Source organism: Mycobacterium sp. 663a-19 (assembly GCF_035616495.1).
GTDB lineage: Bacteria > Actinomycetota > Actinomycetes > Mycobacteriales > Mycobacteriaceae > Mycobacterium.
In genome coordinates this window covers 163,415-206,547 of sequence record NZ_JAPJAV010000010.1, presented here as the reverse complement: position 1 = coordinate 206,547, position 43,133 = coordinate 163,415, and the positions used below count along the sequence as shown (strand labels likewise).

General features: G+C 69.7%; 45 protein-coding genes (1 of these 45 cut by a window edge). 33 read left to right on the top strand and 12 right to left on the bottom strand.

Annotated features, from left to right (window positions below; genetic code table 11):
- The 3 genes from infB to OQ968_RS18935 all read left to right on the top strand — a co-directional run.
- Nucleotides 1-2,083, top strand: a 2,083-nt coding sequence (gene infB / locus OQ968_RS18945; protein ID WP_324680644.1) for a translation initiation factor IF-2, incomplete at its 5' end; no start/stop codon positions are given.
- 12 nt (nucleotides 2,084-2,095) lie between these two features.
- On the top strand, nucleotides 2,096-2,569 hold the full coding sequence (gene rbfA / locus OQ968_RS18940; RefSeq protein ID WP_324680642.1) for a 30S ribosome-binding factor RbfA: 474 nt from the start codon (nucleotides 2,096-2,098) through the stop codon (nucleotides 2,567-2,569).
- Nucleotides 2,544-3,554: a bifunctional oligoribonuclease/PAP phosphatase NrnA gene (locus OQ968_RS18935; protein WP_324680640.1), complete on the top strand. Its 1,011-nt coding sequence runs from the start codon at nucleotides 2,544-2,546 to the stop codon at nucleotides 3,552-3,554. Before rbfA ends, OQ968_RS18935 begins: the two co-directional genes overlap by 26 nt.
- Nucleotides 3,555-3,561: 7 nt before the next feature.
- On the opposite strand, the gene OQ968_RS18930 is transcribed toward OQ968_RS18935, so the two are convergent.
- Nucleotides 3,562-4,311: an enoyl-CoA hydratase gene (locus OQ968_RS18930; protein WP_324680638.1), complete on the bottom strand. Its 750-nt coding sequence runs from the start codon at nucleotides 4,309-4,311 to the stop codon at nucleotides 3,562-3,564.
- A gap of 44 nt (nucleotides 4,312-4,355) precedes the next feature.
- On the opposite strand from OQ968_RS18930, the gene OQ968_RS18925 reads away from it, so the two are divergent.
- Both OQ968_RS18925 and OQ968_RS18920 read left to right on the top strand, forming a co-directional pair.
- A complete protein-coding gene (locus OQ968_RS18925) occupies nucleotides 4,356-4,622 on the top strand; it encodes a DUF2277 family protein (RefSeq protein ID WP_324680636.1) in 267 nt (88 codons plus the stop codon).
- Between the two features lie 19 nt (nucleotides 4,623-4,641).
- Nucleotides 4,642-5,202 (top strand): DUF1802 family protein, encoded by a 561-nt coding sequence (locus tag OQ968_RS18920; protein WP_324680634.1) that lies wholly within the window; start codon nucleotides 4,642-4,644, stop codon nucleotides 5,200-5,202.
- On the opposite strand, the gene OQ968_RS18915 is transcribed toward OQ968_RS18920, so the two are convergent.
- Nucleotides 5,161-6,867, bottom strand: a complete 1,707-nt coding sequence (locus OQ968_RS18915; protein WP_324680632.1) for a CocE/NonD family hydrolase — start codon at nucleotides 6,865-6,867, stop codon at nucleotides 5,161-5,163. The genes OQ968_RS18920 and OQ968_RS18915 overlap by 42 nt on opposite strands.
- Before the next feature lie 50 nt (nucleotides 6,868-6,917).
- Entirely contained in the window at nucleotides 6,918-7,511 is a 594-nt protein-coding gene (locus OQ968_RS18910; protein WP_324680630.1) for a DUF3558 domain-containing protein, read from the bottom strand.
- A gap of 149 nt (nucleotides 7,512-7,660) precedes the next feature.
- Here OQ968_RS18910 and OQ968_RS18905 point away from each other — a divergent pair, with 149 nt between their 5' ends.
- Genes OQ968_RS18905 through OQ968_RS18885 form a run of 5 tightly spaced genes read left to right on the top strand, consistent with a single transcriptional unit; the run spans nucleotide 7,661 to nucleotide 12,628 of the window.
- The gene (locus OQ968_RS18905) at nucleotides 7,661-8,626 is read left to right on the top strand and encodes a metallophosphoesterase (RefSeq protein WP_324680627.1); all 966 of its coding nucleotides are present in this window, start codon (nucleotides 7,661-7,663) and stop codon (nucleotides 8,624-8,626) included.
- Nucleotides 8,623-9,303, top strand: a complete 681-nt coding sequence (locus OQ968_RS18900; RefSeq protein ID WP_324680625.1) for a 4'-phosphopantetheinyl transferase — start codon at nucleotides 8,623-8,625, stop codon at nucleotides 9,301-9,303. The genes OQ968_RS18905 and OQ968_RS18900 overlap by 4 nt, the downstream gene beginning before the upstream one ends.
- Nucleotides 9,300-10,178 carry a tRNA pseudouridine(55) synthase TruB gene (truB, locus tag OQ968_RS18895; protein WP_324680623.1) on the top strand — a complete coding sequence of 293 codons (879 nt, stop codon included), beginning with the start codon at nucleotides 9,300-9,302 and terminating at the stop codon, nucleotides 10,176-10,178. The genes OQ968_RS18900 and truB overlap by 4 nt, the downstream gene beginning before the upstream one ends.
- 22 nt (nucleotides 10,179-10,200) lie before the next feature.
- Entirely contained in the window at nucleotides 10,201-11,391 is a 1,191-nt protein-coding gene (locus OQ968_RS18890) for a lipid-transfer protein (protein WP_324680621.1), read from the top strand.
- Between the two features lie 7 nt (nucleotides 11,392-11,398).
- Entirely contained in the window at nucleotides 11,399-12,628 is a 1,230-nt protein-coding gene (locus OQ968_RS18885) for an acyl-CoA dehydrogenase family protein (protein ID WP_324680619.1), read from the top strand.
- A 110-nt stretch (nucleotides 12,629-12,738) separates the two neighbouring features.
- Here the strand turns inward: OQ968_RS18885 and mntR are convergent, their stop codons facing one another.
- Complete coding sequence (gene mntR, locus OQ968_RS18880) at nucleotides 12,739-13,443, bottom strand: manganese-binding transcriptional regulator MntR (protein WP_324680617.1); 705 nt, start codon at nucleotides 13,441-13,443, stop codon at nucleotides 12,739-12,741.
- A gap of 47 nt (nucleotides 13,444-13,490) precedes the next feature.
- Between mntR and OQ968_RS18875 the strand changes: the two genes are divergently transcribed.
- The 5 genes from OQ968_RS18875 (at nucleotide 13,491) to OQ968_RS18855 (ending at nucleotide 19,783) form a co-directional block, all read left to right on the top strand.
- Nucleotides 13,491-14,465: a bifunctional riboflavin kinase/FAD synthetase gene (locus OQ968_RS18875; RefSeq protein ID WP_324680615.1), complete on the top strand. Its 975-nt coding sequence runs from the start codon at nucleotides 13,491-13,493 to the stop codon at nucleotides 14,463-14,465.
- A gap of 105 nt (nucleotides 14,466-14,570) precedes the next feature.
- A complete protein-coding gene (gene rpsO / locus OQ968_RS18870; RefSeq protein ID WP_324680613.1) occupies nucleotides 14,571-14,840 on the top strand; it encodes a 30S ribosomal protein S15 in 270 nt (89 codons plus the stop codon).
- 317 nt (nucleotides 14,841-15,157) lie between these two features.
- Nucleotides 15,158-17,422, top strand: a complete 2,265-nt coding sequence (locus tag OQ968_RS18865; RefSeq protein ID WP_324680611.1) for a polyribonucleotide nucleotidyltransferase — start codon at nucleotides 15,158-15,160, stop codon at nucleotides 17,420-17,422.
- Complete coding sequence (locus tag OQ968_RS18860) at nucleotides 17,403-18,734, top strand: pitrilysin family protein (RefSeq protein WP_324680609.1); 1,332 nt, start codon at nucleotides 17,403-17,405, stop codon at nucleotides 18,732-18,734. The genes OQ968_RS18865 and OQ968_RS18860 overlap by 20 nt, the downstream gene beginning before the upstream one ends.
- Before the next feature lie 5 nt (nucleotides 18,735-18,739).
- Complete coding sequence (locus OQ968_RS18855) at nucleotides 18,740-19,783, top strand: nitronate monooxygenase (RefSeq protein WP_324680607.1); 1,044 nt, start codon at nucleotides 18,740-18,742, stop codon at nucleotides 19,781-19,783.
- Nucleotides 19,784-19,792: 9 nt separating this feature from the next.
- Here OQ968_RS18855 and ald read toward each other — a convergent pair whose 3' ends face one another.
- A complete protein-coding gene (ald, locus tag OQ968_RS18850) occupies nucleotides 19,793-20,908 on the bottom strand; it encodes an alanine dehydrogenase (protein WP_324680605.1) in 1,116 nt (371 codons plus the stop codon).
- Nucleotides 20,909-20,975: 67 nt separating this feature from the next.
- On the opposite strand from ald, the gene OQ968_RS18845 reads away from it, so the two are divergent.
- The 5 genes from OQ968_RS18845 to OQ968_RS18825 all read left to right on the top strand — a co-directional run bounded on the left by OQ968_RS18845 (nucleotide 20,976) and on the right by OQ968_RS18825 (nucleotide 25,888).
- On the top strand, nucleotides 20,976-21,503 hold the full coding sequence (locus tag OQ968_RS18845; RefSeq protein WP_324680603.1) for an Lrp/AsnC family transcriptional regulator: 528 nt from the start codon (nucleotides 20,976-20,978) through the stop codon (nucleotides 21,501-21,503).
- Between the two features lie 20 nt (nucleotides 21,504-21,523).
- The gene (locus OQ968_RS18840; RefSeq protein WP_324680601.1) at nucleotides 21,524-21,991 is read left to right on the top strand and encodes an SRPBCC family protein; all 468 of its coding nucleotides are present in this window, start codon (nucleotides 21,524-21,526) and stop codon (nucleotides 21,989-21,991) included.
- A gap of 80 nt (nucleotides 21,992-22,071) precedes the next feature.
- Nucleotides 22,072-22,995, top strand: a complete 924-nt coding sequence (locus OQ968_RS18835) for a metal-dependent hydrolase (RefSeq protein ID WP_420715950.1) — start codon at nucleotides 22,072-22,074, stop codon at nucleotides 22,993-22,995.
- A gap of 3 nt (nucleotides 22,996-22,998) precedes the next feature.
- On the top strand, nucleotides 22,999-24,789 hold the full coding sequence (locus OQ968_RS18830) for an SDR family oxidoreductase (protein ID WP_324680599.1): 1,791 nt from the start codon (nucleotides 22,999-23,001) through the stop codon (nucleotides 24,787-24,789).
- Nucleotides 24,790-24,811: 22 nt separating this feature from the next.
- Nucleotides 24,812-25,888 (top strand): PDR/VanB family oxidoreductase, encoded by a 1,077-nt coding sequence (locus OQ968_RS18825; protein ID WP_324680597.1) that lies wholly within the window; start codon nucleotides 24,812-24,814, stop codon nucleotides 25,886-25,888.
- Here OQ968_RS18825 and OQ968_RS18820 read toward each other — a convergent pair.
- Entirely contained in the window at nucleotides 25,875-26,393 is a 519-nt protein-coding gene (locus tag OQ968_RS18820; RefSeq protein ID WP_324680595.1) for a GNAT family N-acetyltransferase, read from the bottom strand. The two genes, OQ968_RS18825 and OQ968_RS18820, sit on opposite strands and share 14 nt — an antisense overlap.
- Nucleotides 26,390-26,968, bottom strand: coding sequence for a TetR/AcrR family transcriptional regulator (locus OQ968_RS18815; protein ID WP_324680672.1), 579 nt, complete (start codon nucleotides 26,966-26,968; stop codon nucleotides 26,390-26,392). The genes OQ968_RS18820 and OQ968_RS18815 overlap by 4 nt, the downstream gene beginning before the upstream one ends.
- A 134-nt stretch (nucleotides 26,969-27,102) precedes the next feature.
- Here OQ968_RS18815 and OQ968_RS18810 point away from each other — a divergent pair, with 134 nt between their 5' ends.
- Both OQ968_RS18810 and OQ968_RS18805 read left to right on the top strand, forming a co-directional pair.
- Nucleotides 27,103-28,101, top strand: coding sequence for a Rieske 2Fe-2S domain-containing protein (locus OQ968_RS18810; RefSeq protein WP_324680593.1), 999 nt, complete (start codon nucleotides 27,103-27,105; stop codon nucleotides 28,099-28,101).
- Nucleotides 28,098-29,186 carry a dihydrodipicolinate reductase gene (locus OQ968_RS18805; protein ID WP_324680591.1) on the top strand — a complete coding sequence of 363 codons (1,089 nt, stop codon included), beginning with the start codon at nucleotides 28,098-28,100 and terminating at the stop codon, nucleotides 29,184-29,186. Before OQ968_RS18810 ends, OQ968_RS18805 begins: the two co-directional genes overlap by 4 nt.
- Before the next feature lie 44 nt (nucleotides 29,187-29,230).
- Here the strand turns inward: OQ968_RS18805 and OQ968_RS18800 are convergent, their stop codons facing one another.
- A complete protein-coding gene (locus OQ968_RS18800) occupies nucleotides 29,231-29,608 on the bottom strand; it encodes a DUF732 domain-containing protein (RefSeq protein ID WP_324680590.1) in 378 nt (125 codons plus the stop codon).
- Nucleotides 29,609-29,872: 264 nt separating this feature from the next.
- On the opposite strand from OQ968_RS18800, the gene dapB reads away from it, so the two are divergent.
- The 3 genes from dapB to OQ968_RS18785 are packed head-to-tail and all read left to right on the top strand — an operon-like array spanning nucleotide 29,873 to nucleotide 31,516.
- Nucleotides 29,873-30,610, top strand: coding sequence for a 4-hydroxy-tetrahydrodipicolinate reductase (dapB, locus tag OQ968_RS18795; RefSeq protein ID WP_324680588.1), 738 nt, complete (start codon nucleotides 29,873-29,875; stop codon nucleotides 30,608-30,610).
- The gene (locus OQ968_RS18790; protein WP_324680586.1) at nucleotides 30,607-31,053 is read left to right on the top strand and encodes a hypothetical protein; all 447 of its coding nucleotides are present in this window, start codon (nucleotides 30,607-30,609) and stop codon (nucleotides 31,051-31,053) included. Before dapB ends, OQ968_RS18790 begins: the two co-directional genes overlap by 4 nt.
- 7 nt (nucleotides 31,054-31,060) lie before the next feature.
- Nucleotides 31,061-31,516: a flavodoxin family protein gene (locus OQ968_RS18785; RefSeq protein WP_324680585.1), complete on the top strand. Its 456-nt coding sequence runs from the start codon at nucleotides 31,061-31,063 to the stop codon at nucleotides 31,514-31,516.
- Nucleotides 31,517-31,525: 9 nt separating this feature from the next.
- Here OQ968_RS18785 and OQ968_RS18780 read toward each other — a convergent pair whose 3' ends face one another.
- The 3 genes from OQ968_RS18780 to OQ968_RS18770 are packed head-to-tail and all read right to left on the bottom strand — an operon-like array spanning nucleotide 31,526 to nucleotide 34,947.
- Nucleotides 31,526-32,527: a VOC family protein gene (locus tag OQ968_RS18780; protein ID WP_324680583.1), complete on the bottom strand. Its 1,002-nt coding sequence runs from the start codon at nucleotides 32,525-32,527 to the stop codon at nucleotides 31,526-31,528.
- Nucleotides 32,517-33,377 carry an alpha/beta fold hydrolase gene (locus tag OQ968_RS18775; protein ID WP_324680581.1) on the bottom strand — a complete coding sequence of 287 codons (861 nt, stop codon included), beginning with the start codon at nucleotides 33,375-33,377 and terminating at the stop codon, nucleotides 32,517-32,519. Before OQ968_RS18775 ends, OQ968_RS18780 begins: the two co-directional genes overlap by 11 nt.
- 22 nt (nucleotides 33,378-33,399) lie before the next feature.
- Nucleotides 33,400-34,947 carry a bifunctional 3-(3-hydroxy-phenyl)propionate/3-hydroxycinnamic acid hydroxylase gene (locus tag OQ968_RS18770; protein ID WP_324680579.1) on the bottom strand — a complete coding sequence of 516 codons (1,548 nt, stop codon included), beginning with the start codon at nucleotides 34,945-34,947 and terminating at the stop codon, nucleotides 33,400-33,402.
- Nucleotides 34,948-35,067: 120 nt separating this feature from the next.
- Between OQ968_RS18770 and OQ968_RS18765 the strand changes: the two genes are divergently transcribed.
- The 8 genes from OQ968_RS18765 (at nucleotide 35,068) to OQ968_RS18730 (ending at nucleotide 42,829) form a co-directional block, all read left to right on the top strand.
- Nucleotides 35,068-35,706 carry a TetR/AcrR family transcriptional regulator gene (locus OQ968_RS18765; protein ID WP_324680577.1) on the top strand — a complete coding sequence of 213 codons (639 nt, stop codon included), beginning with the start codon at nucleotides 35,068-35,070 and terminating at the stop codon, nucleotides 35,704-35,706.
- Nucleotides 35,703-36,491, top strand: coding sequence for a 2-keto-4-pentenoate hydratase (locus OQ968_RS18760; RefSeq protein ID WP_324680575.1), 789 nt, complete (start codon nucleotides 35,703-35,705; stop codon nucleotides 36,489-36,491). The genes OQ968_RS18765 and OQ968_RS18760 overlap by 4 nt, the downstream gene beginning before the upstream one ends.
- Before the next feature lie 17 nt (nucleotides 36,492-36,508).
- Complete coding sequence (locus tag OQ968_RS18755; RefSeq protein WP_324680573.1) at nucleotides 36,509-37,471, top strand: acetaldehyde dehydrogenase (acetylating); 963 nt, start codon at nucleotides 36,509-36,511, stop codon at nucleotides 37,469-37,471.
- Nucleotides 37,468-38,487 (top strand): 4-hydroxy-2-oxovalerate aldolase, encoded by a 1,020-nt coding sequence (gene dmpG / locus OQ968_RS18750; RefSeq protein ID WP_324680571.1) that lies wholly within the window; start codon nucleotides 37,468-37,470, stop codon nucleotides 38,485-38,487. The genes OQ968_RS18755 and dmpG overlap by 4 nt, the downstream gene beginning before the upstream one ends.
- Nucleotides 38,484-39,734 carry a helix-turn-helix domain-containing protein gene (locus OQ968_RS18745; protein WP_324680569.1) on the top strand — a complete coding sequence of 417 codons (1,251 nt, stop codon included), beginning with the start codon at nucleotides 38,484-38,486 and terminating at the stop codon, nucleotides 39,732-39,734. The genes dmpG and OQ968_RS18745 overlap by 4 nt, the downstream gene beginning before the upstream one ends.
- A gap of 302 nt (nucleotides 39,735-40,036) precedes the next feature.
- Nucleotides 40,037-41,728 carry a PHA/PHB synthase family protein gene (locus tag OQ968_RS18740; protein WP_324680568.1) on the top strand — a complete coding sequence of 564 codons (1,692 nt, stop codon included), beginning with the start codon at nucleotides 40,037-40,039 and terminating at the stop codon, nucleotides 41,726-41,728.
- Nucleotides 41,729-41,733: 5 nt separating this feature from the next.
- On the top strand, nucleotides 41,734-42,594 hold the full coding sequence (gene phaZ, locus OQ968_RS18735; protein WP_324680670.1) for a poly(3-hydroxyalkanoate) depolymerase: 861 nt from the start codon (nucleotides 41,734-41,736) through the stop codon (nucleotides 42,592-42,594).
- Nucleotides 42,569-42,829 (top strand): hypothetical protein, encoded by a 261-nt coding sequence (locus OQ968_RS18730; RefSeq protein WP_324680566.1) that lies wholly within the window; start codon nucleotides 42,569-42,571, stop codon nucleotides 42,827-42,829. The genes phaZ and OQ968_RS18730 overlap by 26 nt, the downstream gene beginning before the upstream one ends.
- A 199-nt stretch (nucleotides 42,830-43,028) precedes the next feature.
- Here the strand turns inward: OQ968_RS18730 and OQ968_RS18725 are convergent, their stop codons facing one another.
- Nucleotides 43,029-43,133 carry the 3' portion of a thioesterase family protein gene (locus OQ968_RS18725; protein ID WP_324680565.1) on the bottom strand. It continues 729 nt past the right edge of the window, so only the last 105 of its 834 coding nucleotides appear in the window; the start codon falls outside the window, past its right edge; the stop codon is at nucleotides 43,029-43,031.

Sequence of the window (43,133 nt, the reverse complement as noted above, 5' to 3'; positions counted from 1 at the left end):
CGGTGGGCCCCGGCCCGGGGGCGGCCGGCCCGGTGGGCCCGGTGGCGGCCGCTCCGACGGCGGCGGCGGTAACTACCGCGGCGGCGGCGGGGGCGGCGTGGGCGCCGCGCCCGGTGGTTTTCGCGGCCGTCCCGGTGGCGGCGGCCGTCCCGGACAGCGCGGCGGCGCCGCGGGCGCGTTCGGCCGTCCCGGCGGTGCGCCCCGGCGCGGCCGCAAGTCCAAGCGGCAGAAGCGCCAGGAATACGACTCGATGCAGGCGCCGGTCGTCGGCGGTGTGCGGTTGCCGCACGGCAACGGCGAGACGATCCGGCTGGCGCGCGGGGCGTCGCTGTCCGACTTCGCCGAGAAGATCGACGCCAACCCGGCCGCGCTGGTGCAGGCGCTGTTCAACCTCGGCGAGATGGTGACGGCCACCCAGTCGGTCGGCGACGAGACGCTCGAGCTGCTGGGCAGTGAGATGAACTACAACGTCCAGGTCGTGTCCCCCGAGGACGAGGACCGCGAGCTGCTCGAGTCGTTCGACCTCACCTACGGCGAGGACGAGGGCACCGAGGAGGACCTGCAGACCCGTCCGCCGGTGGTGACCGTGATGGGCCACGTCGACCACGGTAAGACCCGGCTGCTGGACACCATCCGCAAGGCCAACGTCCGCGAGGCCGAGGCCGGCGGCATCACCCAGCACATCGGCGCCTACCAGGTGTCCGTCGACCTCGACGGCAGCGAGCGGCTGATCACCTTCATCGACACCCCGGGCCACGAGGCGTTCACCGCCATGCGTGCCCGCGGCGCCAAGGCCACCGACATCGCGATCCTGGTGGTCGCCGCCGACGACGGCGTGATGCCGCAGACGGTGGAGGCCATCAACCACGCGCAGGCCGCCGACGTGCCGATCGTGGTGGCGGTGAACAAGATCGACAAGGAGGGCGCCGACCCGGCCAAGATCCGCGGGCAGCTCACCGAATACGGTTTGGTGCCAGAGGAATTCGGCGGCGACACGATGTTCGTTGACATCTCGGCGAAGGTCGGCACCAACATCGAGGCGCTGGAGGAGGCGGTGCTGCTGACCGCGGACGCCGCCCTGGACCTGCGGGCCAACCCCGACATGGAGGCCCAGGGTGTGGCGATCGAGGCGCACCTGGACCGCGGACGCGGGCCCGTCGCAACGGTTTTGGTGCAGCGCGGGACGCTGCGCGTCGGCGACTCGGTGGTCGCGGGCGACGCCTACGGGCGGGTGCGCCGCATGGTCGACGAGCACGGCGAGGACGTCGAGGAGGCGCTGCCGTCGCGGCCGGTGCAGGTCATCGGCTTCACGTCGGTGCCCGGGGCCGGCGACAACTTCCTGGTCGTCGACGAGGACCGCATCGCCCGCCAGATCGCCGACCGGCGCAGCGCCCGCAAGCGCAACGCGCTGGCGGCCCGCAGCCGCAAGCGGATCAGCCTGGAGGACCTGGACTCGGCGCTGAAGGAAACCAGCCAGCTGAACCTGATCCTCAAGGGCGACAACGCCGGTACGGTCGAGGCGCTGGAGGAGGCCCTGATGGGCATCCAGGTCGACGACGAGGTCGCGCTGCGGGTCATCGACCGCGGCGTCGGCGGCATCACCGAGACCAACGTCAACCTGGCGTCGGCCTCGGACGCGGTGATCATCGGCTTCAACGTGCGCGCCGAGGGCAAGGCGACGGAGCTGGCCAACCGCGAGGGCGTGGACATCCGCTACTACTCGGTGATCTACCAGGCGATCGACGAGATCGAGAAGGCCCTGCGCGGCATGCTCAAGCCGATCTACGAGGAGAACGAGCTGGGGCGCGCCGAGATCCGCGCGATCTTCCGGTCCTCGAAGGTCGGCATCATCGCCGGCTGCATGATCACCTCCGGCATCGTGCGCCGCAACGCCAAGGCCCGGCTGTTGCGCGACAACATCGTCGTCGCCGACAACCTCACGGTGACCTCGCTGCGGCGGGAGAAGGACGACGTGACCGAGGTCCGCGAGGGCTTCGAGTGCGGTATGACGTTGGGCTACAACGACATCAAGGAAGGCGACGTCATCGAGACCTACGAGCTGGTCCAAAAGGAGCGCACCTGATGGGCGGCCGGCATGGCTGACCCCGCTCGGGCGCGCCGGCTGGCCAAGCGGATCAACACGATCGTCGCCTCGGCGATCGAGTTCGAGATCAAGGATCCCGGGCTGGACGGGGTGACCATCGTCGACACGAAGGTAACGGCGGACCTGCACGACGCGACGGTGTTCTACACGGTGATGGGGCGAACGCTGGACGACGAGCCGGATTACGGTGCCGCGGCGGCCGCGCTGGAGCGGGCCAAGGGCACGCTGCGCACCCGGGTCGGCGCGGGCACCGGGGTGCGCTTCACCCCCACGCTGACGTTCACCCGGGACACGACGTCCGACCACGTGCGGCGGATGGACGAGTTGCTGGCCCGTGCCCGCGCGGCGGACGCCGATCTGGCGCGGGTTCGGGTGGGCGCCAAGCCGGCGGGGGAGGCCGATCCGTACCGTGATAGCGGGCCCGACGCTAAGGACACCGGTGACGACGATCAACGCGAAGACTGAGCCGCCCGCCGCCCCGATCGCGGGGGCACGGGTCGACGCCGCCGGCGCCGCCGAGTTGCTGTCGGCGGCGACGACGATCGCGGTGATCTGCCACGTCCACCCCGACGCCGACACCATCGGCGCCGGGCTGGCGCTGGCCACGGTCCTGGACAGGTGCGGCAAGGCCGTCGAGGTCAGTTTCGCCGCGCCGGAGGCGTTGCCGGAGTCGCTGCGGTCGCTGCCCGGGTGCCACCTGCTGGTCGGCCCCGACGAGATCCGCTGCGACGTGGATCTTGTTGTGACCGTTGATGTTCCGAGCGCCAAGCGGCTCGGTGCCCTGATCGACCTGGCCGGCCCGGACCACCACCTGCTGGTGATCGACCACCACGCCTCCAACGACATGTTCGGCACCGCCAACTTCGTCGACCCGACGGCGGACTCCACCACGCTGTTGGTCGCCGAGCTTCTCGACGCGTGGGGCAAGCCGATCGACACCGATGTCGCGCACTGCATCTACGCGGGGCTGACGACCGACACCGGGTCGTTCCGCTGGGCCAGCGCCCGGGCGCTGCGGCTGGCGGCCCGGCTGGTGGACGCCGGCGTGAACAACGCCGCGATCAGCCGGGCGCTGATGGACACCCATCCGTTCGCGTGGCTGCCGCTGCTGTCGCGGGTGCTGGGCTCGGCGCAGCTGGTGCCCGACGCGGCGGGCGGCCGCGGCCTGGTCTACGCGGTCGTCGAAAACTCCGAATGGGTCAATTCGCGCCCGGAGGAAGTCGAGAGCATCGTCGACATCGTGCGCACCACGCAGCAGGCCGAGGTGGCCGCCGTGTTCAAGGAGGTCGACCCGCAGCACTGGTCGGTGTCCATGCGGGCCAAGTCCGACGTGGATCTGGCGGCGGTCGCGTCGGTGTTCGGCGGCGGTGGCCACAAGCTGGCCGCCGGCTATTCGATCAACGGGTCGATCGACGACGCCGTCGCGTCACTGCGCGCCGCGCTCGGCTGATCGTTCTTCAGCGGACCTGGGAGCGTCCGCGTTGCAGCACGGCCTCGCGGTTGGCGGCGATGTCGGCACCGCTGGTCCGGAATTGGCGGGCCGCCATGGCCTCCAGCCACAGCCCCTCGCTGGTTTGCGACTCGTCGATCCGGTGGTAGGACGCCAGCAACGCCCGCACCGCGTCCTGGTTGTTGCCGACGATGCTGGCCGCCACCCCGCGGGCGGCGGCCGGCAACTTCTCGTGCGGCACCACCTCGGTCACCAGCCCGGCCCGCAGCGCGTCGGCGGCCGACAGGTAGTCCCCGGTCAGGCTCATCCGCCGGGCCAGGCCGACGCCCACCTTCTGCGGTAATCGCACGCTCAACCCCCAGGTGGGCAGCAGCCCCACCCGGGCGTGGGTGTCGGCGAAACGCGCCCGCTCCGAGGCGATCACGATGTCGCAGTACAGGACCAGCTCCAGGCCGCCGGTGACCGCGGCGCCGTTGACGGCGCCGATGACCGGCTTGGTCATCGGCGGCCAGCGCGGCGAGATGTCCGGCAGCGCCGACTCGCTGCCCAGCTCCTTGAGATCCAGCCCGGCGCAGAACACCGGATCGGCGCCGGTGAGGATGACGACGTCGACGTCGTCGTCGGCCTCCGCGTCGGCCAGGGCGCCGAAGAACCGGTCTCGCAACGCCGAGGACAGCGCGTTGCGGGATTGCGGCCGGTTCAGCGTCAGGGTGCGCACCCGCTCGTCGGTGCCGATCAGCAGGATGTCGTCGGTCATGACAACACCGTAGAGGCCCGCGGCCCACGGCTATCGTTGAGGGCATGTGCCGGAACATCACCGAACTGCGGGGCTTGCAGCCCGCGGCCACGGCCGAGGAGATCGCGGCGGCCGCGCGCCAGTACGTCCGCAAGGTCAGCGGCATCACCCGCCCGTCGGCGGCCAACGCCGAGGCATTCGAGGCCGCGGTGGCCGAGGTCACCGAGACGACGACGCGCTTGCTCACCGCCCTGCCGCCCCGGCGCCAGCCGCCTAAGACCGTCCCGCCGCTGCGCCGGCCCGAGGTGGTGGCCCGGCTGGCGGCGAAATGACCGGCGAAATGGCGGTGAATTGACCTTGACGGCAACCGCACCCGCGCTCAAGGAGTGGAGCGCGGTCGTGCACGCGCTGCTGGACGGCCGCCAGCGGGTGCTGTTGCGCAAGGGCGGCATCAACGAGAAGCGGTTCGAGGTGGCGGCCCACGAGTTCCTGCTGTTTCCGACGGTCGCGCACAGCCACGCGCAGCGCGTCCGGCCCGAGCATCGCGACCTGCTGCCACCGGCGGCCGCCGACAGCACCGACGAGCACCTGTTGATCCGGGCCGCCGCGAAAGTTGTTGCCGCGCAAGAGGTCAACCGGCCCGACGGCCTGGCGGCAATCGAGGATCTGCACATCTGGACACCCGAGTCGGTGCGGGCCGATCGGCTCGACTTCCGGCCCAAGCACAAACTGGCCGTGTTGGTGGTCTCCGTGATCCCGTTGGCCGAGCCGGTGCGAATCACCCGCACCCCCGAGTACGCGGGCTGCAAGAGCTGGGTGCAGCTGCCGGTGCGGCCGGACCTGGCGGCGCCCGTCCATGGCGAAGTGGAGCTAGCCGAGGTCGCCGTCCGGGTCCGCGACGCCGTCGGCTGACGGGTCGGGCGGGCCGACGGGAAGCAGCAGCCGGGAGCGCCCGTAGCGCACGGTGTGGGTGGCCGGCTTCGACTGCCGGCCCGTCAGAATCGGTTCACCCGTGCCGAGATTGCGTGCGTAGCGGGGAAACCAGCTGCCGGCGATCAGCAGGCGGATGCGCGAGCCGGCCCGGAAACGGTGGGCGATCCCGTCGAGCTCGATGCGCACCGGCCCTCTAACCGTCTGGGTGGCGGCCCCCAGCCGCCGGTAGCCGTCGCTGACATTTCGGGAGCGGCCCTTGGCGTCGACCTCGCTCACCCGGACGAACAGGTCGACATGCGGATTGTCCGCGGCATGCACGAGCTCGACGACGGGGCTGCCGTACACGCACAGGTCGCGGGTGAGGGTCGCGCCGGTGAAGGCGAGCACGTCGTCGCGCAGCGCGAGCCGGCTGTCGTCGCGGTAGCCACCGTTCAGGGAGAGCAGCGGGCCACCGGTGGTGGGCGTCGGGTCGGCGGGGTCGTAGCGAAACGTCGCCGGTGCCACGCCGGCCAGGCCGGTCGGCGCGACCTCGTCCAGATACCGCCCGGGCCGCAGGTACAGCGCGTGCTCGGTGGTCTTGGGCGGCCAGTCGTTCAGGTTGTGCCACCCGTGGCCGGTGACGCAGACGCGGACGCGGCTGGGGCGGCTCGGCGTGCCGTCACCCAGGTGGGCGTCCAGCCAGTCCAGCGATTCTCGTGCGCAGGCGGCCAATCCCTTGGTGAGCAGCTGGGTGTGCGTCCAGGGGCCGATCGTGAGGGCGGTGTCGACGCGCCGGCGGCGCAGATGCGTGTACTGCTGCAGGGTCTGCCGCAGGAAGATGTCCTGCCAGCCACCCAGCAGGAGCACCGGCACCTGCACGCGATCGAGCGCCTCGCCGAACCGCAGTGCCTCCCAGAACGATTCGTCGTGTTCGGGAGGGCGGGCCCACGATTCGAACCAGGGCGCACCGTCGCCGAGCAGGGCCCGGGCCGCGGCGCCCATCGGTATTCCGGCCGCCGCGTCGGCGACCTTGCGGGGACCCAGCAGTTGCGGGACTGCCGTCGAGATTCGCCTGGGACCCTCCTGCCGGGCCACCAGGTCGCTCCAGGCCAAAAAGTCGTTGACCGCGAACGAACCGGTGCCCCACACGGAGGCCAGGAAATCGTGCGGGCCCGCGGTGATGACGGCCGCGGCCAGTTCCGGCGGCGGATCGGATGCCAGCAGCGCCCACTGCGTGAATCCCAGATACGAGATCCCGATCGTCGCGAACCGGCCGGTGAACCAGGGCTGCTCGCGCAGCCACCCGACGGTGTCGGCGCCGTCGGCGGACTCGTTGACCATCGGCTCGAACCGCCCGCCGGACCCGAACGTCCCGCGCACGCTCTGCAACACCACGTGGTAGCCGCGGGCAGCATACAGCCTGGCGAAGACCAGCGAGAAAGGAAATCCCCGCCCGTAGGGGCCGCGGACCAGCACGGTGCCGGCGGGTGCCGGGGTGGTCGGCGCGTAGTGGTCGGCCACCAGGTGGACCCCGTCGCGCATCGGGACCCCGACCCGATGCACGGTGTACTCGGTGGTCGCCCGCGGCAGACCCAACGCTCGGCCAAGGGCGTTGTCGCCGAGTCGTCCCAGGGATGTCTTCAGGGGTGTTGCCGTCACGACCATCAGGCTAAAGGCCGACCGGCCACGGTTGCCCTTTGACGTGGACGCTCGGGCTAGAACTTGTAGTACGGCGCCAGGTCGTTGGCCCGCTGCAGGTTGGTGGACGGGCAGTCGACCTCGGGGTTGGAGTAGATCGTCGAGTAGTACAGCGCCTGCTGCAGCACGCCGTAGCTGGTCTTGAACGCGACCATGCAGGAGAAGTACCAGTAGCTGTTGTGATAGGTCGGCTTGAGGACCCAGTACGTGGCGGCGCGGTGCCCGGCGATCGTGGTCTCCAGGGCGTCCGGCGGCAGCGACTCCTCGTACTTGCGCCAGATGATGGGCTCGACGGCCACCTGGTAGTTGCCCGCGTCGAAGTGGCAGCGCAGCCCGTCCTCGTGTTCGGGCGGGGTGAATGCCAACCCGAGCCGCTGCACGACGTCGAACGGGATGTCCTCGCACGCGTCGAACGGGCGCGGGTCGGTGGTCGCCACGATCGGGCTCTTCATCGTGGTCTCCGGGGTCTCCAGCGGCGCGGCGGTCGATCGCAGCTCGACGGCCTTGCGCGCGGCCGGCGCGGGCGGGCCGCCCTGCCAGCCCACCGTGCCCCCCAACGCCGCCGCGATCAGCGCAGCCACCGCCCCGATCAGACGTACCCTGGTGAACACGACACCCCCTGACGCCTCGGCGGGCCCTTGCCGGGAGTGTACAAGTCGAGTCAGCACCGTCACAGTGAAACGAGAACATGTTCTAATCCCCCCGGGCAAGGGCCCGGCCGGAACCGGCTCGTCGCGCCGGGTCGTTAGGCTGGTCTGTCGTGGCGAGTCAGCAGTCGAGCAACGGGGGACAGCCAACCCTGTGGGCGGTCTCCGACCTGCACACCGGGCACATCGGCAACAAGCCGGTCACCGAGTCGCTGCACCCGTCGTCGCCGGAGGATTGGCTGATCGTCGCCGGCGACGTCGCCGAACGCACCGACGAGATCCGCTGGGCGCTTGACCTGCTGCGACGGCGGTTCGCCAAGGTGATCTGGGTGCCGGGCAACCACGAGCTGTGGACCACCAACCGCGATCCCGTGCAGGTCTTCGGGAAGGCCCGCTACGACTACCTGGTCAACATGTGCGACGAGATGGGCGTCGTCACGCCCGAGCATCCGTTCCCGGTGTGGACCGAGCGCGGCGGCCCGGCCACCATCGTGCCGATGTTCCTGCTCTACGACTACACCTTCTTGCCGGAGGGGGCGATGAGCAAAGCCGAGGGGCTGGCCATCGCGCGGGAGCGCAACGTGGTGGCCACCGACGAGTTCCTGCTGTCGCCGGAGCCCTACCCCACCCGCGAAGCCTGGTGCCGGGAGCGGCTCGAGGTCACCCGCGACCGCCTCGAACAGCTGGACTGGATGACGCCGACCGTGCTGGTCAACCACTTCCCGCTGGTGCGCGAGCCCTGCGACGCGCTGTTCTACCCGGAGTTCTCGCTGTGGTGCGGCACCACCAAGACCGCCGACTGGCACACCCGCTACAACGCCGTCTGCTCGGTCTACGGCCACCTGCACATCCCGCGGACCACCTGGCACGACGAGGTGCGCTTCGAGGAGGTGTCGGTGGGATACCCGCGGGAGTGGCGGCGCCGCAAGCCCTACACGTGGCTGCGGCAGGTGCTGCCCGACCCGCAATACGCGCCGGGCTACCTCAACGACTTCGGCGGCCATTTCGTGATCACCCCCGAGATGCGCAGGCAGGCCGCACAGTTCCGGGAACGGTTGCGGCAGCGGCAGTCACGATGACGGCGCACACACTGGTGTCGTCGGTGCTGCCGGCGTCCGGGGACCTGGCGTATTCGGAGGTCTACACCGACCCGCCCGGCCTGTCCCCGCTTCCCGAGGAGGAGCCGCTGATCGCCCGCTCGGTCGCCAAGCGGCGCAACGAGTTCGTCACCGTGCGCCACTGCGCGCGGATGGCGCTGGATCAGCTCGGCGTGCCGCCGGCGCCGATCCTCAAGGGGGACAAGGGACAACCGTGCTGGCCCGACGGCGTGGTCGGCAGCCTCACGCACTGCACGGGCTATCGCGGCGCGGTGGTGGGGCGCAGCGGCCCGGTGCGTTCGGTGGGCCTCGACGCCGAACCGCACGACGTGCTGCCCGACGGCGTGCTGGACGCGATCACCCTCGAAGAGGAGCGCCACGAGCTCGCAGCCCTGCCCGAGGGCTTGCATTGGGACCGAATCCTGTTCTGCGCCAAGGAGGCAACGTATAAGGCCTGGTTCCCGTTGACCGAGCGCTGGCTGGGTTTCGAGGACGCCCACGTGGTGTTCGATGTCGATCCGGCCACCCGGGGAAGCGGCGGGGTGTTCGTCTCCAAGATCCTGATCGATCCCGCCGCGCTGTCGGGTCCGCCGCTGACCGTGCTGCGGGGGCGCTGGTCGGTCGATCGCGGGCTGGTGCTGACCGCGATCGTGCTATGAGCGCGGGCATTGTCGTCGTCGACAAGCCCGCCGGGTTGACCAGTCACGACGTCGTGGGGCGGTGCCGCCGGATCTTCTCCACCCGCCGGGTGGGACACGCGGGGACGCTGGACCCGATGGCCACCGGCGTGCTGGTGATCGGGGTCGAGCGCGCCACCAAGATCCTCGGCCTGCTGACGGCGGCGTCGAAGTCGTATGCCGCCACCGTCCGCCTCGGCCAGACCACCACCACCGACGACGCGGAAGGCGAAGTGCTGCAATCTGTTTCGGCCGAGCGCGTGACGCGCGAGGCGATCGAGGCCGGGGTCGCGGGGCTGCGCGGCGAGATCCGGCAGGTGCCGTCGACCGTCAGCGCGATCAAGGTCGGCGGGCGGCGCGCCTACCGGTTGGCGCGTGAGGGCCGCGACGTGCAACTCGAGGCCCGGCCGGTGCGCATCGACCGGTTCGAGGTGTGCGACGTCCGGTCCCACGATCGGGTCGTCGACGTCGACGTCGAGGTCGACTGCTCGTCGGGAACCTACATCCGCGCGCTGGCCCGCGACCTGGGCGCCGCGCTGGGCGTCGGCGGGCACCTGACGTCGTTGCGGCGCACCCGGGTTGGCCGGTTCGCGGTGGGACAGGCGCGCTCGCTCGACGACCTGGCCGAGCGGCCCCGGCTGAGCTTCACGCTGGACGAGGCGTGCCTGCTGATGTTTAAGCGCCGCGAGCTGACCGCCGCGGAGGCCGAGGCCACCGGCCACGGCCGGTCGCTGACGCCGGCCGGCATCGATGGCGTCTACGCGGCCACCGACCCGGACGGCCGGGTGATGGCGCTGCTGCGCGACGAGGGCTCGCGGACCAAACCGGTGGTCGTTATCCGGCCCGCGACGCTGTAGACACCCGCCGTACGCTAGGGCAATGACAAACAAGGTTTACGTCGTCGGCGTCGGCATGACGAAGTTCGAGAAGCCGGGCCGCCGCGAGGGCTGGGACTACCCGGACATGGCGCGGGAGTCGGGGACAAACGCGCTGGCCGACGCCGGCATCGACTACGGCGAGGTGCAGCAGGGCTACGTCGGCTACGTCGCCGGCGACTCGACGTCGGGGCAGCGGGCGCTGTACGAGCTGGGCATGACCGGCATCCCGATCGTCAACGTCAACAACAACTGCTCGACGGGGTCGACGGCGCTCTTCCTGGCGGCTCAGGCCATCCGCGGCGGCATCGCCGACTGCGTGATCGCGCTGGGCTTCGAGAAGATGCAGCCGGGCGCGCTGAGCGGCGGCGCGCAGGACCGCGAGTCGCCGATGGGCAAGCACGTCAAGGCGATGGCCGAGATCGACGAGTTCGCGATGCCCGTCGCGCCGTGGATGTTCGGCGCCGCCGGCCGCGAGCACATGCGGCAGTACGGCACCACCGCCGAGCACTTCGCCAAGATCGGCTACAAGAACCACAAGCACTCGGTGAACAATCCCTTTGCGCAGTTCCAGGAGTCCTACACGCTCGACGACATCCTGGCGGCCCGGATGATCTCCGACCCGCTGACCAAGCTGCAGTGCTCGCCCACGTCGGACGGTTCGGGCGCGGCCATCGTGGCCTCGGAGCGCTTCGTCGACAGCCACGGGCTGGCCGGCCAGGCGGTGGAGATCGTCGGGCAGGCGATGACGACGGACTTCGCCTCGACCTTCGATGGCAGCGCCAAGAACCTCATCGGCTACGACATGAATGTGCAAGCGGCGCAACAGGTTTACGACCAGAGCGGGCTCGGCCCCACCGACTTCCAGGTGATCGAGCTGCACGACTGCTTCTCGGCCAACGAGCTGCTACTCTACGAGGCCCTCGGCCTGTGCGGCCCGGGTGAGGCGCCCAAGCTCATCGACAACGGCGACACCACCTACGGCGGGCGCTGGGTGGTCAACCCGTCCGGCGGCCTGATCTCCAAGGGGCACCCACTGGGCGCGACCGGTCTGGCGCAGTGCGCCGAGCTGACCTGGCAGCTGCGCGGCACCGCGGACAAGCGTCAGGTCGACAACGTCAGCGCCGCTTTGCAACACAACATCGGGCTGGGCGGCGCCGCCGTCGTCACCGCCTACCAGCGCGCCGAACGCTAAGGGCGCCATGATCGAGTGGTCCGACACCGACCTGATGGTGCGGGACGCCGTCCGCCAGTTCATCGACAAGGAGATCCGCCCGCACCTCGACGAGCTGGAGACGGGCGCGCTGTCGCCCTATCCGATCGCCCGCAAGCTGTTCAGCCAGTTCGGCCTCGACGTCATGGCCGCCGAGGCCGTCCAGAAGATGCTGGACTCCGAGCGTGCGGGGAACCGCGAAAGCGGTGGCGGCTCAGGCGGTTTCGGCGGCGGCGCGCAGGCGTCGATGATGGCGGTGCTGGTCTCCGAGATCGCCGGCGTCAGCATCGGGCTGCTGAGCACCGCGTCGGTCAGCATCGGCCTGGGCGCGGCGACCATCGCCAGCCGCGGCACGCTGGCCCAGAAGGAACGCTGGCTGCCCGATCTGATGACGCTGAAAAAGATCGCGGCGTGGGCGATCACCGAGCCGGACTCCGGCTCGGACGCGTTCGGGGGCATGAAGACTCACGTCAAGCGCGACGGCCAGGATTACATCCTCAACGGGCAGAAGACGTTCATCACCAACGGGCCCTACGCCGACGTCCTGGTGGTCTACGCCAAGCTCGACGAGGGTGACGCCTCCGTCGACAAGCGGAACCGGCCGGTGGTCGTCTTCGTGCTCGACGCGGGCATGCCGGGCCTGACGCAGGGCAAGCCGTTCAAGAAGATGGGCATGATGTCCTCGCCGACGGGCGAGCTGTTCTTCGACAACGTGCGGCTGAGCCCCGACCGGCTGCTCGGCGAGAGCGAACAGCACGGTGACGGCCGCGACAGCGCCCGCGCCAACTTCGCCGCCGAGCGGATCGGGATCGCGATGATGGCGCTGGGCATCATCAACGAATGCCACCGGCTGTGCGTGGATTACGCCAAGAGCCGGACGCTGTGGGGCCGCAACATCGGGCAGTTCCAGTTGATCCAGCTCAAGCTGGCCAAGATGGAGATCGCCCGGATGAACGTGCAGAACATGGTGTTCCAGGTGATCGAGCGGCAGCGGGCCGGTAAACCGCTGACGCTGGCCGAGGCGTCGGCGATCAAGCTGTACTCGTCGGAGGCCGCCACCGACGTCGCGATGGAGGCCGTGCAGCTGTTCGGCGGCAACGGCTACATGGCCGAGTACCGGGTGGAGCAGCTGGCCCGCGACGCCAAGTCGCTGATGATCTACGCCGGCAGCAACGAGGTTCAGGTCACCCACATCGCCAAGGGCCTGCTGGCCGAGTAGGGCTTCAACGCCGTAGCGCCGTATCGGCGTATCGCCGTATCGCCGAAAGTGAAGCTGTTGCGAATCCGCCGCCGAAATCTCGCAGCAGTTTCACGCTCGGCGAAGGACCGTCAGGCCGTCACCCAGATCGCGCGGGCCGCCGGGCTGCCCAGGTCGACGGTGGCCTCGGCGCCATCGGCGCATTCGATCGCCACCGAGATCATGCCGGCGAATTCGCGGCGGGTCAGCACCCGCACCCGGGAGTCGAGGCTGATCCCGACGCTGTCGAAGTAGCGCAGCATCTCCGGATCGGAGTCGGAGATGCGGGCCACCGTCCCGGTGTCGCCGTCGCCGCACGCCCACAGCTGCCGGGCGGGGGGCGTCGGGACCTGCCCGTCGGAGGCGGGGATCGGGTCGCCGTGCGGGTCGCGCCGCGGGAATCCCAGCTTGGCGTCGATGCGGGCCACCAGCCGGTCCGACACCGCGTGCTCGAGCACCTCCGCCTCGTCGTGCACCTCGTCCCAGCCGTAGCCGAGCTCGTTGACCAGGAAGGTCTCCAGCAGCCGGTGGCGGCGGACCATCTCCAGCGCCGCCCGCCGGCCCGCCTCGGTCAGGGTCACCGCCCCGTACTTCTCGTGGTCCACCAGGCCCTGCTCGGCCAGCTTGCGGATCGACTCCGACGCCGTGCTGGCGGACACCCCGATCTTCTCGGCCAGCATCTTGGTGCTGACCCGCTGCGGGGCCCCCGCCGGCGACCACTCCTGGGCATTCCAGATGACCTTCAGATAGTCCTGGCCAACCGCGGTGAGACCGCCAGGCTCGTCGTCAGCCCTCACAAGCAGAAAGTTTAGGCGTGAACCTGCGACGCCGTAGGCTTGCGGTCGTGCAGCGGTGGCGGGGCCAGGACGAGATCCCCACGGACTGGGGCAGATGCGTGGTCACCATCGGGGTCTTCGATGGTGTGCACCGCGGCCATGCCGAGCTCATCGCGCACGCCGTGAAGGCCGCCCGCACCCGCAACGTTCCTTCCGTGTTGATGACGTTCGACCCGCACCCGATGGAAGTGGTCTATCCCGGCAGCCACCCCGCGCAGCTGACCACGCTGACCCGCCGCGCGGAGCTCGTCGAGGAGCTGGGCATCGACGTCTTCCTGGTCATGCCGTTCACGACCGACTTCATGAAGCTCACCCCGGAGCGCTACGTCCACGAGCTGCTGGTGGAACACCTGCACGTGGTGGAGGTCGTGGTGGGGGAGAACTTCACCTTCGGCAGGAAGGCCACGGGCAACGTCGACACCCTGCGCAAGGCCGGCGCGCGATTCGGCTTCGCGGTCGAGTCGATGTCGCTGCTGTCCGAGCACCACAGCAACGAAACCGTCACGGTCTCCTCCACTTACGTCCGGTCCTGCGTGGACGCCGGCGACATGGTCGCGGCCACCGAGGCGCTGGGCCGCCCGCACCGCGTCGAGGGCGTGGTGGTCCGCGGCCACGGCCGCGGCGCGGAGCTGGGCTTTCCCACCGCGAACGTGGCGCCGCCGATGTATTCGGCCATCCCGGCCGACGGCGTGTACGCCGCCTGGTTCACCGTGCTCGGGCCCGGGCCGGTGACCGGCACCGTCGTCCCCGGCGAGCGGTATGAGGCCGCGGTGTCCGTCGGCACCAACCCGACCTTCTCCGGCCGCACCCGCACGGTCGAGGCGTTCGTCCTCGACACCACCGCCGACCTGTACGGGCAGCACGTGGCCCTGGACTTCGTCGCGCGCATCCGCGGGCAGCGCAAGTTCGACTCGGTGGGCGACCTCATCGCCGCGATGGACAACGACACCGAGCGGGCGCGCGCGCTGCTCTCGGCGGGCTGACCGGCCGGGCTGCTAAACTGCCGGACGACATCGGCGCGCGCTGCGGTTCGCGGTGGCCGCGCCTTGATACCTCGATGATCGCGGACCAATTGATGGAGTAGCTTCGTGGCGCTTACAGCCGAGCAGAAAAAGGAAATCCTCAGCCAGTACGGCCTGCACGACACCGACACCGGGTCCCCGGAGGCGCAGATCGCGCTGCTGACCAGGCGGATCGCGGACCTGACCGAGCACCTCAAGGTGCACAAGCACGATCACCACTCGCGGCGGGGGTTGCTGCTGCTGGTCGGGCGCCGGCGGCGGCTGATCAAGTACATCTCCCAGATCGACGTCGAGCGGTACCGCTCGCTGATCGAGCGGCTGGGTCTGCGGCGCTGACCCGGGCGAATCCGCCCGTGTAGAGTGAGAGCGTTCTGGGCCCACCCGGCCCGGGCAAACGGTGCGGTTCGCGCAGATCCGCGCGTGCCGTTCCAGCGTGTCACTGTGCACGTCCAAGGGAGCTGCCCGGTCTGCATCGGGCGGTCTTCGGTAGTGGCTGCCGGGCTCTCCGGATCTGGGGCAGGTCGGCCGCTTCGATCGATGGCCGTAGCCGCATTCAGACTTCTTCCTCTCAGGGAAATTTGGGAAGCTCTCGGGGTAGTTGCGCGCGACGACGCGAAAAAGCTGAATAACCCAGAGAGGCCGTACGGACACCCATGTCTGTAGCTGAAATAGAAAAAGGCGTGTTCGAGGCAACCGCCACCATCGACAACGGGAGCTACGGCACCCGCACCGTCCGATTCGAGACCGGCAGGCTGGCCCAGCAGGCCGCCGGCGCCGTGGTCGCTTACCTGGACGAGGAGAACATGCTGCTGTCGGCAACCACCGCCAGCAAAACCCCCAAGGAGCACTTCGACTTCTTCCCGCTGACCGTCGACGTCGAGGAGCGGATGTACGCCGCGGGCCGCATCCCCGGTTCGTTCTTCCGCCGCGAGGGCAGGCCGTCCACCGACGCGATCCTGACCTGCCGGCTCATCGACCGTCCGCTGCGCCCGTCGTTCGTGGACGGCCTGCGCAACGAGATCCAGATCGTGGTGACGATCCTGAGCCTGGACCCCAACGACCTTTACGACGTGCTGGCCATCAACGCCGCGTCGGCCTCCACCCAGCTGAGCGGGCTCCCGTTCTCGGGTCCGATCGGGGGTGTGCGGGTCGCGCTGATCGACGGCACCTGGGTCGCGTTCCCGACCGTCGAGCAACTCGAGCGCGCCGTGTTCGACATGGTCGTGGCCGGACGGAAGGTCGATGGATCCGACGGTCCCGACGTCGCGATCATGATGGTCGAGGCCGAGGCCACCGAGAAGGTCATCGAGCTGGTCGAGGGCGGCGCCCAGGCGCCGACGGAAACCGTTGTGGCCCAAGGCCTGGAGGCCGCCAAGCCGTTCATCGCCATACTGTGCACCGCGCAGGAGGAGCTGGCCGGGGCCGCGGCCAAGCCGGCCGGCGAGTACCCGACGTTCCCGGATTACGCCGAGGACGTCTACTACTCGGTCGCCTCGGTGGCCACCGACGAGCTGGCCAAGGTCCTGACCATCGGCGGCAAGGCGGAGCGCGACGCACGCACCGACGAGCTCAAGGCGGAGGTGGTCGAGCGGGTCGCGGACACCTACGAGGGCCGGGAGAAAGAGGTCTCGGCCGCATTCCGCGCGCTGACCAAGAAGCTGGTGCGCCAGCGCATCCTCACCGACCACTTCCGCATCGACGGCCGGGGCATCACCGACATCCGCGCATTGTCGGCCGAGGTCGCCGTCGTGCCGCGCGCGCACGGCAGCGCGCTGTTCGAGCGCGGCGAGACGCAGATCCTGGGCGTGACGACGCTGGACATGGTCAAGATGGCCCAGCAGATCGACTCGCTGGGGCCCGAGACGTCCAAGCGCTACATGCATCACTACAACTTCCCGCCGTTCTCCACCGGCGAGACCGGCCGGGTCGGCTCGCCCAAGCGGCGCGAGATCGGGCACGGCGCCCTGGCCGAGCGGGCCCTGATCCCGGTACTGCCCAGCGTCGAGGAGTTCCCGTACGCGATCCGGCAGGTGTCGGAGGCGCTGGGCTCCAACGGCTCGACGTCGATGGGCTCGGTGTGCGCGTCCACGCTGGCGCTGCTCAACGCCGGGGTGCCGCTGAAGGCGCCGGTGGCGGGCATCGCGATGGGCCTGGTCTCCGACGACGTCGAGACCGACGGTCGCACCGAGCGCCGCTTCGTGACGCTGACCGACATCCTGGGCGCCGAGGACGCGTTCGGCGACATGGACTTCAAGTGCGCCGGCACCAAGGACTTCGTCACCGCGCTGCAGCTGGACACCAAGCTCGACGGGATCCCGTCGCAGGTGCTGGCGGGCGCGCTCGAGCAGGCCCGCGATGCCCGGCTGACCATCCTGGAGGTCATGGCCGAGGCCATCGACTCACCCGACGAGATGAGCCCGTACGCGCCGCGGGTGACCACCATCAAGGTCCCGGTCGACAAGATCGGCGAGGTCATCGGCCCCAAGGGCAAGGTCATCAACGCCATCACCGAGGAGACCGGCGCGCAGATCTCCATCGAGGACGACGGCACCGTGTTCGTCGGCGCCACCGACGGGCCGTCGGCGCAGGCCGCGATCGACAAGATCAACGCCATCGCCAACCCGCAGCTGCCGACGGTGGGGGAGCGATTCCTCGGAACCGTGGTCAAGACAACGGATTTCGGCGCCTTCGTGTCGCTGCTGCCGGGGCGCGACGGGCTGGTGCACATCTCCAAACTCGGCAAGGGCAAGCGGATCGCGAAGGTCGAGGACGTGGTGAACGTCGGCGACAAGCTGCGGGTCGAGATCGCCGACATCGACAAGCGCGGCAAGATCTCGCTGGTCCTGCTGGGCGAAGAGGACAGCACGGCCCCCGACGCCCCGGCGGCCGCGCCAGCCGATGCCGCCAGTTCCGTTTAGAAGGCCAGCAGCCGCCGAAGCCGCGCCCGAACATCGCCTGCGCCGCACCACCCTGCCGGGCGGGTTGCGGGTGGTCACCGAGTACCTGCCGGCGGTGCGATCCGCGTCGGTCGGCGTCTGGGTCGGCGTCGGGTCGCGGGACGAGGGCGCCAGCGTGGCCGGGGCGGCGCACTTCCTGGAGCACCTGCTGTTCAAGTCGACACCGACACGCAACGCCGTGGACATCGCGCAGGCGATGGACGCGGTCGGCGGTGAGCTGAACGCGTTCACCGCCAAGGAGCACACCTGCTACTACGCGCACGTGCTCGACAGCGACCTGGAGCTGGCCGTCGACCTGGTCGCCGACGTGGTCCTCAACGGCCGCTGCGCCTCCGACGACGTCGAGCTCGAACGCGACGTGGTGCTCGAGGAGATCGCGATGCGCGACGACGACCCCGAGGACGCGCTGGGCGACATGTTCCTGGCGTCGCTGTTCGGCGATCACCCGGTGGGCCGGCCGGTGATCGGCACCGCGCGGTCGGTGTCGGCGATGACGCGGTCCCAGCTGCACTCGTTCCACGTGCGGCGCTACACGCCGGAGCGGATGGTGGTCGCGGTCGCCGGCAACGTCGACCACGACGAGGTGGTCGCGCTGGTGCGCGAGCACTTCGGGCCGCGACTGGTCCGCGGGCGCCACCCCGTCGCGCCGCGCAAGGGCTCGGGCCGCTTGAACGGCGGCGGCGGATTGCTGCTCGGACGCCGGGACGCCGAGCAGACCCACGTGTCCCTGGGCGTGCGCACGCCGGGGCGGCGGTGGGAGCACCGCTGGGCGCTGTCGGTGCTGCACACCGCGCTGGGCGGCGGGCTGAGTTCGCGGCTGTTCCAAGAGGTTCGCGAGTTGCGCGGCCTGGCCTACTCGGTCTACTCGGCGCTGGACATCTTCGCCGACAGTGGTGCGCTGTCGGTGTACGCCGCCTGCCTGCCCGAGCGTTTCGCCGACGTGATGCGGGTGACCAGCGAGGTGCTCGAAGCGGTGGCGCGCGACGGCATCACCGAATCCGAATGCCGCATCGCGAAGGGCTCGTTGCGCGGCGGGCTCGTGCTGGGCCTGGAGGATTCCAGCTCCCGGATGAGCCGCATCGGCCGCAGCGAACTGAACTACGGCAGGCACCGCAGCATCGAGCACACCCTGCGGCAGATCGACGCGGTCACCGTCGACGAGGTCAACGCGGTGGCGCGACGGCTGCTGCGTAAGCGCTACGGCGCCGCGGTTTTGGGTCCGTACGCCTCGAAACGATCGCTGCCCCAACAACTTCGGGCGATGGTAAATTAGCGCAGATGGTACTCGTTGACCAGAGGGTACTGGGCTTTTGGGACATCATGGTGCCCATCGTGGGCGCGCCGATGGCCGGGGGCCCGGGCACCCCGGCGCTGGCCGCCGCGGTGACCAACGCGGGCGGGCTCGGTTTCATCGCCGGCGGGTACCGCACCGCCGAGCAGTTCGCCGACGACATCGCCGCGGCGCGCGCGGCCACCACCGGCCCGCTCGGCGTCAACCTGTTTGTGCCCCAACCCAGTGTCGCCGACTGGGTGGCGCTGGAGTACTACGCGGAGGAGCTCGAGGACATCGCCGAGCACTACCAGGTCGAGGTCGGCCGGCCCGAGTACGGGGACAACGACGACTGGGAGCGCAAGCTGGAGGTCGTGGCCGACGTGCGCCCGGAGCTGGTGTCGTTCACCTTCGGCGTGCCGTCGCCGGACGTCATTCGCCGGCTGGGCGCGCTGGGGCTGTTGGTCATGATCACGGTGACGTCGGCCTACGAGGCCGGGGTCGCCATCGCCGCCGGCGCGGACAGCCTGGTGGTCCAGGGCCCAGGCGCGGGCGGGCACCGCGGCACGTTCGCGCCCGACATGGACCCCGGCACCGAGTCGCTGCACCAGCTGATCGACCGGATCCGCAAGGCGCACGACGTGCCGATCGTCGCGGCCGGCGGACTCGGCACCGCCGAGGACGTCGCGGGTGTGCTGCGCCGGGGGGCGGTGGCCGCGCAGGTGGGCACCGCGCTGCTGCTGTCCGACGAGGCGGGCACCAACCCCGCGCACCGCACCGCGATGGTGAACCCGCTGTTCGGCAGGACCATCGTCACGCGCGCGTTCTCGGGGCGCTACGCGCGCGGCCTGGAGAACGAGTTCATCCGCATCTTCGATCGCGTTGCGCCGCTGGGGTATCCGGAGGTGAACCAGATGACTGCGCCGATACGGGCGGCGGCGGCCCAGCTGGAGGACCCCGACGGGATGAACCTTTGGGCCGGAACGGGATTCAAGGACGCCCGGCCCGGGCCGGCGGCCGACATCGTCGCCGGCCTCGCCGCGACCGACTGAAGCCCGGCGTCAGGCCAACAGGCTCGCCGGGTCGGTGAACTCCATATCGAGGTCGGCGGCCACCCGTTCGGACAGCAGCGCACCCTCGTGCGTCGAAAGCCCGTGTGCCAGCGCCGGATCCGACCGGCACGCCGCCCGCCAGCCGCGGTCGGCGAGCTCGAGCACGTATGGCATCGTCGCGTTGGTCAGCGCGTACGTCGACGTCCTGGGCACCGCGCTGGGCATGTTGGTCACGCAGTAGAACAGCGTGTCGTGCACGGCGAAGGTGGGGCGATCGTGGGTCGTCGGCCGCGAATCCTCGAAGCAGCCGCCCTGGTCGATGGCGACGTCCACCAACACCGCGCCCGGCTTCATCTGTGCCACAAGCGAATTCGAGACCAGCTTGGGCGCCCTGCCGCCCGGCACCAGGACGGCGCCGATCACCAGGTCGGCAGCCTTGACGGCGGTTTCGAGCTCATAGGCCGACGAGTGGCGGGTGCGGACCGCGCCCCCGAACGTCGCGTCGAGGCGCCGCAGCTTGTCGAGTTTGACGTCGAGGACGGTGACGGCCGCGCCCATGCCGCCGGCCACCCGGGCGGCGTTGTATCCCGCTGTGCCGCCGCCGATCACGACGACGTCGGCCGGTTCGACGCCGGGCACGCCGCCCATCAGCACGCCGCGCCCGCCGTGGGTGCGCATCAGGTGATACGCCCCGACCTGAGCGGAAAGCCGGCCCGCGACCTCGCTCATCGGCGCGAGCAGCGGCAGTGTGCCGTCGGCGGATTGGACGGTCTCATACGCGATCGAGGTCGTGCCCGACGACAACAACGCGTCGGTGCAGGCGCGCGACGCGGCCAAATGCAGGAACGTGAACAACACCTGGCCCCGCCGCAGGCAGCCGTACTCGTCGGGCGTCGGTTCCTTGACCTTGAGCAGCAGGTCGGCGTTGGACCACACCTGCCCGGCGGCGCCGACCAGCTGGGCGCCCGCCGCCTTGAAGTCCGCGTCGGCGATGGCCGACCCTTCCCCGGCGCCGGACTGGATGAGAACCTCGTGGCCGCGGCGCGTCAGTTCGACGACGCCCGACGGGGTGACGGCCACCCTGAACTCGTTGTTCTTGGTCTCGGTCACGACGCCGACGCGCATGACTCAAGTGTGAAGAAAGTTCGAAGGACCTTCAAACATGCTGACGATAATTCTATAGTGTGCGGGTATGCCCGATAAGTCGACGCCAGCGGCGGGTCCGCCGGGTGGCCCGCCGAAGGATGTTCGGCCCGCCGACCGGCCCGCCAACCTCGATGACGTGGACCGCCGGATCCTGGGTGTGCTGCACGCCGACGCGCGCATCGCCAACAACGCGCTCGCCGACGCGGTCGGGATCGCGCCGTCGACCTGTCACGGCCGGGTGCGGCGGTTGCTGGACCTCGGCGTCATCCGGGGTTTCTTTACCGACGTCGACCCGGTCGCGGTCGGAATGCCGCTGCAGGCGATGATCTCCGTCAGCCTGCAGTCCAACGCGCGCGGCAAGATCCGCAGCTTCATCCGGCAGATCCGGCGCCGCCGGCAGGTGATGGACGTCTATTTCCTCGCCGGCGCCGACGATTTCCTGCTGCACGTCGCCGCCCGCGACACCGAGGACCTGCGCTCGTTCGTGGTCGAGAACCTCAACGCCGACGCCGACGTCGCCGGCACCCAGACCTCGCTGATCTTCGAGCACCTGCGCGGGGCGGCACCGATCTGAGCCATGGTTATGATCCTCGAATGAGCCACCCGAGCGTGTCGGCCACCGTTGCGATCGACGCCGACCCCGACGTCGTCTATGGGCTCATCACCGACCTGCCGACGCTGGCGTCGCTCGCCGAGGAGGCCTACGCCATGGAGTGGCGCAAGGGCGATTCCGCGCGTCGGGGCGCGGTGTTCGCGGGCCACAACCGAAATGGCGGCAAGCGGTGGACCACCAAGTGCACCGTCACCGACGCCGAACCGGGCCGGCTGTTCGCGTTCGAGGTGCGACACACCGTCTTGCCCATCGCACGCTGGCAATACGACATCGTCTCGGCCGACGGCGGCTGCCGCGTCACCGAGAGCACCTGGGACCGCCGGCCGGGCTGGTTCCGCAAGATCGCCGGCAGGGCCACCGGCGTCGGCGATCGGGTGGCCGCCAACACCGAGCACATCCGGCTCACCCTGCAGCGCCTCAAGCAGCGCGCCGAAAACCCCGGGGGATAAAAACCCGGTACCGGCGGTTTCGCATATGTTGGGCGGTGTCACTATACTTGCCAAACGCGTGTAACCGCAGGTAGGGGGTCATGATGTTCACCGTCGACGACCAGGCAGCCGGTCCACACTATGGTCGGTCCGGGGCATCGCTGGACCACGAACGCCTCGTTCTCGAGGCGCGCGACGTCGAGTTCGACTGGGCGAAGCTGCCGCTGCATTACGTGCCCGGCGAACCGTTCGCCACCCACGTCCTGGACGTGTTGCACCTGCTGCTGCCCGCGGGCGAGGAGTTCTTCGTCGCGGTCTTCAAGAAGGCGTTGCCGCTGATCAAGGACGACCAGCTGCGGCTCGACGTGCAGGGATTCATCGGCCAGGAGGCGGTGCACTCCCAGGCGCACGCCGGAGTGCTGGACCACTTCGCCGCCCGGGGCATCGACGTGACGCCCTACACCGACCAGATCAAGTGGCTGTTCGAGAAGCTGCTCGGCGAGCGGCCGCGGTGGAGTGCGCGCCGACAGCACAGCTGGCTGCTGGAGCAGATCTCCTTCGTGTCGGCGATCGAGCACTACACCGCGATCCTGGGCGAGTGGATCCTGGACTCCCCGGCCCACGACGAGATCGGCACCGACAAAACGATGCTGGACATGCTGCGCTGGCACGGCGCCGAGGAGGTCGAGCACAAGGCGGTGGCCTTCGACACCATGAAGCACCTGCGGGCCGGGTATTTGCGGCAGGTGCGCACCCAGCTGGTGGTCAGCCCGGCGATGCTGTGGCTGTGGATCCGCGGGGTGCGCTTCATGTACTCGGTGGACCCGCAGCTGCCGCCCGGGACCAAGCCGCGCTGGCGCGACTACTTCCGCGCGGCGCGCCGCGGCCTGGTGCCGGGGCCGCGGCGGTTCATCCGGGTGGTAGGGAGCTACTACCGGCCGGGGTTCCATCCGTCACAGCTGGGCGGGCTGGGCCTGGCGGTCGACTACCTGGCCGTCTCGCCGGCCGCCCGCGCCTCGCACTGAGCCATGACCGGAACCTCCGGCATCACGTCGCACATCACCGGGTCCGACGGCGTCGACCTGGCGGTGCACTCCTACACCGAGATCGACCCGGCACGCTCGACCATCCTGGCCATCCACGGCTATCCCGACAACCACCACGTGTGGGACGCGGTCGCCGAGGAGTTCGCCGAGCGCTATCGGGACCGGTACAACGTGGTGGCCTACGACGTACGCGGGGCCGGCGAATCGTCGTGTCCCGCAACACGATCCGGGTACGCGTTCGGGCAGCTCGTGTCCGACATCGGCGCGGTGATCGACAGCCTGGGCGTCGAGCGGGTGCACCTGCTGGCCCACGACTGGGGCTCGATCCAGGCCTGGGCAGCGGTCACGGCTGATTCGGTGATGGGCGATTCCGTGATGGGCAGGATCGCCTCGTTCACCTCGATCTCTGGCCCGCACCTGCAGTACGCGGGCGCCTTCCTGCGATCCGGGCGCACGCCTCGGACGCTGGCCCGGGTTGCCAGGCAGCTGGTGTCGTCCGGATACATCGGCTTCTTCCTGTGCCCGGTGGTGCCCGAGCTGGCGTTTCGCTCGCGCATGGGCGTGAAAGTCGTTGAGGCCCTGGAACGCATCGGCCGGTCCAGCACCCGCAGCCGGCACCGCAAGCCGCCGCGGTCGGCCGCCGACTATGTCAACGGGCTCAACCTGTACCGGGAGAACATGCCCGCGCCGTTCCTGGCGCCGGGGCCGCTGCCCAAGACCACCGTCGCGGTGCAGGTGCTGGCGCCGCGCCGGGACATCTTCGTGACGCCGGCGCTGCAGCGGTTCACCGGCTCGATTCCCGCCGGGGGTCGGGTGATTTCGATCGAGGGCGGGCACTGGGTGGTGACCTCGCGCCCCGAGGTCATCGCCCGGCTGACCGCCGAATGGGTCGATCGCAACACGGGCGCCTCGGCCGCCGACGGCGCGCCGGTCGCGCGCGGCGGCCCGCGCGAGGTGCGGGGCAAGCTCGCGCTCGTCACCGGGGCGGGCGCCGGCATCGGCAGGGCCACCGCGGTGGAACTGGCCCGGCACGGCGCCCACAAGGTGGTGATCGTCGACCGCGATCTGGCGGCGGCCAACGAGACGGCGGACGCCGTCCGGGCGGCCTGCGCCGAGGCCGCGGTCTACCGGGCCGACGTCAGCGACGAGTCCGCGATGAACGACCTTGCCGCACAGGTCCTCACCGAGCACGGCGTGGTCGACATCCTGGTGAACAACGCCGGCATCGGGATGGCGGGCCGGTTCCTGGAGACCACCCCGGCGAATTGGGACGACATCATCGGGGTCAACCTGCGCGGCATCATCTCCGGCAGCAGGGCGTTCGGCGCGCAGATGGTCGAGCGCGGCGAGGGCGGAACGATCATCAACGTGGCGTCGGCGGCGGCGTTCCTGCCGTCGAAGTCCATGCTCGCCTACGGCACCACCAAGGCGGCGGTGCTGGCGTTCAGCGAGTCGCTGCGGGCCGACCTTGCCGACGAGGGCATCACCGTGACGGCGGTGTGCCCGGGATTCGTCAACACCAACATCGCCAAAAGCACCATCTACGCCGGCATGTCGGACGAACAGCAGGCCCGCGCCCGCGAGAAGGCGGACGCGGCCTACCGGCGGCGCAACTACACACCCGAGGCCACCGCCAGGGCCATCGTCAAGGCCGTCAGGACCGGCCCGGCCGTGCTGCCGATCGCCGCCGAGTCGAGGATCGGCTACGCGATGCGCCGCATCAGCCCGTCGGCGATCCGGCTGTTCGCGCGCTTCGACATCAGGCAGAAATAAGGGCAGAGATAAGGATTGCGCCGTGCCGGAAAGCATTTGGACGTCCAGGCCCGCCGACCTCTACGGCCGGCGCGACCACGATCGGCTGGCCACGATGCTGTGGGGGATACGCACGCTGTTCGGCGGGCTCGCCTCGGTCTCGCGCTGGGAGCCGTCGCGGGTCAGGCCGGTGCGGCGCACGCAGACCGCGGTGGTCACCAAACGCGAACTCGTCGCCCCGGACGTCGTCGCATTGACGCTCGCCGATCCCCACGGCGGGCTGCTGCCCTCCTGGACGCCCGGCGGGCACATCGACGTCCAGCTGCCGTCGGGCCGGCGCCGGCAATACTCGCTGTGCGGCCCGCCCGGGCGGCGCACCGACTACCGCATCGCCGTGCGCCGGATCGCCGACGGCGGCGGCGGGTCGATCGAGATGCACGACGCGTACGGCGTGGGCGACACGCTGGTGTTCGAGGGCCCCCGCAACGCGTTCTATCTCGGCACCGCCGAGCGTGACGTGCTGTTCGTGATCGGCGGCATCGGGGTGACACCCATCCTGCCCATGCTGCACGCGGCCCAGCGGCGCGGAATCGACTGGGGCGCCGTCTATTGCGGCAGCAGCCGCGACTACATGCCGTTTCTGGACGAGGTGGTCGCGGTGGCGCCGGAACGGGTCACGGTCTGGGCCGACGACGAGCACGGCCGGGTCGCCGGCGTGGACGAACTACTTTCCGGCGCCGGGCCGACGACGGCGGTGTACGTGTGCGGGCCCACCGGCATGCTAGAGGCGGTGCGCGTGGCCCGCAACGAACACGCCGACGCGCCACTGCATTACGAGCGGTTCAGCCCCCCGCCGGTGGTCGGCGGCGCTCCGTTCGAGCTCGAGCTCGCGCGTTCCCGCCGGGTGCTGCGCGTGCCGGCGAATCGGTCCGCGCTGGACGTGATGCTCGACCACGACCCGACCACCCCGTACTCCTGTCGGCAGGGCTTCTGCGGGACCTGCATGGTCAAACTGCTTGCCGGACAGGTCGATCACCGCGGCCGCACCGCGGTCGGCGGAGACGAGATGGTGGTATGCGTGTCGCGGGCGAAGGGCGATCGCCTGGTCATCGACGCCTGAGGCGCGCCGACCGGGGGAGCCGGTAGCCCACGTGCGGCACGGGCACGCCGGGCAGCGGCTTCCACACGAAGGTGCGCCCGTCCAGCCGGAAGTTCCTGTGCTCGTAGAACTCTCGCGCCTTGACGTTGTTCTCCGCGCACCACAGGATCACGTCGCCCGGCGGGTCGGCGCGCACCGCCTCGTCGAGCAGGCGGCCGCCGATGCCGAGGCGCTGGCTTGCCTCCGCCGTGTACAGCGCGTCGATTTGCAGGTCGTCGGGATTGAGGGCGTCGGGCCCGAAGATGGTCATGCCGAGCGGGTCGCCGTCGCGCTCGGCAATCCACATGGACCAGCCGGGGCGGCTGAGGTCGTGCGGGTACGTCTCGGTGGCCCAGCGCTTCGGCGAACCGAGCACGTCGAGCAGATCGTCGGCCAGCATCCCCGACCAGGACCGTCGCCACACCGGATAGTGCATCCGCGCGACGTTCGCGAAATCGGCGGGCTTGGCCTCGCGGATCGTGATCATCGCGCCCGGGAGCCGTCCAGGTAGGCGGCCAGCGCGTTGGTCAGGCCCCGCCGCGCCACGTCGAGATCGGCGTACGAACCCAGCTGGCGCTCCGACACCAGGCCGCGCATCGCGCCGGGGATCAGGGCGGCGACCTCGCGCACCCGCTCCGGGTCGACGTCGAGCCCTGCGAACGCGCTCCGGCAGGTCTGCAACCAGCTCTTGCCCCAGGAGAACAGCTCGGTGGCGGTCCGCGGGTAGAGCCGCTCGAGCTCGACGGGGTCCCGGGGCAGCGCGGCCCGCAGGTTCTCGATCGCGCGCGAATCCGCCGATGCCAGGCCGTGATAGAGCGTTTCGACGATGGCGCCGACGCGCTCGCGCAGGGGAGCGTCCGGCTGGACCGGCGCGGACAGCGTGGAAAACGTCGCGGCGCGCCGCTCGGCGGTGCGGTGCAGGACCGCGGCCCAGAAGCCGTCGGTGTCGCCGAATTGGTACTGCACCGCGCCCCAGGTGGCGCCGATGTCCTTGGCGATGCGGTTGGCCGACACCGAGCCCGGCTCGCCCGAGGCCAGCGACCGCAGCGCGGCCTCGAGCATGCTCTCGCGGGTCGCGTTGCCGCGCCGGTTGGGGCGGCGGCCGGCGACCTTGGATTCGGTCACCCGTCTAGCCTAACATTTTCATAGAGGGTACTGTGATTCGTCGAGGAGGGATGCTCGCATGGCAGGGTTCGATGGCTAAGCCGCCGTTGTCGATGAAGCCGACCGGGTGGTTCCAGGTCGCCTGGTCCGACGAGATCGGCGCCGGCGACGTGCACAGGATGAAGTACTTCGACCAGGACATGGTCGCCTGGCGGGCCGACTCCGGCGAGCTCACCGTGATGAACGCCTACTGCGAACACCTCGGCGCGCACCTGGGATACGGCGGCAAGGTCGTCGGCGACGTGCTGCAGTGCCCGTTCCACGGGTGGCAGTGGAGCGCCGAGGGGCGCAACGTGTGCATCCCGTACCAGGACCGCCCCAACCGCGGCCGGCGCATCCGCACCTATCCCGTCGTGGAGCGCAACGAGTCCGTCTACATCTGGCACGACGTGCAGCGCCGCGAGCCCTACTTCGACGCGCCCGACGTGTTCGCCGCGTTCGGCGACGGCAGCAGCGCCGCCGGCTACTACCCGCAGCAGCGGCTGTACCGGCAAAGCCTCGAGCTGCACCCGCAATACGTGCTGGAAAACGGTGTCGACTTTGCGCACTTCAAGTTCGTACACAACACGCCGATCGTGCCGGTGTTCACCCGGCACGACTTCGGCGAGCCGGTCTCCTTCGTCGACTTCACCATCACCTTCGAGGGCGACGACGGCCAGCGGATCGAGGACGTCAACAGCGGGGTGCAGGCCATCAACGGCGGGCTGGGAATCGCGGTGACCAAGAGCTGGGGCATGGTCGACAACCGCACCATCTCTGCGATCACCCCCGTCGACGAGTCCACCTCCGATGTGCGGTTCATGGTCTACATCGGGCGGCCTGAGATCGACGCGGGCAAGGACCCCGCCCGGGCCGAGCGCAAGGCCGCCGAATTCGGGCGGGAAGTCATCCGGCAGTTCGAGCAGGACATCGAAATCTGGTGCCACCAGCGCTATTCGGACCCGCCCGCGCTGGCCGCCGACGAGTACGAGGGCTTCACCGCGATCCGCAACTGGGCCCAGCAGTTTTATGAGGAAGGCTTGACGAGATGAACGCACCTGCTGCACCGATTCGCGTCTTCCAGGTTGGAAGCGGAAACGTCGGCTCGGAGATGATCAGGCGGATCGCCACCCAGCCCGACCTCGAACTCGTTGGCGTGCACTGCTATTCGCCGGAGAAGGTCGGCCGGGACACCGGGGAGTTCGCCGGCCTGGCGCCCAACGGGGTGAAGTTCACCGGGACCGCCGAGGAGATCGTCGCGGCCAGGCCGGACGTGCTGACGTTCCATGGGGTGTTCCCCGACGAGGACCTCTACGTCAAGGTGCTCGAGGCGGGCATCAACATCGTCACCACCGCCGACTGGATCACCGGGTGGCACCGCGACAGGAACCACCCGCACCCGTCGGGTAAGCCGGTGACCCGGCTGCTGGCCGAGGCCGCCGAGAAGGGCGGCGCGACCTTCTACGGCACCGGGATGAACCCGGGGCTGAACCAGATCCTGGGCGTGGTGTGCTCGGCCGACGTCGCCGACATCGACAACATCACCACCATCGAATCCGTCGACGTGTCGTGCCACCACTCCAAGGACACCTGGATCGAGGTCGGCTACGGCCAGCCCGTCGACGACCCGGAAATCCCGTCGAAGCTGGAGAAGTACACCCGCGTGTTCGCCGACAGCGTGCTGATGATGGCGGACTGCTTCGACCTACCCCTCGACGAGGTGAGGTTCAGCTACGAGCTGGGCGCCTGCATCAAGGACGTCGACCTGGGCTGGTACACGCTGCCCAAGGGCTCGCTGGGCGGCAACTACATCAAATACCAGGGCATCGTCGATGGGGTGCCGCGCGTCGAGACGCACCTGGAATGGCAGATGACCCCGCACACCGACCCGAGCTGGAACATCAAGGGCTGCTACATCACCCAGGTCAAGGGCGACCCGTGCGTTTACAACAAGCACATGATCTTCCCCAAACCCGGTGTGGACCTGTCCAACCCGGACAATTTCGCGTCGATCGGCATGACCGTGACCGGGATGCCCGCGCTGTACTCGATCAAGTCGGTGGTGGCGGCGCCGCCCGGGCTGATCACCAGCGCCGACCTCCCGCTGCGCGGGTTCGCCGGACGCTTCAAGAAGTAGGCGCCGAGTTCCCCTGTGCTCCAGGCTCTTTCGGGCCTCTTTCGCTAGCCGTGCCACGGGCACAGGTCGCGGATGGTGATCCGGACGACCTGCGCCGCGCCGTCGGGGCCCAGGTCCGGGTTGGCCGCCGCGAACTGGCTCGCCATGCTCTGCGGGGGAAGGCCGGCGTCCATCAGGCCACACATGGCCAGGCCCTGGTCCAGGGCCGCCGAGCCGCCGTAGCTGTTACCGAGGCCGGCCGCGGCGATGTCTTGCAGGAAGGCGTGCCGGCCGCACCCCGGGCCCGCCCCCGGTGCCTGCCCCTGGGGGCACACCGGTGCCGGGGCGGCGTTCGCCTGTGGGTCGGGGCCCAGGGTCATGGCCGCCAGGACCGCCAGGCCGGCCGTTGCCGCCGTGCCGACTGCGCGGGGCAGTGTTGACATGTGCCACCTCACTCGGTGGCAACGGTCCATCGGCACTGGACCCGGCCCTGGTCTGGCCCGTCAGGCCGGAAGCCCGGGCGGAGGCACGATAGATCGTTGCCTCGATGTTTTCGTGACTGTCTCGCTGCGCATATTTTTGCTCAGCGTGATTCCAATGTGGTTCCGTAAGGTCACGCGCGGCTGGATTTTGGCTGTGAGTTTCCTGGCCGTTTGCATTCGCGTCACCAACCGGACACCTTGGCGGCCCGGGTTAGGGTGAAGACCATGCGGGTAGGCGTGCTGGGGGCCAAGGGCAAGGTCGGCTCGACGATGGTGGGCGCCGTGCAGGCCGCCGAGGATTTGACCCTGTCCGCCGAGGTGGACGCCGGCGACCCGATGAGCCTGCTGACCGACGCCGACACCGAGGTGGTCATCGACTTCACCCACCCCGACGTGGTGATGGACAACCTGAAGTTCCTCATCGACAACGGAATTCACGCCGTCGTCGGCACCACCGGGTTCACCGCGGAGCGCCTCGAGTGGGTGGAGTCGTGGCTGTCCGGGCGGCCGAATACCGGCGTGCTGATCGCGCCGAACTTCGCCATCGGGGCGGTGCTGTCGATGCACTTCGCCCGGCAGGCCGCGCCGTTCTTCGACTCGGCGGAGGTCGTCGAGCTGCATCACCCGCACAAGGCCGACGCCCCCTCGGGCACCGCGGCCCGGACCGCCAAGCTGATCGCCGAGGCGCGAAAAGGGCTGCCGCCCAACCCCGATGCCACCAGCACCGGCCTGCCCGGCGCCCGCGGCGCCGACGTCGACGGCATCCCGGTGCATTCGGTGCGGCTGGCCGGGCTGGTCGCCCACCAGGAGGTGTTGTTCGGAACCGAAGGGGAGACGCTGACCATCCGCCACGACAGCCTGGACCGCACGTCCTTCGTGCCGGGCGTGCTGCTGGCCGTGCGCCGCATCGCCGAACGCCCGGGCCTCACGGTGGGCCTCGAGCCGCTGCTCAATCTGCAATGACGCGCACCCAGCTGCTCATCGCCTTGCTGTGCGCGGCAATGCTGGTGTACATCGGCCTGCTCGGCCGGATGGCCGTCGCGCTGATCGCCTCGGGTCGGGCCGCCGCCGTCGGCCTGGGGCTGGCGCTGCTCCTCATGCCCGTGATCGGGCTGTGGGCGATGATCGCCACGCTGCGGGCCGGGTTCGCGCACCAGCGGCTGGCCCGCCTGATCGCCGAGGACGGAATGGAACTCGACACCAGCGCGCTGCCGCGGCGGCCGTCGGGGCGCATCGAGCGCGATGCGGCCGACGCGCTGTTCGCCACCGTGCGCACCGAGGTCGAGGGCGATCCCGGCGATTGGCGGCGCTGGTACCGGCTGGCCCGAGCCTACGACTACGCGGGGGATCGCCGACGCGCGAGGGAAACGATGAAGACCGCAGTCGAGCTGCAGGGCAAGACATGAGCAACACATGAGCAAGACGCTGCTGATCGTCCACCACACGCCGTCCCCGTTCACCCAGGCCATGTTCGAGGCGGTGCTGTCCGGCGCCACCGACCCCGAGATCGAGGGCGTCGAGGTGGTGCGCCGGCCCGCCCTGACCGTCGCGCCGGCCGACATGCTCGCGGCCGACGGCTACCTCCTGGGCAGCCCGGCCAATCTGGGCTACATGAGCGGCGCGCTCAAGCACGCGTTCGACGTCTGCTACTACCCTTGCCTCGACGCGACGCGCGGGCGCCCCTTCGGCCTGTACCTGCACGGCAACGAGGGCACCGAGGGGGCTGAACGTGCCGTGGATGCGATCACCACCGGGCTCGGCTGGGTGAAAGCCGCTGAGCACGTGGTGGTCTCGAGCAAGCCGAGCAAGGAAGACCTCGAGGCGTGCTGGAACCTGGGTGCGACGGTCGCCGCTCAGCTGATGGGGTGACCCCGCAGGTCAGTCGTCGGCGATGCCCGGCGCGCTCAGCGCCGCGACGGTGTCCTCGTGATGCACCAGGGATCGCGCGGCGGCGGCGAACATCTCGAGCTTGCCGACGACGGTCTGCCCTTCGGGCTTGTGCCCCCAGATGCTGATGCCTTGATGAGTGGTGGGTTTCCAGGTGGACTCGTCGACCACGATCGGGTTCCACCCGACCTCCCACTCGAACCCGGACGGGGTCATCGCGTAGAACGACAGTTCCTTGTCGTTGGTGTGCTGGCCGACCGACAGGGCCATGTGGAAGCCGAGCTCCTTGACGCGCTGATAGGAAGTCACCATGTCGTCGAGCGTGCCGACCTGCACGTTGACATGCTGGACGCGCGTGCGAATCGGGTTCACGGGCAACGCATTCGCCGCGGCGATTGCGACCGAGTGGTGGCGCTGGTTGACTCGCAGGAAGCGGATCTTCAGCTTCATGCCGTTGATCGTCTCGTCGATGTAGTCCGACAGGCGCGCGTCGAACACGTGGTTGTAATACCCGCGCAGCTGATGCGGCTTCTTCGTGGTGATGGCGACGTGGCCGAGTCCGCCTGCGCCGGTGACGAATCCGCTGCCGGGTATGTCCAGCGGCAGCGCGGCGGTGCGGGCGGTCGTGTAGACCTCCTGCGTCAGTCCGTTTGGCCCGGGAAAGCGCAGGAAGCGCTCGACGCCACGCAGCTTGGCCTCGTCATCGGAGCCCTCGACCGCCGGCACGCCGTGGTCGGCGACCCGGCGACAGATCTCGTCGAACGTGTCGTGGCCGTCGAGGTGCCAGCCCAGCGTGACGACGTCCTCGGCCGGTCCCCGGCGCAGCAGGAAGCGGCATTCGTTGGCGTCCAAGCGAAATCGGATCGTGTCGGGCATCAGGTCGTCGAGGTGCATGCCGATCGCGTCGCGGCCGAAGCGTTTCCAGTCGTCGAACTTGTTGGTTTCGATCACGGCGTAGCCCAGGTGGACATTGCCGAACAGATCAGCGGTCATGCGAATCTCCTGTCAGGAATGCGGCGGTGACCGCGTTGAAGAAGCCGGCGCGTTCCCACTGCACCCAGTGTCCGGTGTTGGCGCTGATGAGCACGTCGGCGTTGGGCAGCCGCTTGCCGAGCATCGCTGCGCCGCTTGGCTTGTTGACCTTGTCGTCGCGGCCCCAGATGACCAGGGTCGGAGTCGCCAGGCTGCTGAGCCTGCGGTCGCGCGTTGAGTCCATCCGCCACAGCGTGCGCAACCCGTTCGGGCGTTGCAGCGGCGGGTTGGCCACGACCTCCGGGTCGATCGTGGACGCATAGCGGGACTCGATCAGCGACTCCGGAACGGCGCCGCCGTCGTACACCAGATAGTCGCGGATGAACGTGCGCATCTTGTCCAGGCTGGGCCCGTCACCGCCGTAGTACGACAACAGTGCCTTCAGGCCCGCGGTCGGCAGTCCGCGGCTGATGCCGATGCCGCCCGGACCCATCAGCACGAGCCTGCCGACCCGATGCGGCGTGTCCAGCGCGAGGCGCAGCGCGCATGCGCCGCCGGCGGAGTTGCCCACCAGATGCGCGCGCCGAACGCCGAGCTGGTCGAGCATCCCGCGGATGTGGTCGGCGAAATATCCGAAGGGGTCGCTTTGGTCGACGCCCTTGGACGATTGGCCGTAGCCGGGCATGTCGGGAACGATCACGCGGAAGTTCTCGGCCAGGGCGTCGATGTTGCGCGAATAGTTCGACACGCCGGAAGCTCCGGGGCCACCGCCGTGCAGCAGGACCACCGGCTCGCCGGCACCCTTCTCGGCGACGAAGATGTCCCGGCCGTTTACGCGCACGGTCCGCTCGGTCATGGTGAGGTTTGTCACGGCTGTTCCTTTACGTCTTGAATTACGCCTTGAACCCGGCCGGAGGCGGCGGCAGCGGCCGGCCCTCGGCGGCGCCGGCATAGGTGAACCCGTCGGGTCGCACGACCACCGCGGAAGCGCCCTTCCTGTCGAGCCAGCGCGTCAGCACGCCGTCGGCGTCGACGACGCTGTCGGGGCTCGGCTTGCTCCCCGGCACAAGGACTTTCACGACGGGCACGCCGGCCGCGCGCCAGTCGTCCAGCGCGGGTGCGGGGCCGAGGTGCAGGACGACCCATCGGCCGCCGACGACGTCGTCGAGGCGGACGGCGTCGCCCTTTTCGTCAACGACCCACGGCTGCGGGATCAGGCAACCGACCGAGGCGTTACCGTTGTGCGCCAGCAGACCCTTGTGATAGCGCGCATCCGGCAGCCACCGATGTTGGCGCAGCCACGCGGTGAATCCGGGCACCTTGCTGATCGTTCGGTACACGTGATTGCGCATGGCCGCGCGGCGGGGGTCTCGCTGGGTGATGACCTGCCCGACCTTCACGGCGCGGTTGGTCACCTCCTTGACGTGCGGCATCCGCTCGGCCTGGTAGGTGTCGAGCACCGATTCGGGCAGGGACCCGCGCAGCACCGCGTCCAGCTTCCAGCACAGGTTCGCGGCGTCGCGAACGCCGGCGCACATGCCCTGACCGATCCACGGCGGCATCGCGTGCGCGGCGTCGCCGGCCAAGAAGATCCGCCCGATCCGCCACCGGTCGGCGAAGCGCACGTGGTGGCTGTAGCAGGCGAACCCGAGGATCTTCACGTCCTCCGGCGAAATGCCCTGGCCGCCTAGGACTTTCCAGATCGCTTCCTCGTTGAGGAGGTCCTTTTCGTCCTCCTCGTCGCGCACCGGGAACTCCCAGCGGTGATGCCCCAGCGGGGTGGGGCAGTCGACGGTAGGCCGGGCCGGGTTGCAGTGGAACCGAAGCCGGTCGTGGCCGGGCCATTCCTTGAGCACCTTGGTGTCGATGACGATCCACCGCTCGGCGTAGGTGCGGCCCGAGAAGCCGATGCCCAGCTGCCCGCGGATCGGGCTGGACCCCCCGTCGGCCGCGATCACATAGGAGGCCCGAATCCGCCGCTGCTCATCGGCTTTGAGATCGGCAAGCATCAGCTCGACGTGCCCGTCGCCCTGGATCACCCGCAGGCACTCGTGCTCGAGGAGGACCGAGACGTTGGGGAAGCGGTCGACGCCCTCCCGCAGCACCTTCTCCAGCGCGGGCTGGTAGATGAATTGCTGGGGCGGGTGGCCGTTGCCGCGCGACACCGGCAGCAGCCGCACGAACGGCACGCCGTCGGCATCGACGAAGGTCGCCCCGTTGCCGGGCTGCATGTCGGCGTTGAGGCGGTCGGCCAGGCCTACCTGTTGCCAGATGCGCACGACCTCCTCGTCGGTGGAGATGGCCCGGGCGCGGGCGTAGATGTTCGGGTCGCGTTCGACGACGACGACCTTGAGCCCCGCCTGGCCCAGCAGATTGGCGGCGGTGACGCCGACGGGTCCGTACCCGACGATCGCCACGTCGTACGTCGATTGGTCTGTCATGGGCCGGCCCTTCGGGGAGTTGTTTGGGAGTTGTTAATGTAGCGCTCCATACAGTAAGCTGTCGGCAGCGAGACGTCAATACCCCGGAACGAGCCCGAATGACCCCGAACGGAGGGCAGCGTGGCAGCGAAGAGTCCAGCCCGCGGCGCGCGGCGCACCCGCGCCAACGGCGAGCAATCCCGCGAGCGCATCCTGGACGCCGCGACGCAGGTGGCCACCGAGCGCGGCTATGACGGCACCACGATCTCGCTGGTCAGCAAGAAGAGCGGCCTGCCGCCGACGTCGATCTATTGGCACTTCGCCGACAAGGACGACCTGATCGCCGCGGTGATCGAACGCAGCTTCCGGCGCTGGACGGCGGCGCTGGACCTGCCGGACCGCGAGCCGGGCACCGAGTGGGCGACGGAGCTCGGCGAGCGGGTCGCCAAGGCGTTCCTGGATGCGCCGGACTTCCTGCGACTGGGGCTGATGCTGGCGCTGGAGCATCGCCCCGTGGAACCGCGGGCCAGGGAGATGTTTCTCGAGGTTCGCGAGCGGGCGTTTCACCGGTTCGAAGCGATCGTGCGCGAGCTCGCGCCGGAGCTCGACGACGAGGGCGTGCGCCTGCTGACGACCTACGCGATCGCCGGCGCCGACGGCCTGTTCATCACCAAGGAGGTCGGGGGCGACTCCGCGGACCTGATCACGTTGCTGGGCCTGCACGCCCGCGTCGTCTTCGAGGCGGCCGCCACACTGCTCGAGTCCCGGCGGCGGGCATGACGACCGGGCCGACCCGGCTGATCCACGCCGCCCAACTGCTCTACGACGCGCAGAGCACGGGCCTGCCGATCGCCCCGCTCACCCTGAGGTACCCGAATCTCGATGTGCCCCAGGCGTATGACGTCCAGCGGCTGAACCTGGCACGCCGATTGGACGACGGCCACGCGCTGCGCGGCCACAAGATCGGCCTGACCTCGACCGCGATGCAGGAACTCCTCGGGGTCGACGAGCCCGACTTCGGCTACGTGCTCGACAGAATGGTGGTGCGCGACGGGGCGAGCGTGCCGCTCTCGGCGTTCTGCGCCCCGCGCGTCGAACCCGAGGTGGCGTTTCGCATGCGCACAGCGCTGCGGGGCCCGGGGGTGACCGTCGACGACGTTTGGGCCGCGACGGATGCGGTGGCCCCGGCTTTGGAGATCGTCGACAGCCGCATCGCCGACTGGCGAATCACCCTGGCGGACACCATCGCCGACAACGCGAGTTCCGGGGCGGTGGTGCTGGGCGAGTGGATCGCCATCGACGACGCCCCGCCGCTGCCCGATACCACCGCCACCCTCGTCGTCAACGACCTGGTCGTGAGCACCGGCCCGGGCTCCGCCGTCATGGGCGATCCGGCCGCGGCCGTCGCGTGGCTGGCCAACGCGCTCGCCGAGTACGACACCACCATCGAGGCGGGGCGGTTCGTGATGTCCGGCTCGTACACCACGGCCCCGTTCGTTGCTGTAGGCGACCGCGCCTCGGCGACGATCACCGGACTCGGCACCGTCAGCGTGTCGTTCGAGTAGTCGGCTGGAGCAGATCCATGAATACCCAACGATTCCCGGTCGCGATCATCGGGTCGGGGAACATCGGCACCGACCTGATGATCAAGATCCTGCGCAGCGACGGCCCGTTGCGGGTGGCCGCGATGGTCGGGGTGGACCCGGGATCCGACGGGCTGGCCCGGGCGAAACGGCTCGGCGTTCCCACGTCTTCGGCGGGGATCGACGGCCTGATGGCGATGCCGCACTTCGGCGACATCCGGCTGGTGTTCGACGCGACCTCGGCCGGCGCACACGCCAGGCACTGGAAGGTGCTGCGCGACAAGGATGTACGTGTCCTCGACCTGACACCCGCGGCGATCGGGCCGTTCTGTGTGCCGGTGGTCAATCTCGAGGACCACATCGACGCGCCGAACCTCAACATGGTCACGTGCGGGGGACAGGCCACCGTGCCGATCGTCACCGCGGTCAGCCGGTCGGCGCTCGTGTCGTACGCCGAGATCGTGTCGTCGATCTCGGCGAAGTCGGCCGGTCCGGGCACCCGGGCCAGCATCGACGAGTTCACCGAGACGACCGCCACGGCGCTGAAAGTCGTTGGGGGAGCGCAACGAAGCAAGGCGGTGATCATCCTGAACCCGGCCGACCCGCCGATCCTGATGCGCAACACCGTGTACTGCCTGGTCGAGGGGGACTGCGACCACGCGGCCGTCGACGCGTCGATCACGGCGATGGTCGCCGAGGTGCAACGCTACGTGCCGGGCTACCAGCTCAAGCAGGCCGTGCAGTTCGAGACGTTCGACGCCGACAATCCGCTGCACATACCGGAGACCGGGAAATTCATCGGCACCAAGGTGACCGCGATGCTGCAGGTGACCGGTGCCGCACACTACCTGCCGGCCTACGCCGGCAACCTCGACATCATGACCTCGGCCGCGCTCGCGACCGCGGAACGGATCGCCGCGCACTCGATGATGACTCACTCGATGACTGGAGTATCGAAATGACCGAGCGGCTCTACATCAGTGACGTCACGCTGCGCGACGGCATGCACGCCGTGCGCCACCAGTACAGCCTGGAGCAGGCGGCCCGGATCGCGGCGGCGCTCGACGCGGCGGGGGTCGACTCGATCGAGATCGCGCACGGCGACGGGCTGTCCGGATCCAGCTGCATCTACGGGTTCGGCGCCCACACCGACCTCGAGTGGATCGAGGCGGTGGCCGGCGTCGTCCACAGGGCCGCGATCGCGACGCTGGTGCTGCCCGGCATCGGCACCGTGCGCGACCTGGCCGCCGCGCACCGGGCCGGGGCCTCCGTGGTGCGGGTGGCCACCCACTGCACCGAGGCCGACATCTCGGCGCACCACATCGCCGCCGCGCGCGAACTCGGCATGGACACCGTCGGCTTCCTGATGATGAGCCACATGGCCGGCCCGCAGCAGCTGGCCGAACAGGCGAAGCTGATGGAGGCTTACGGCGCCGGGTGCGTGTACGTCGTCGACTCGGGCGGCGCGATGACCATGCGCGATGTCGCCGAGCGCGTCGATGCCGTGCGCCAAACCCTGGGCGGCGCCACGGAAATCGGTATCCACGCGCACCACAACCTGTCGCTCGGCGTGGCGAACTCGATCGTCGCCGTCGAGCATGGCTGCCGCCGGGTCGACGCGTCGTTGGCGGGCATGGGCGCGGGTGCGGGCAATGCGCCGCTGGAGGTCTTCGTCGCGGCGGCCACCCGCATGGGCTGGCGGCACGGCTGCGACCTCGACGCCCTCGAGGACGCCGCCGACGACCTGGTCCGGCCGCTGCAGCAACGACCCGTGCGCGTCGACCGCGAGACGCTGACCCTGGGCTACGCGGGGGTGTACTCGAGCTTCCTGCGTCACGCCGAGGAGGTCGGCGAACGGTTCGATGTCGACGCGCGTGCGCTGCTCGTCGAGGCCGGACGCCGCGGCCTGGTCGGCGGGCAGGAAGACATGCTCGTCGACATCGCCCTCGACCTGTCCGGCGAACGGGCTGCCCTGTGACACGGACCGCCGACGACTTCGATGTTTGCGTGGCCGACATCGCTTTTCGGCTCCGCGAGCGACTCCCGCAAGTGGTGTCGTCCATTGCGGATCTGGTGCAGGACGAGATCGAGGAGCTGCGTGACGACGCCCTGACCGAGCTGCTCTACGCCGGGGCCGAAGGCAACGTCGCGACCGTCCTGCACGCGTTGCAGTGCGGGATCGCGGTGCAGGATGTCGACGCGCCCACCGCGGCGCTCGAGCACGCCCGCCGCCTCGCCCAGCAGGGCGTCCCGATCAATACCCTGGTTCGCGCCTACCGGCTGGGTCAGCGCCGCATGAACGAGCTGGTGTTCGCGGAGTTGCAGGCGATCGATATGGCCGAGCGACTGAGGTACACCGTCTTGGAGAAGATCACGGCGACGCTGTTCGCTTTCATCGACCGGGTGTCCGAGCAAGTGGTCGCCGCGTACGAGGAGGAGCGCGAACAGTGGCTGGCCACTCATAACAGCATCCGGTTCCTGCGGGTGCGCGAGTTGTTGGCGGCCCGGGCGCCGATCGATGTCGACGCGGCCAGCGAGGCTGTCGGCTACCCGCTGAGATGGCATCACCTGGCCCTGGTGATGTGGTACCCCACGGAGGTGGAGACCGACGAGCTCGCCCGGTTGCAGCGTCTGGTGCGGGAACTCGGTGCGGCCGCCGACGCGTCCGCCGCCCCGCTGTTCATCCCCACGGATCGCAGGAGCGGATGGGCGTGGCTTCCGTACCGGTCGGCTCCCGACGACGCCGTGGCGGCGGTGCGGCGCTTCCTGGTGAAGCGGGATCACGCGCCGATAGTTGCCGTCGGCACGCCGGCCGCCGGCGTCGATGGGTTCTGCGTCTCGCATCAGCGGGCGCTGGCGGCCAGGACGGTGGCGGCAGCGGCGCGAGACCGCACGCCCGCGGTGGTCGCCGCGACCGACCCGGGCCTGATGCCGGCGGCGCTGTTGGGTGGCAACCTCGAGCAGTCCCGGGGATGGGTGAAGGAGGTGCTCGGCGGCCTCGCCGCGGACACCGCAAACGACGCACGGCTGCGCGACACGCTGCGGGTCTTCCTCGGATGCGGATCCAGCTTCAAAACGGCCGCCGAAGAGCTGTCCATTCATTCCAGCACGGTGAAGTACCGCGTCCGGTGTGCGATCGACAGGCGCGGCCGGCCGATCGGCGCCGACAGGCTCGATGTCGAGCTGGCCCTGCTGTTGTGCCACTGGTACGGGTCGCCGTCCTGACCCGGGATCGGGTTTTGGTCTCCGGGAGACGAAAAACCGCGGAAAGTCTGCCTCCTGGGGAGTCGATGCGCCGACGCGCCATCGGTACCGTTCGCGGTGGCTGACACCGAAGATCCACTCCGCCAAGGAATTCCACCTTCGGCGACGCCACCCTCGCCCCGCCGAACGAAAGCCGAGAAATCATGCTGCCCTTGATTGGAACGCTGCTGCTTGTTGTGTCGCCCGTGCTGACCCCGCTGACGGTCACCGTCGTTCATGCGGTGCGGCGCCAGGCCTGACGCGAGCCGCCGAGAAGGAACGCCATGGCCACCCGAGAGTCGGCGCACGCCGAGGAAATCGCGCTACCGCTCGACCTGCTGTTGACCAGTTCGGCCACCGGCGTGGCTCGCCGGATGTTGCCGGACACGTCGTGGAGCAGGTTCGTGCTGAGCCTGGCCCGTCACCCGGGCGCGCTCGCCGAGCGCGTCGGGACGCTGGGCCGCGAGCTCGTCTCGATCGGGCGCGGCACCTCGGGGCGCGCTCCGGCCAAGGGCGACCAGCGGTTCGGCGATTCGGCATGGCTGAACAACCCGCTGCTGAAGCGCACGATGCAGGCCTACCTCGCGGCGAACGAGACCGTCGACGCCCTCTTCGCCGACGCCCGCCTCGACTGGCGCGACGCCGAGCGCCTGCGCTTCGCGCTCGACGTCGTGATGGAGGGCATCTCGCCGAGCAACAACCCGTTGCTCAGCCCGCTGGGCTGGAAGGCGATCATCGACACGGGCGGCCAGAGCCTCGTTCGGGGTCTGCGAAACTTCATCGGCGACATGGCGTCTGCGCCGCGGGTCCCGTCGATGGTGGAACCGGATGCCTTCGCGGTCGGGGAGACCCTGGCCGCCACACCGGGGGCGGTCGTGTACCGCAGCGAGGTCTTCGAGCTGATCCAGTACACCCCGCAGACCGACAAGGTCTTCCCCGAGCCGCTGCTGATCGTTCCGCCGGTGATCAACAAGTACTACATCCTCGACATCGCGACCGGACGCAGCATGATCGAGTACCTCGTCCGCCAGGGCCACCAGGTGTTCGCGATCTCGTGGCGCAACCCGACCGCGGAACACCGGTCCTGGGGTGTCGACACCTACGGCGCGGAGGTCATCGAGGCGCTGCGCGCCGTCGAAAAGATCACCAAGTCCGATCGTGTCCACGTGCAGGCGTCGTGCTCGGGCGGCATCCTCGCGGCGATGACGGCCGCGCACCTGAGCGCGATCGGCGAGGTGGACCGCCTGGCCAGCCTCAGCCTGATGGTGACGGTGCTCGACCAGACCAAGGCCGGCTTCGCCTCCGCGATCGACGAGGACGCGGCCAACGTCGCGATCGCGCTGTCCGCGCGCAAGGGCTATCTCGACGGCCGGTCCCTGGCCGAGGTTTTCGCGTGGCTGCGGCCCACGGACCTGGTGTGGCGCTACTGGGTGAACAACTACGTGCAGGGTCGCTCACCGGCGCCGTTCGACGTGCTGTTCTGGAATGCCGACACCACCCGGATGCCGGCGGCGCTGCATCGCGACATGGTGCTCATGGGGCTGCACAACGAGTTGACCCAACCCGGCGGCGCGACCATGCTCGGCACGCCCGTCGATCTCGGGGCCGTCGGCACCGACACGTACATCGTCGCGGGCGTGACCGACCACCTCTCGCCGTGGCAGGCGTGCTACCGCAGCGCGCGGTTGCTGGGCAGCAAGGACCTGCGGTTCGTGCTCTCCACGAGCGGGCACATCGCCGCCCTGGTCAACCCCCCGGACAATCCGAAGGCCTCCTACCGGGTCGGGACGGCCGACGAGCCCGATCCCGAGCGTTGGATCGGTTCCGCGGATAAGCACGCCGGTTCCTGGTGGCAGGACTACTCGACGTGGCTGGCCGAGCGCAGCGGTGAGCAGACGCCAGCGCCCAAGACGCTGGGCACGCGCGCGATGCGGCCGCTGGCTCCGGCGCCGGGCACCTACGTCCACGACCGGTGAATCGCCTGACCGGGCACAGCCACCGAGGCGGCGGGGAATGTAACGACCTCGTCGCGGTGCTCGGCCAGCAGATCCGGGTCCGTATACGGTGGGGGACAGGGATCCCGCTGGTGCTCTGCAATGGCATCGGTGCAAGCCTGGAGGTGCTCGACCCTTTCGTCGTGCAGCTCGATCCCGACACGACGGTGGTTCGCTTTGACGTGCCGGGCACCGGAGGCTCACCGGATTCTCCTGCGCCGTATGGCTTTCCGTACCTGGCCATGGTGTTGGGCAGGCTGCTGAAGGACGTCGGGGTCGTCGGGCGGAAATCCGGCCATTCGCAGGTTGACGTTCTGGGATTGTCGTGGGGCGGCGGGCTCGCCCAACAGTTCGCCTTCCAAAGCCCGCGCCGATGCCGCCGCCTCATCCTGGTGTCCACGGGCACCGGTTCGATCATGATCCCCGGCAAGCCCGCCGTCCTGGCGAAGATGATCACGCCACGGCGGTTCCTGGACCATCGGTATGCGGCGAAGATCGCCTCAGAACTCTACGGCGGGTCGGTTCGCCGCGATCCGCACATGATCATGCGACTGTTCGATCGCCAGCTGATGGCGGGCTCGCGGGTGGGATATCTGCACCAGTTGTTGGCGGGCGTCGGGTGGACCAGTCTCTTTGCGCTGCCGCTGATTCGGCAGCCGACGCTGATCATCGCGGGCACCGACGATCCGATCATCCCGCTGGCCAATGCCAAGATCATGAACCTTTTGTTGCCGCACGCGACACTGCACGTGCACGACGGCGGCCACGTCGAGCTCATCGCCAGCGCCGCTGAGCAGGCCCGAGTGATCGAAGCATTCCGAAATGCTCCGCCCGGCGATTGGTCGTAAAGACGGCGGCGTAGCCGAGTGCGGCCGCGAGAACCGCGAACTTGACCAGGGCCGCGACCCGCGCGCGCCGCCCCTCAGCCGCATCGGCGGCGACCGCCACGACCGCGGCGGCGCGCAGGGCGGCCGGGTGGCCGCGCCGTCGGCGGGTGCGGTCGACGAGCAGCGCCGTGAGCGTGCCGTACGCCGCCATGTACCCGAAGTCGAGCCACAGGAACGACGACGCGCGGCCCGCTGACCCTCGGGGCCCCAGCGGGCCATGATCTCCTCGACCCGGGATGCGCTGCCGGCCAGCTCGAATGCGATGATCCCGGGTCCCCCGCTGCGGCGCATGCGACGCTCCAGCACCGGCATCGCCGCCGTGTAGCAGAGGAAGCCCACGGTGGCCGCCGCGAGGCGACGGTCCGCTGTGCGCCGCACCGTACTCTTAGGACGACTCACGTGTAAGACGGCCGGAAGGCCTCGGCCGGCTGCGCCAAGGCCAGCGCCGAGCTCGTGCCGATCGGCCCGTGCCGGTCGAACAGGGTCGCGGCGCCGGTCGC

Excerpts from the sequence above, each read along its gene's own strand:
- rbfA (WP_324680642.1), top strand. The coding sequence starts at position 2,096 with ATGGCTGACCCCGCTCGGGCGCGCCGGCTGGCCAAGCGGATCAACACG.
- ald (WP_324680605.1), bottom strand. The coding sequence starts at position 20,908 with ATGCGCGTCGGCGTCGTGACCGAGACCAAGAACAACGAGTTCAGGGTG.
- OQ968_RS18740 (WP_324680568.1), top strand. The coding sequence starts at position 40,037 with ATGGCCACCCGAGAGTCGGCGCACGCCGAGGAAATCGCGCTACCGCTC.
- dmpG (WP_324680571.1), top strand. The coding sequence starts at position 37,468 with ATGACCGAGCGGCTCTACATCAGTGACGTCACGCTGCGCGACGGCATG.
- dapB (WP_324680588.1), top strand. The coding sequence starts at position 29,873 with ATGCGGGTAGGCGTGCTGGGGGCCAAGGGCAAGGTCGGCTCGACGATG.
- OQ968_RS18805 (WP_324680591.1), top strand. The coding sequence starts at position 28,098 with ATGAACGCACCTGCTGCACCGATTCGCGTCTTCCAGGTTGGAAGCGGA.
- OQ968_RS18730 (WP_324680566.1), top strand. The coding sequence starts at position 42,569 with ATGCTCCGCCCGGCGATTGGTCGTAAAGACGGCGGCGTAGCCGAGTGC.
- OQ968_RS18810 (WP_324680593.1), top strand. The coding sequence starts at position 27,103 with ATGGCTAAGCCGCCGTTGTCGATGAAGCCGACCGGGTGGTTCCAGGTC.
- OQ968_RS18885 (WP_324680619.1), top strand. The coding sequence starts at position 11,399 with ATGATCGAGTGGTCCGACACCGACCTGATGGTGCGGGACGCCGTCCGC.
- OQ968_RS18890 (WP_324680621.1), top strand. The coding sequence starts at position 10,201 with ATGACAAACAAGGTTTACGTCGTCGGCGTCGGCATGACGAAGTTCGAG.
- OQ968_RS18830 (WP_324680599.1), top strand. The coding sequence starts at position 22,999 with ATGACCGGAACCTCCGGCATCACGTCGCACATCACCGGGTCCGACGGC.
- OQ968_RS18915 (WP_324680632.1), bottom strand. The coding sequence starts at position 6,867 with ATGGTCGTGACGGCAACACCCCTGAAGACATCCCTGGGACGACTCGGC.
- OQ968_RS18800 (WP_324680590.1), bottom strand. The coding sequence starts at position 29,608 with ATGTCAACACTGCCCCGCGCAGTCGGCACGGCGGCAACGGCCGGCCTG.
- OQ968_RS18840 (WP_324680601.1), top strand. The coding sequence starts at position 21,524 with ATGAGCCACCCGAGCGTGTCGGCCACCGTTGCGATCGACGCCGACCCC.
- OQ968_RS18790 (WP_324680586.1), top strand. The coding sequence starts at position 30,607 with ATGACGCGCACCCAGCTGCTCATCGCCTTGCTGTGCGCGGCAATGCTG.
- OQ968_RS18770 (WP_324680579.1), bottom strand. The coding sequence starts at position 34,947 with ATGACAGACCAATCGACGTACGACGTGGCGATCGTCGGGTACGGACCC.
- OQ968_RS18820 (WP_324680595.1), bottom strand. The coding sequence starts at position 26,393 with ATGATCACGATCCGCGAGGCCAAGCCCGCCGATTTCGCGAACGTCGCG.
- OQ968_RS18815 (WP_324680672.1), bottom strand. The coding sequence starts at position 26,968 with ATGCTCGAGGCCGCGCTGCGGTCGCTGGCCTCGGGCGAGCCGGGCTCG.
- OQ968_RS18785 (WP_324680585.1), top strand. The coding sequence starts at position 31,061 with ATGAGCAAGACGCTGCTGATCGTCCACCACACGCCGTCCCCGTTCACC.
- OQ968_RS18865 (WP_324680611.1), top strand. The coding sequence starts at position 15,158 with ATGTCTGTAGCTGAAATAGAAAAAGGCGTGTTCGAGGCAACCGCCACC.
- OQ968_RS18780 (WP_324680583.1), bottom strand. The coding sequence starts at position 32,527 with ATGACCGCTGATCTGTTCGGCAATGTCCACCTGGGCTACGCCGTGATC.
- OQ968_RS18925 (WP_324680636.1), top strand. The coding sequence starts at position 4,356 with ATGTGCCGGAACATCACCGAACTGCGGGGCTTGCAGCCCGCGGCCACG.
- OQ968_RS18845 (WP_324680603.1), top strand. The coding sequence starts at position 20,976 with ATGCCCGATAAGTCGACGCCAGCGGCGGGTCCGCCGGGTGGCCCGCCG.
- truB (WP_324680623.1), top strand. The coding sequence starts at position 9,300 with ATGAGCGCGGGCATTGTCGTCGTCGACAAGCCCGCCGGGTTGACCAGT.
- OQ968_RS18760 (WP_324680575.1), top strand. The coding sequence starts at position 35,703 with ATGACGACCGGGCCGACCCGGCTGATCCACGCCGCCCAACTGCTCTAC.
- OQ968_RS18930 (WP_324680638.1), bottom strand. The coding sequence starts at position 4,311 with ATGACCGACGACATCCTGCTGATCGGCACCGACGAGCGGGTGCGCACC.
- OQ968_RS18755 (WP_324680573.1), top strand. The coding sequence starts at position 36,509 with ATGAATACCCAACGATTCCCGGTCGCGATCATCGGGTCGGGGAACATC.
- OQ968_RS18835 (WP_420715950.1), top strand. The coding sequence starts at position 22,072 with ATGATGTTCACCGTCGACGACCAGGCAGCCGGTCCACACTATGGTCGG.
- OQ968_RS18860 (WP_324680609.1), top strand. The coding sequence starts at position 17,403 with ATGCCGCCAGTTCCGTTTAGAAGGCCAGCAGCCGCCGAAGCCGCGCCC.
- OQ968_RS18855 (WP_324680607.1), top strand. The coding sequence starts at position 18,740 with ATGGTACTCGTTGACCAGAGGGTACTGGGCTTTTGGGACATCATGGTG.
- OQ968_RS18900 (WP_324680625.1), top strand. The coding sequence starts at position 8,623 with ATGACGGCGCACACACTGGTGTCGTCGGTGCTGCCGGCGTCCGGGGAC.